The organism is Neptunicella sp. (assembly GCF_048268085.1).
GTDB lineage: Bacteria > Pseudomonadota > Gammaproteobacteria > Enterobacterales > Alteromonadaceae > Neptunicella.
This window is the reverse complement of sequence record NZ_JBLWWF010000003.1, coordinates 173,015-230,685: the sequence shown is the minus strand read 5'-3', so window position 1 is coordinate 230,685 and position 57,671 is coordinate 173,015. Positions and strand designations below refer to the sequence as shown.

At 43.5% G+C, this 57,671-nt stretch carries 48 protein-coding genes (2 of these 48 running past the window's edge); 19 read left to right on the top strand and 29 right to left on the bottom strand.

What is annotated here, in order from left to right; genetic code table 11:
* The 3 genes in view from ACTD55_RS03695 to ACTD55_RS03685 are tightly spaced (at most 22 nt apart) and all read right to left on the bottom strand, a layout consistent with a single transcriptional unit that may run on beyond the window.
* Positions 1–2,022 carry the 5' portion of a glycosyl hydrolase 115 family protein gene (locus ACTD55_RS03695; protein WP_438862954.1) on the bottom strand. Its footprint begins 852 nt before the window's first position, so 2,022 of the gene's 2,874 nt are visible here — the first part of the coding sequence; the start codon lies at positions 2,020–2,022; the stop codon falls past the left edge of the window.
* A complete protein-coding gene (locus ACTD55_RS03690; protein WP_438862953.1) occupies positions 2,019–3,743 on the bottom strand; it encodes a glycoside hydrolase family 43 protein in 1,725 nt (574 codons plus the stop codon). The genes ACTD55_RS03695 and ACTD55_RS03690 overlap by 4 nt, the downstream gene beginning before the upstream one ends.
* A 22-nt stretch (positions 3,744–3,765) precedes the next feature.
* The gene (locus ACTD55_RS03685) at positions 3,766–5,517 is read right to left on the bottom strand and encodes a glycoside hydrolase family 9 protein (RefSeq protein WP_438862952.1); all 1,752 of its coding nucleotides are present in this window, start codon (positions 5,515–5,517) and stop codon (positions 3,766–3,768) included.
* A gap of 546 nt (positions 5,518–6,063) precedes the next feature.
* Here ACTD55_RS03685 and ACTD55_RS03680 point away from each other — a divergent pair.
* Positions 6,064–8,721 carry a leucine-rich repeat domain-containing protein gene (locus ACTD55_RS03680; RefSeq protein WP_438862951.1) on the top strand — a complete coding sequence of 886 codons (2,658 nt, stop codon included), beginning with the start codon at positions 6,064–6,066 and terminating at the stop codon, positions 8,719–8,721.
* 165 nt (positions 8,722–8,886) lie between these two features.
* On the opposite strand, the gene ACTD55_RS03675 is transcribed toward ACTD55_RS03680, so the two are convergent.
* The 6 genes from ACTD55_RS03675 to ACTD55_RS03650 all read right to left on the bottom strand — a co-directional run bounded on the left by ACTD55_RS03675 (position 8,887) and on the right by ACTD55_RS03650 (position 18,458).
* Positions 8,887–10,440, bottom strand: coding sequence for a M17 family metallopeptidase (locus ACTD55_RS03675; protein ID WP_438862950.1), 1,554 nt, complete (start codon positions 10,438–10,440; stop codon positions 8,887–8,889).
* Between the two features lie 79 nt (positions 10,441–10,519).
* Complete coding sequence (gene dinB / locus ACTD55_RS03670; RefSeq protein ID WP_438862949.1) at positions 10,520–11,578, bottom strand: DNA polymerase IV; 1,059 nt, start codon at positions 11,576–11,578, stop codon at positions 10,520–10,522.
* Positions 11,579–11,703: 125 nt separating this feature from the next.
* Complete coding sequence (locus ACTD55_RS03665; RefSeq protein WP_438862948.1) at positions 11,704–15,135, bottom strand: family 16 glycosylhydrolase; 3,432 nt, start codon at positions 15,133–15,135, stop codon at positions 11,704–11,706.
* Between the two features lie 19 nt (positions 15,136–15,154).
* A complete protein-coding gene (locus tag ACTD55_RS03660; RefSeq protein ID WP_438862947.1) occupies positions 15,155–15,844 on the bottom strand; it encodes a PEP-CTERM sorting domain-containing protein in 690 nt (229 codons plus the stop codon).
* Between the two features lie 372 nt (positions 15,845–16,216).
* Entirely contained in the window at positions 16,217–17,323 is a 1,107-nt protein-coding gene (locus tag ACTD55_RS03655; protein ID WP_438862946.1) for an acyltransferase family protein, read from the bottom strand.
* A 100-nt stretch (positions 17,324–17,423) separates the two neighbouring features.
* Positions 17,424–18,458 (bottom strand): glycosyl hydrolase family 18 protein, encoded by a 1,035-nt coding sequence (locus ACTD55_RS03650; RefSeq protein WP_438862945.1) that lies wholly within the window; start codon positions 18,456–18,458, stop codon positions 17,424–17,426.
* Positions 18,459–18,750: 292 nt separating this feature from the next.
* Between ACTD55_RS03650 and ACTD55_RS03645 the strand changes: the two genes are divergently transcribed.
* Positions 18,751–20,037: a cation:proton antiporter gene (locus ACTD55_RS03645; protein WP_438862944.1), complete on the top strand. Its 1,287-nt coding sequence runs from the start codon at positions 18,751–18,753 to the stop codon at positions 20,035–20,037.
* A 53-nt stretch (positions 20,038–20,090) separates the two neighbouring features.
* Here the strand turns inward: ACTD55_RS03645 and nqrM are convergent, their stop codons facing one another.
* The 14 genes from nqrM to ACTD55_RS03575 all read right to left on the bottom strand — a co-directional run bounded on the left by nqrM (position 20,091) and on the right by ACTD55_RS03575 (position 33,212).
* A complete protein-coding gene (gene nqrM / locus ACTD55_RS03640) occupies positions 20,091–20,324 on the bottom strand; it encodes a (Na+)-NQR maturation NqrM (protein WP_438862943.1) in 234 nt (77 codons plus the stop codon).
* 51 nt (positions 20,325–20,375) lie between these two features.
* A complete protein-coding gene (locus ACTD55_RS03635) occupies positions 20,376–21,398 on the bottom strand; it encodes an FAD:protein FMN transferase (RefSeq protein WP_438862942.1) in 1,023 nt (340 codons plus the stop codon).
* Between the two features lie 95 nt (positions 21,399–21,493).
* Positions 21,494–22,723, bottom strand: a complete 1,230-nt coding sequence (gene nqrF, locus ACTD55_RS03630; RefSeq protein ID WP_438862941.1) for an NADH:ubiquinone reductase (Na(+)-transporting) subunit F — start codon at positions 22,721–22,723, stop codon at positions 21,494–21,496.
* An 18-nt stretch (positions 22,724–22,741) separates the two neighbouring features.
* Entirely contained in the window at positions 22,742–23,350 is a 609-nt protein-coding gene (nqrE, locus tag ACTD55_RS03625; RefSeq protein WP_438862940.1) for an NADH:ubiquinone reductase (Na(+)-transporting) subunit E, read from the bottom strand.
* 3 nt (positions 23,351–23,353) lie between these two features.
* On the bottom strand, positions 23,354–23,986 hold the full coding sequence (locus tag ACTD55_RS03620; RefSeq protein WP_416307538.1) for an NADH:ubiquinone reductase (Na(+)-transporting) subunit D: 633 nt from the start codon (positions 23,984–23,986) through the stop codon (positions 23,354–23,356).
* Positions 23,987–23,990: 4 nt separating this feature from the next.
* Positions 23,991–24,743, bottom strand: a complete 753-nt coding sequence (locus ACTD55_RS03615; protein WP_438862939.1) for a Na(+)-translocating NADH-quinone reductase subunit C — start codon at positions 24,741–24,743, stop codon at positions 23,991–23,993.
* The gene (locus ACTD55_RS03610; protein WP_438862938.1) at positions 24,730–25,938 is read right to left on the bottom strand and encodes an NADH:ubiquinone reductase (Na(+)-transporting) subunit B; all 1,209 of its coding nucleotides are present in this window, start codon (positions 25,936–25,938) and stop codon (positions 24,730–24,732) included. The genes ACTD55_RS03615 and ACTD55_RS03610 overlap by 14 nt, the downstream gene beginning before the upstream one ends.
* A 3-nt stretch (positions 25,939–25,941) precedes the next feature.
* Entirely contained in the window at positions 25,942–27,276 is a 1,335-nt protein-coding gene (locus ACTD55_RS03605) for a Na(+)-translocating NADH-quinone reductase subunit A (RefSeq protein WP_438862937.1), read from the bottom strand.
* Between the two features lie 351 nt (positions 27,277–27,627).
* Positions 27,628–28,830: an enoyl-ACP reductase FabV gene (gene fabV / locus ACTD55_RS03600; protein ID WP_438862936.1), complete on the bottom strand. Its 1,203-nt coding sequence runs from the start codon at positions 28,828–28,830 to the stop codon at positions 27,628–27,630.
* 95 nt (positions 28,831–28,925) lie between these two features.
* Positions 28,926–30,023, bottom strand: a complete 1,098-nt coding sequence (locus ACTD55_RS03595; RefSeq protein ID WP_438862935.1) for a TRAP transporter substrate-binding protein — start codon at positions 30,021–30,023, stop codon at positions 28,926–28,928.
* Between the two features lie 16 nt (positions 30,024–30,039).
* Positions 30,040–31,413: a TRAP transporter large permease gene (locus ACTD55_RS03590; RefSeq protein ID WP_438862934.1), complete on the bottom strand. Its 1,374-nt coding sequence runs from the start codon at positions 31,411–31,413 to the stop codon at positions 30,040–30,042.
* Complete coding sequence (locus ACTD55_RS03585; protein WP_438862933.1) at positions 31,413–31,919, bottom strand: TRAP transporter small permease subunit; 507 nt, start codon at positions 31,917–31,919, stop codon at positions 31,413–31,415. The genes ACTD55_RS03590 and ACTD55_RS03585 overlap by 1 nt, the downstream gene beginning before the upstream one ends.
* A 132-nt stretch (positions 31,920–32,051) precedes the next feature.
* Positions 32,052–32,375: a transcriptional regulator BolA gene (gene bolA, locus ACTD55_RS03580; protein WP_438862932.1), complete on the bottom strand. Its 324-nt coding sequence runs from the start codon at positions 32,373–32,375 to the stop codon at positions 32,052–32,054.
* Positions 32,376–32,561: 186 nt separating this feature from the next.
* Positions 32,562–33,212, bottom strand: coding sequence for an alpha-ketoglutarate-dependent dioxygenase AlkB family protein (locus ACTD55_RS03575; RefSeq protein ID WP_438862931.1), 651 nt, complete (start codon positions 33,210–33,212; stop codon positions 32,562–32,564).
* A gap of 25 nt (positions 33,213–33,237) precedes the next feature.
* Between ACTD55_RS03575 and ACTD55_RS03570 the strand changes: the two genes are divergently transcribed.
* The 6 genes from ACTD55_RS03570 to ACTD55_RS03545 all read left to right on the top strand — a co-directional run bounded on the left by ACTD55_RS03570 (position 33,238) and on the right by ACTD55_RS03545 (position 39,520).
* Positions 33,238–34,371: a methyltransferase gene (locus ACTD55_RS03570; protein WP_438862985.1), complete on the top strand. Its 1,134-nt coding sequence runs from the start codon at positions 33,238–33,240 to the stop codon at positions 34,369–34,371.
* Between the two features lie 19 nt (positions 34,372–34,390).
* Positions 34,391–34,984 carry a peptidylprolyl isomerase gene (locus tag ACTD55_RS03565; protein ID WP_438862984.1) on the top strand — a complete coding sequence of 198 codons (594 nt, stop codon included), beginning with the start codon at positions 34,391–34,393 and terminating at the stop codon, positions 34,982–34,984.
* 35 nt (positions 34,985–35,019) lie between these two features.
* On the top strand, positions 35,020–35,763 hold the full coding sequence (locus ACTD55_RS03560) for a TMEM175 family protein (RefSeq protein WP_438862930.1): 744 nt from the start codon (positions 35,020–35,022) through the stop codon (positions 35,761–35,763).
* A 14-nt stretch (positions 35,764–35,777) separates the two neighbouring features.
* Positions 35,778–36,215: a nucleoside deaminase gene (locus ACTD55_RS03555; RefSeq protein ID WP_438862929.1), complete on the top strand. Its 438-nt coding sequence runs from the start codon at positions 35,778–35,780 to the stop codon at positions 36,213–36,215.
* Between the two features lie 158 nt (positions 36,216–36,373).
* Complete coding sequence (locus ACTD55_RS03550) at positions 36,374–38,443, top strand: TonB-dependent receptor (RefSeq protein WP_438862928.1); 2,070 nt, start codon at positions 36,374–36,376, stop codon at positions 38,441–38,443.
* Between the two features lie 18 nt (positions 38,444–38,461).
* Entirely contained in the window at positions 38,462–39,520 is a 1,059-nt protein-coding gene (locus tag ACTD55_RS03545; protein WP_438862927.1) for a PepSY-associated TM helix domain-containing protein, read from the top strand.
* A 2-nt stretch (positions 39,521–39,522) separates the two neighbouring features.
* Here the strand turns inward: ACTD55_RS03545 and ACTD55_RS03540 are convergent, their stop codons facing one another.
* Positions 39,523–40,848, bottom strand: a complete 1,326-nt coding sequence (locus ACTD55_RS03540) for a serine hydrolase domain-containing protein (RefSeq protein WP_438862926.1) — start codon at positions 40,846–40,848, stop codon at positions 39,523–39,525.
* A 9-nt stretch (positions 40,849–40,857) separates the two neighbouring features.
* Positions 40,858–41,706, bottom strand: coding sequence for a co-chaperone DjlA (djlA, locus tag ACTD55_RS03535; protein ID WP_438862925.1), 849 nt, complete (start codon positions 41,704–41,706; stop codon positions 40,858–40,860).
* Between the two features lie 183 nt (positions 41,707–41,889).
* Between djlA and ACTD55_RS03530 the strand changes: the two genes are divergently transcribed.
* From ACTD55_RS03530 to ACTD55_RS03500, 7 genes are all read left to right on the top strand, one after another.
* Entirely contained in the window at positions 41,890–44,100 is a 2,211-nt protein-coding gene (locus ACTD55_RS03530) for an LPS-assembly protein LptD (RefSeq protein WP_438862924.1), read from the top strand.
* A 10-nt stretch (positions 44,101–44,110) separates the two neighbouring features.
* Positions 44,111–45,400 (top strand): peptidylprolyl isomerase SurA, encoded by a 1,290-nt coding sequence (gene surA / locus ACTD55_RS03525; protein ID WP_438862923.1) that lies wholly within the window; start codon positions 44,111–44,113, stop codon positions 45,398–45,400.
* Positions 45,401–45,425: 25 nt separating this feature from the next.
* Positions 45,426–46,403, top strand: a complete 978-nt coding sequence (pdxA, locus tag ACTD55_RS03520) for a 4-hydroxythreonine-4-phosphate dehydrogenase PdxA (RefSeq protein WP_438862922.1) — start codon at positions 45,426–45,428, stop codon at positions 46,401–46,403.
* Positions 46,400–47,209 (top strand): 16S rRNA (adenine(1518)-N(6)/adenine(1519)-N(6))-dimethyltransferase RsmA, encoded by an 810-nt coding sequence (gene rsmA, locus ACTD55_RS03515; RefSeq protein ID WP_438862921.1) that lies wholly within the window; start codon positions 46,400–46,402, stop codon positions 47,207–47,209. The genes pdxA and rsmA overlap by 4 nt, the downstream gene beginning before the upstream one ends.
* A complete protein-coding gene (gene apaG, locus ACTD55_RS03510) occupies positions 47,206–47,589 on the top strand; it encodes a Co2+/Mg2+ efflux protein ApaG (RefSeq protein WP_438862920.1) in 384 nt (127 codons plus the stop codon). The genes rsmA and apaG overlap by 4 nt, the downstream gene beginning before the upstream one ends.
* A gap of 13 nt (positions 47,590–47,602) precedes the next feature.
* The gene (locus ACTD55_RS03505; RefSeq protein ID WP_438862919.1) at positions 47,603–48,406 is read left to right on the top strand and encodes a symmetrical bis(5'-nucleosyl)-tetraphosphatase; all 804 of its coding nucleotides are present in this window, start codon (positions 47,603–47,605) and stop codon (positions 48,404–48,406) included.
* 223 nt (positions 48,407–48,629) lie between these two features.
* A complete protein-coding gene (locus ACTD55_RS03500; protein ID WP_438862918.1) occupies positions 48,630–50,654 on the top strand; it encodes a methyl-accepting chemotaxis protein in 2,025 nt (674 codons plus the stop codon).
* A gap of 191 nt (positions 50,655–50,845) precedes the next feature.
* Here ACTD55_RS03500 and folA read toward each other — a convergent pair whose 3' ends face one another.
* The 4 genes from folA to rplU all read right to left on the bottom strand — a co-directional run bounded on the left by folA (position 50,846) and on the right by rplU (position 53,281).
* On the bottom strand, positions 50,846–51,334 hold the full coding sequence (gene folA, locus ACTD55_RS03495) for a type 3 dihydrofolate reductase (RefSeq protein WP_438862917.1): 489 nt from the start codon (positions 51,332–51,334) through the stop codon (positions 50,846–50,848).
* A 14-nt stretch (positions 51,335–51,348) separates the two neighbouring features.
* Complete coding sequence (cgtA, locus tag ACTD55_RS03490) at positions 51,349–52,509, bottom strand: Obg family GTPase CgtA (RefSeq protein ID WP_438862916.1); 1,161 nt, start codon at positions 52,507–52,509, stop codon at positions 51,349–51,351.
* A gap of 187 nt (positions 52,510–52,696) precedes the next feature.
* The gene (gene rpmA / locus ACTD55_RS03485; protein ID WP_416305998.1) at positions 52,697–52,954 is read right to left on the bottom strand and encodes a 50S ribosomal protein L27; all 258 of its coding nucleotides are present in this window, start codon (positions 52,952–52,954) and stop codon (positions 52,697–52,699) included.
* Positions 52,955–52,969: 15 nt separating this feature from the next.
* A complete protein-coding gene (gene rplU, locus ACTD55_RS03480) occupies positions 52,970–53,281 on the bottom strand; it encodes a 50S ribosomal protein L21 (protein ID WP_438862915.1) in 312 nt (103 codons plus the stop codon).
* Positions 53,282–53,498: 217 nt separating this feature from the next.
* Between rplU and ispB the strand changes: the two genes are divergently transcribed.
* From ispB to ACTD55_RS03460, 4 genes are all read left to right on the top strand, one after another.
* Positions 53,499–54,470 carry an octaprenyl diphosphate synthase gene (ispB, locus tag ACTD55_RS03475; protein WP_438862914.1) on the top strand — a complete coding sequence of 324 codons (972 nt, stop codon included), beginning with the start codon at positions 53,499–53,501 and terminating at the stop codon, positions 54,468–54,470.
* A 165-nt stretch (positions 54,471–54,635) separates the two neighbouring features.
* Positions 54,636–55,661: a DUF4380 domain-containing protein gene (locus tag ACTD55_RS03470; protein ID WP_438862913.1), complete on the top strand. Its 1,026-nt coding sequence runs from the start codon at positions 54,636–54,638 to the stop codon at positions 55,659–55,661.
* A gap of 103 nt (positions 55,662–55,764) precedes the next feature.
* Positions 55,765–57,495 carry a DUF5597 domain-containing protein gene (locus ACTD55_RS03465; protein ID WP_438862912.1) on the top strand — a complete coding sequence of 577 codons (1,731 nt, stop codon included), beginning with the start codon at positions 55,765–55,767 and terminating at the stop codon, positions 57,493–57,495.
* Positions 57,496–57,557: 62 nt separating this feature from the next.
* A protein-coding gene (locus ACTD55_RS03460; RefSeq protein WP_438862911.1) for a TIM-barrel domain-containing protein crosses the window boundary here: on the top strand, positions 57,558–57,671 show its beginning. 2,832 nt of this gene lie beyond the right edge of the window; 114 of the gene's 2,946 nt are visible here — the first part of the coding sequence; its start codon is at positions 57,558–57,560; the stop codon falls past the right edge of the window.

The window sequence follows — 57,671 nt, the reverse complement described above, 5'->3', positions numbered from 1 at the left end:
CCCCATATCTGCCACATCGGCGAGCTGGTTCTCTGCCACATAAGGCATCGTATTGGCTGGAGGATTGTTCCAATGGGTATAACCGATATGGGTTTGATCCATAAAATGGTTCCAACGACCATCTTCCAACTGATGATATTGTTGAGTTAATTGCGCATCTTCACTAAATTTCTGTCTGGCTAATTCAGCATACTGATTAGTGCTAGCCCTTCCCTGTTGGGCATATAAACGGTTTTTCGCCACATTGTTATATAACTCAAACAAGATGCTATTAGCCTTGATCGGATGCAACACTAACTGGAAAAACGCACTTTGATTATCGGCCGGGATTTTACGATACAAAGATTCGGCTTCGGACACTAATCCCTGCAGTTCGGCTGAGATCCGCGCGGCCTCGTTATAATGCAATTGACTATAGGTATTTTCGTCCAGTAATTCGGGTTTACGCCTTGCATTATGACGAGTGTAAGCCGTTAACAAATGTTCAACCTGTTCGGCATATTGCTGACCAAACTGCTGCGCCGCCCATTGCTGACCAAATTCTTGCAGCTTTTCTTTCGGCCACTGCTCAGGATCCCACGCCATGCGCAAAAAGAAATCGGTAGGGAATTCCATTGGCTTTAAATCACCCACATTGGTGATCCAGATTTGTCTAGCATCATATTGATATGCCAGATTCATCTGCTCCCAAATTTTGGCAATTTGGGTCGAGTTGATCCAACGATAAGAGCGAGGACCGCCCACGTAGTCAAAATGATAATAAATCCCCGCTCCACCGCTGCGCTTACGTTCTTCTGGCGTAGGTAAACGGCGAATATTGCCCCAGTTATCATCCGACCATAGTAAAGTGACATCATCCGGGACGCGCATACCTCTTTCGTAATAGCCCTGCACTTCTTTATACAAAGTCCAAACCTGCGGTACTTCGCTAAGGTCACGATCGGTAAAGGTATCTTTTAAAATCTGCCGTTGATCCGTGACTATCTTTTCCAGCAAGCCGATATTTTCGGTTTCACTCATCGGCGTATCTTGCTGGCCGCGCATACCCAGAGTAAAAATACTCTCCAGATTTTTATGCCGCTGCGCGCCTTGCTGCCAAAATTTATACAGGTTTTGTTTGTTAACCGCGTAATCCCATTTACCTTTACCGACTCGATCCCACTCTTTATCCGCTCGCATCATTGGTTCGTGATGAGAATTACTCATCACGATGCCCATTTCATCAGCCAAAATGGAATTATTCGGATCATCCAGACTAAAGGCGTTATTCCACATCGCGGGCCATAAAAAGTTGGCCTTTAAGCGCAATAACAACTCAAATACATGTTCGTAAAATTGACTATTGTAATCACCAAACTTTTCTTTGACCCATCCGCTTAACGCTGGTGCTTCATCATTGAGGAAAATACCGCGATAACGCACCTTAGGTTGATCCTGAATTAAGGTATTGGCGCGAACATATAGCTGATCATGCTGCTTAATGGCCACATCAGCCCACCAATACCAAGGCGATACACCTATCTTTTCTGACAAGTCATACACGCCAAAAATGGTGCCGCGTTTATCACTACCGACAATCACCAGTGCCTGTTCGACACCTTCAACAGGATTATTCACCGCCTGAATCTGAAAGGCTTCCCATTGATTACGTATCGCGGTCACATCCAGTTTGCCACTATCCACCATTTGATCGACTAGCTGACTGTGGCCGAGAGTTCCAACAATAATCATTGATTTGACGGCAGTTGGCTGCGAGACCACAGCGCCATTACGACCGGTTACTTTAGCAATATCATCATGCAGATTACTCACCGCCCGACTCACACCTTTATGATCGCTGCTGTCCACATATATTGTGGCAACCCCTGTCTTGCTGGCGATTACAACGTCACCTGACTGATAGTCAGAACTGATATAGCTTTGCGGTTCTTTCGCGATAGCCGTGTGTAAAAATAGCCCCCATAACACAACTACCTTTAGCGCTTGAGATAGTGTTTTGACCACATTACCCAAACCTGTCATTGGGTTATTTCCTGACGACTATGCAGTCCTATCATGGTACCAACAAAGCCACCGGCGATTGCAGTACTCAATATTTTCCCATCAAGATCTTCGGCCAGTTCCACCTTAACCTTGCCTTCGACTTGATATGAGAAACTGATTTTGTCTTTATCACCGTCAATCTCTAACACTATAGATTGGCCTGCGTCAGCGCTAATGGCACGACTGGTAATCATCACCGGCTCTTCGCCTTTAGCTTGCTCTATAAACACCTGATAACCACTTGGCGTCTTTTCTGTTCCCAAATAATAGTGAAAATGTTCATTTTGGAAGGCCACCAGTCCGGCAGATAGATGCTCGGTCGCCGGTAACTGCAATTCTGTTCTAGCGCTATACTTCATATGCTGTTGACGACGACCGATAAAGGCCGGCTGCTGCAATGAACTCAATTTAACCGGTAGAGCGCGGATATCGATATGGCCGTCCTGCAATTGATACCAGTCGTGTGTGAAACTACGTAATAAACTCCAGTGTGGGCTTAGGACAGGCTGGCTAAACTCGTCACGCCAGGTAAAGTTGCCGGTCAACGCATCGGTAACCTCAAATGATTCACTGATGGTAGGTTTTGCTGGATGGTAAGGAATAGTCTTCCCTGCTTGCAGAATATGCGGCCAATCATCTTGCCAGCTTACCGGCAATAAAAAGCTCTCACGCCCGGTATTATAAAAGGTTTTATCATAGGAGCGGGTGGCAAGAAACACTGCCCACCAATCACCTTGTGGTGTTTGGACAATATCGGCGTGACCGGCAGTCGTAATAGGATCAGGTCGATCAATATCCAAATCACGCTGGGTCAGAATGGGGTTATTCTGATAAGGTACAAACGGCTCGTCCAGATTGCGGGTGCGGAAGACCACTTCCGAATGCTCATAACCGGTGCCCCCTTCAGCGCACAATAAATAGTACCAACCATTAATTTTATAAACATGGGGCGCTTCAATCCAAATTGGTTGCTTAGCTAAATCAGTCCCACCATTAACAATCACTCGACCAGAATCTTTAACTACCTGCTTATTGTCCAGATCGTATTCCCACATCCAGATGGCCCGATGCCCCTGATATAGGGGTTCACCGACCGGCGCATCGTTGTGAGTGATATATACCTTGCCATTGTCATCAAAAAAGATATCCGGATCGATACCACCAATTTCGGGTAACCAGACTGGATCGGACCACTCACCGGCAGGATCCTTGGCCGTAACAATAAAGTTACCGCCACTGTCGACAGCCGTATTGATGATATAAAACAATCCGTCGTGATAACGGATTGTCGGTGCAAATAATCCACGTGATATTTGCAAATTATCCATTTTAAGTTGTTCAGGGCGAGTTAGTGCATGGCCAATCAACTGCCAGTGCACCAAATCACGACTGTGTAATATCGGTAGTCCCGGCGTATAAGCAAATGAAGAATTCACCATATAATAGTCATCGCCCTTACGGGTAATACTGGGATCCGGATAAAACCCGGCAGCAATGGGGTTCTGGAATTCATTTTCTGTCAATGGTTGTTCAAAAACGCTGTCGTGGCCTTGGTATTCAAACCAGTTAAAACGCGCTGACTGCGTTGTGGTGGTTGCCTGATTTGCAGTACTTGTCTGCTGCGTCTCAGGTTGGCATCCAGCCAAGCTCAAACCGACTAGCATCCATGCTAACCGGCGAATATATTTGGTATTTTGCATCGTTATTATTGTTCCAAAAACGTTATTGTGTTTGCAGTCCAGCTAATACGTAGACTAGAGGGGAATTCCAGTTAATCGCGATTTCATTGGTTGAATAGCTACAAACATCATCCAGATAGGATTTAGCCGGCAAGTCAGAAGGATAAGCACATCCATCCTGTTGACCATTCTGAGCACCACCGGCAATGAAACCGGGCACCGGTTCAACAACACCATCGGCTTCTGACGGACGATGGTGGATATGCATCGGGGTTTTACTGCCGTAGCCGGTTACATAGGAGTAATCCGTGGGATTACGCCCCAATACATAATCCAGCAAGCCGATAGCGGCATTTTTGTAACCTTGATCTGCGGTTAAATGTTGTGCCTGTAATAACAGCATGGCTTTATTCAGCGCCACTGAATTACTTCCCCAAACAAAGTCACTGTTCTGCATCGCGACCTGATAGGCAGACTGTTGATATTGCTCGACAATAGCATCAGCTAACGCGGTTAATTTAGCACTAAACGCCTGATAATCTGTCTCGGCTAATAACTCGTGCCCGTTGGCCAGCAACGAGATATAACCTAATGCAGAAGTATTCCCCCAACTCGGTACCGAGATAGCAACATCGAGTTGTTTAAATTTATCCAGATACGATGTTTCGTTCGTCAGCAAGTACAACTCGGCTGCGGCCCAGGCGAATTCATCCTCAAAATGCTGGTCACCATAAGCTCCGGTTGATACATCCTCAGGCTGTTGATACGCCACATTGTTATGTTGTTGTGCCCATTGCCAGGCACTGATCGCTGCATCACGGTATCGTTGGGCCAAACCTGGAAACTGACTATCAAAATCTTGATAAATTCGGCTTGCTACTGCCATAGTGGCGGCAAAATCCAAGGTGGCGGCGGTGCCTTTTTGCACCACATAACGCTGTGCGGTGGCTTCTGCTGGCATCACCATACCGGCGAAACTCAATGCGGTTAATTTATGATAAACACCACCATCGGCTGGATCCTGCATGGCCTGCAACCAGTCCAGATTCCATTTAATCTCATCCAGAATATCCGGAACTGAGTCTCCCGATTCGGGAATATTCAAATCCCGCTGTGCATAAAATTGCGGATAATGCTCGTAGGCAATCATCAGGCTATAGGTCGAAATCCCCGAATTCACTACATATTTGCCGTAATCACCCGCATCGTACCAGCCTTTCGGTGCAGATATGACAGTGCCTGCCGGGCGCTCTGTTGAGGCTGCCGAAGAATGAATTTTAACCTGAGTATCGGGATGCCCCGCCGCTCTGGCATAGTTTCCAGCATTTTCAGATAACAATTCCGTGCTAGCACGATTGAAATAGTAGGCTTTTAATGCGGCATCATGCACCGCGCTAAACACCTGATCACCGATCTCAAAGGGATTAGAGGGCGTCAATCCATCCACTTCAAGACGATATTGACCTGCAATGGCAAAGTCAGAAAAATCGGCAATACTGACACTCTCATTAGCGGGCGCCCATTCGGCTGCGGCTGATAACTGACCGGAATACACTTCAGCACCATCGGACACAGATACCAGTTTGAATGTTGTGGCCGAGCTGGCCGGTACCACCGCGATTTTGGTTGAACCGGTTAAAAAACCCAACTGGTTCAATTGAATCAAATTATGAACAGCTTCTACCGGTGGTGGCACAACAGGAGGAACAACCGGCGCAGTCGTCGCTTTTTCTCCACCACCACATGCACTTAACAATAGACTGGAACTGATCATTAACAGATTTAATGTACGCATAAGCTTTACCAACGGTATCCTAAAGTGGCTAAATTAGAAGGGAAATAAACGACATGTTCAAACTAAATCCCTTATGAAATTAGTCGATATGGATTGCTTTATCTGTTTTTATGCACAAAAAATTAACAAACCATTATTTATAGTCAATAAACAATAGCAGAGATAGGTTTAACGAGAAAAACACCCTATCTTTGATCACGTACATCCAATAATAAGTACGAATAATGAAGGCGTGAATAAACGGAGCAACAACTGAACCAGCTTGAAGGTATACACCGAGTGTCAAGCGAGCATATTTTGTCCAGTGAATGTATTCCGCTCGAAAGTATCGAATTATCAAAAATAATAGGCAAAATCCAAGTATTCCTGAAGTTGCATACAGGGTTGTCAGTGTAATTTTATTACATTAAGCTTAGCTCCCAACAAATGGATTTATATCGAATAATGGATTATTCCTTTGGTCTTACTCATTCGAGTAAGCGGCTTAGGTAAGTACTGTTTTTCTATAAATCTCTATTTTATACTATTGATTATTATGAGGTTTTAATGAAAACAGTTCGTTTTTCACATTACTTAGCGAGCACCATAGCGTTACTATTAACCGCTTGTGGATCTGGAGGTGATAACACCGGTTCTGGATCGTCCCCTACACAACCCACAAACCAAGCTCCAACGATAGTCAATATGAACATTGACGCTATTTATGAACGTGAGGAAGTAACATACACGGCTGAAGTTTCTGATCCAGACGGTAGTATTACTGATTACAAATGGGAGCAAGTTAGCGGGCCAACAGTAACGGAAATTATAGGTAATAGCGCTGAATTAAAATTTGTTGCTCCAAGTATTACCAGCGACGAAACCATAGGATTTAAATTAACCGTAACCGATAACGATAGTGCAACAACTACAGCAAACTTAGATATAGCAGTGAATGCCTTTGAACCGGTGTCAGTTGACTCTTTTTCTGACTATGGATTAAAAAAATGTCTTCAGAATATATCAGATCTTGATATTGGTATTGAAAACATAAATTGTGATTCGATTTCGATTGAATCAACTATCGATTTAAATGTATTCAACCATCTAAAGAGCCTCTCAATCAATAACGCACAGCTTATCGATATACAATCACTTAGCACGTTGACTCAACTGGAGTCATTAAATCTGGCAGACAATAAAATCGAAGATATAGCCGCTATATCAAAGCTCACAGCATTAAAATCGTTAGATTTATCTAGAAACAATATAGCTACTCAGAGCCCTAGCACTGGTGAAAGTGTCTCATCAATTCTAAATAACCTACAACTGCTAGAGTCTCTTAACCTCAGTGAGCTAAAGTTGGATAGTTATTATTACTATTACACCAATATTGACTTCGACCAACTACAAATACCCAATCTTATTAAACTTGATGTCAGTAAAAATAATTTGTTAAACAGTAAAGAACTGGCTAGTTTCACTAAGTTATCCGAGCTAAATGTAGCGTCAGCTGGTTCTAATTTCAATTCACTCAGCTTCTTAACATCTTTACCCCAGCTTACCTCTTTAAATATTAGCAGTAACAATAATATCAGTGACTTAAGTGCTGTTAGTTTATTATCCAATTTAACTTCGCTCGATATTAGTCATATAAACACCAATGATTTAACTGCACTAAACGATTTAGTTAATTTGCAAACACTCAACATTCAAGAAATTGCGAGTGGCTATGAACTCGATTTCAGTGAAATAAGTAGTTTAGTTAATCTCGTTAATCTGGATATTAGCCATAACCGAAATATTACCAACTTATCAACCATCGCTGACTTTACTAAGTTACAGCACTTAAATGCTGCAAATATAAATACTGCAACAATTGCATTTATTACACCATTGGTAGAATTAGAAACATTAGATATCAGCCATAATAATCGCTTAGGAGATATCAATCCTCTCAGCAATTTAGCTAAATTAACGGAACTTGATTTATCGTTTAATACTACCTTGGATGACCTATCACCGTTAAAAACATTAGTTAGTTTAACAACATTAAATATTAGTGAGATATATAGCGGTATCATTGATCTACTACCACTAGCAGAATTAACCAATCTAGTCTATTTGGACGCAAGTTTTAACTCGTTAGATAATATTTCCGCCCTAGAAAATTTAGTAAGTTTACAAAACCTTGATTTAGAAGGTTGTAGAAATGAATGTATGCTGGACTTTGAAAGCTTAACAAAAGTCCAAGATCTCAACTTAAGTTATAGCTACTTAACAACAATTGAAGAACTAGCTTCAGCAAAATCATTAATTAATCTAGATTTATCTGGAAACTATAATCTCACTGATATCTCGTATCTATCAGCATTAACTAATCTAGATACACTTAGTTTACAAGGTTTACAGCAAGTAGAAGATATTAATGCCCTGACGACACTGGCAGAACTTAAAAGCCTGGATCTGTCAAACATGTACAACTTAACTGATATTAGTCCTCTGAAACAAATAACATCATTAGAAGTCTTATCCTTAAATAATACCAATAAGATTTCAAACATTGATGCCTTATTTAATTTAACCGCATTAAAAAGTTTAGATCTAGGTTCGTTAACACTAGTATTATGTGATGACTTAGATAGTTTGGAACAGACATTAGATGAGACCGAAATAAAACGTTACTACAATTGTGTAGAACAACCTGTAGATAAAACATTATTTGTAGATAGTAATTTACTAAATTGTATTAATAATACCTCTACCGATATCGCCGACATTAGCTATTTCAGCTGTAATTATAATCAAGTTGAAAATTTAGATGGGATACAACAACTCGTTAATATAACCAGTTTGAATCTTTATAGTAACAATATTAGTGATGTTTCATCATTAGCATTTTTAAAAAATATGGATGATCTAAATTTGCAGAACAATAACATCTCAAATATATCGTCCTTATCAGATTTAACGAATTTACGTTATTTGGAACTAAGTTCTAATTCAATTAGCGATATATCAGTATTAACCGGACTGACTAACCTTTACAGCTTGTACCTCAGGAATAATCAGATAAGTAATTTGTCACCTCTAATGGGACTGACTTCCTTGCGTTATTTATATCTATCAGGGAATGAAGATATTGATTGTGATCAGTTGGATACATTAGAAACAACGTTGAGTAATTTATATACCTTGCAAAAGCCCGCACATTGTAACAATTAGTTCCATTCTGAAAAGGCGTATCAATGATACGTCTTTTCAGTTGTTTAGTAAGAGTAGAACCGATCCTAAGAATTAAACTTTAAAGAAATTGATGTATAGTTAAATGTTCAAAATATACAAAAAATCACTGTAAAAACTTAAAAACAAAAAAGAGCATAATCAATTTTAATTTTTAAAATATCTTGCCGATAATGCCACTACCGGCACGCCGGTGGGTGCGTCGTGTTGCCAATCGCCACTTTCCACACCGCTGCCGGCGATATCAATATGCGTATAAGCAAGTGGATTCTGGCTATTAATGCAATGCTGATCCAGCCCTGAGGCTACCGTTAAAAATGCCATCGGGAATTGATGACCACGACTCGTCGCTGAAGATGGGGCATTGTTACTGGATAACACATCATCGGCTAAGGTACGAGGTCTTATAAAGTGAAAGTCCTCGCGACGTGAGCGGGATATTTCACTGGGATCGCCCCATATATCGCCCGTAGCGGCCAATCGGGTGGAACAACCATGGGCGCGGGCGACACCGTTATCAACCAGTGCAGTATATGGCCCCATTGCCAGAGCCGCATGCCCGGTTAATGTTGCCACGGTAAACATTTCGACCTGTTTCTCGTTCAACGCTTGCTCGCGCAGATGTGATAACAAATCAGCCATCACCAGTCGCCCTTCTGCATCGGTGTTACCAATTCTAACTCTGACTCCGGCATGACTTTGAATAATTTCATCAGCAACAAAAGCATTTGAGCCGATACTATTTCTGACAGCACCAAGCTCAGCAATAATTTTCAATCCTTTAGGTTTGATTAACGATGCTGTTTTAATAAAACCAGCGACTGCGGCAGCCCCTCCTTTATCACGACTCATGCCGGCCATATGGCCACCGGTTTTTAAATCTGTTCCCCCAGTATCATAAGTCACACCTTTACCGGCGAACATTAATGTTTTCTCGATTGGTCCTTCAGCACAATACTCTAGTCGTATCACCCGTGGATGATGATGTTTGACACCAATAGAAGCACGGGCGACCGCTGACAACAATGGATAGTCTTCAACCAGATTGTCATTGTCTCCCAAAACGTCCACTTTAACTGAGCTATCGGCAAACGCTTCTACACAATAGTCCGCAAATTTGGGAGGGGCCATTCTTTCCGGTTCAGTACCACATAGATCACGCGCTAAACGCCGTCCCGATTCTGTTGCGCTAAGCCATTCAAGATCCAATGATTTTACAGAAAACAAACCAATGCTCTCCACCGGCTCAACCTTGTTTTCACCAATACTCTCGCGTGCCTCAAGTGGCTGCCAAAGCGCTTGACACATGGCCAAATAAGTCACTTCTAACGCATGTTCATATAATGGATTATGTTGCAGTTTATCCACTACGAGCAGAGGCTTGAGCATGCCTGCATCACGTGCAATAACGATGGCTTTTTTACCCGCATCGGCAAAACGACGTACGTCGTCATAATCACGTAATAAATTGCCGCTAGGCGCGTAAATTAATCGCTGTCCGGCAATATCAGGATCCGTAATAAGCACAGGCTCAACACCAGCACGGGCATCGAGTTTTTTATGTGCTTCAATAATTTGAGCTAGTTTGGGATGACGATAATTTGAAGATTCAGGGGCAATAACAATAATGCCATCCCAGTCACTGTGTTGTTCAATTGCCTGATCCAGATTTTTTACCCATAACGGAGTTGGAAATGCCATTATTTATCCCGAAATTGACTGATTGGTGATATTCGATTGTGGCAGAAAATAACTATAGCTCGCAAATAGATGGGTTAATTTATCCGGCCAAAGGTAACTCTAACTGTAAAGTTTCTGCGTCATTGGGCAATGCAACGTGCAATCCTACCAACCGAATACTTCGTTCAGCTCGGCGACTCAGTGCCTCGGATAACAATGACTGGAAAAAGGCTTTATCCAGATGACTATAACGCAGCTCAACCGTGGTTTGTTGAAAATCGCTAAACTTGAGTTTAATACCCTGTGTGTGAATGGCCAGATTATGGCTTACTGCTTTAAGGCGCTTTTCCAATTTGGGGTACAGCTGTTCAATCAATGCCCAACATTGTTGTTCGGTATGAATATCTTCGGCCAACGTAGTTTCGACTCCCACCGACTTGCGTTTCCGATTAGTCGTCACTTGCCGATCATCAATACCTTTACTGCGCTGCCATAGCACGGGTCCGAGCTTGCCAAATGCTTTGAGCAGTTTATCAAAAGGATACCGACGCACATCTTCACAATGAAATAATCCCATCCTGTTCAGCTTTTCCAGCGTCACCTTACCTACTCCAGGAATTTTGCCCAACGGCAGCTGACGAACAAAATCATCCAATTTATCCGGGCTAACAATACAAATACCGTTGGGTTTGTTTTCATCGCTGGCAATTTTTGCCACAAACTTACAGGGCGCGACTCCTGCGGATGCAGTCAAGCCGGTTTCGTTAACAATAGCGCGGCGAATATCCTCTGCTATTAAGGTTGCGCTGCCTCCAAACAAGTTACATTCGCTGACATCCAGATAGGCTTCGTCCAGTGATAAGGGCTCAATAACGTCGGTATAACGTTGAAATATTTCACGGATTTGTTTGGATATTTGCACATATAAGTCCATTCGGCCTGGAATCAATACCAGATCAGGGCATAACTTTAGCGCATGCGCAGTTGCCATGGCTGAACGCACACCAAATTGTCGAGCCTGGTAATTGCAGGTGGAAATAACTCCACGTCTGTCACTAGCCCCACCAATCGCTAATGGCACATTACGATAATCAGGATTATCTCGCATTTCCACCGCAGCATAATAGCAATCCATATCAATATGGATAATTTTGCGCATACCGCCTCGCAAATGACTGTACATTAATACAGTTATTTTGCGTTTATTCATCATAATGTCAAGTGTAAAAAAGACATATACAGATACCAATAAAAAAGCCTGCTTCCGGCAGGCTTTTTAAACCGTTACTCTGGTAGAGTGATAACCGTATAAGTCTGGACAGCAGTATCAGTTGCTCCCCCACCCCCTTGACCATCATTGGTCCAATACGTAAATGAATAGCTGATGACGTCACCGGGGCTAAGATCATTCAGCTCCCAGATATTCTGACCACCTACATTATTCATTCCTACATTTAATGGACCACCATCATTAATTTCATAATGAACAATTGCCCAATCGTTATTATTGGCGTAAAAATACAATGTGCTGTTACTGGTTTGCACAAATCCAGTCAAGCTGTTGGTTGGCACTGCACAACCAGTTGCATCCACGGCTGTCCCTGCTGGTGTATTAGGACACTGGTCTACACTATCTTCAACACCATCGTTATCCGCATCAGTAATGATGGTTTCACAACCAGTTGCATCGACACTGACACCCGCAGATGTATTTGGACACAGATCATCAACATCGGTATCAGCTGGAATAATTTCACAACCATTTGCGTCTACATCAGCTCCCGGAATGGTCGCGGGACATAAATCATTATCATCAACAACTCCGTCGCTATCACTGTCTAATGAACTGCCATCATTTGAGCGAAATACGACATTATCAAGATGATAAACCGCGCCCATGGCCTGTCCCCAAGCTGGGAAAATCATTACAATTTTAACCTGTGATAAATCCAGACCCGCTGCCGCTAAATCAGATAATTGATAGGTAAAGTGTTGCCAGTGTCCTAGTTGTGCATCTTGTCCTTGCAGGCTTTGATTTAATTCAAATTGCGCAAAACTACTATTGAGCGCTTCAACCTTCAGTAGTATTGGTGCGGTCAGGTCATCAGGTTGTTGCACCAGTTTTAAATCAAATTCCAAAGTGCCATTGGTCAGTTGAGTTAAATCCACCACCGAGCTGGAAAATAGACCAGATACGGTGCCAGAAGGACCAAAGAAATCAACTTTAATCGCTTCCCCATGATTTTCATCAGGGTCATTTATTTGCGTAACACTGGCATTGGCACAGCAATCCCAAAGGCTCCAACCCTGCGCCAGCGATTCATCAAACACGACCAACTCATCAGTGGGTACCGGCGGTGGCTGTACTACCTCACCGCCTTTTGTGAGTTGCACATTGTCTACCTGCATGATCACGCCTTGTTGATTGCCCCACGCAGGGAAGACCACTAATGGCGTATCGACCTGAAACACATTCAAACTTGAACCCGGATTATTAACCAAATCCACCACAGGGATTTTATAATGTGTCCACACACCAATGTCCGGTGCAGCGATAGGATAGTCACCTGAACCACAAGGGCTACCGCAATCCATCTTGGCCATAAAGGTACGATCGGCGCGCGGATCTGCCACAACGTTAAGATCAAATTCAATATAACTGAATGCACTTAAATCTAATTTAAGTGGGGTTAAATCCCGTTGCAGCATCGTCTGGAAATACACCACTGATTCATTGGTGTTAAACGTAACTTGCTTAACCTGACCATGATTTCCATCACCTGCCGCCACTTGTTCAATCTCCACACTGCCATTGGCAACATATTTATTGATACCAAAGGGGACGTGATCCTCATCGTCAAAAATCGTCGCCGTATCAGCATGACTCAAATCAAATTCATAGCGCACATTGTCAATACTGAAGTTCATCGCACCTGTAGGTTCCACTACAAACGGATTGGCTACTGATGCCAAGTTAACAAAATTTCCGGGTGCATAACGATTACCTGCAGCCACAATGTCTGCAATAGGGATCCTAACTTGAGCCCATTCACCTGTACTTGGCAATGGCACGCTATAATCACTTACAGCAGGCCAGCCACTATCCAGTTTAACCAGTAGTTCAGTACCTAAATCGGCACTATTTACTTTAAGATCAAATGTTAATACACCAAATTCCTGCCAGCGCGCTACATCAACTTTGGGTGGGTAGGAAAAAAAGACATTACCGTTAGCCGTGGTTTTATCAATATTGACCACGTTACCATGGCCGTCTTGTGCTTGTTCATTGATAGTAATACTGCCATCCGGATTATAACTTTCGAACGTTAATCCATCAGCCAGTTGATCAATATACAAATTAAATACTGATTCCTGACCAAAGCCGGTTTCAGGGTTAACAATTTCCGGAGGCTGATTACCTTCCACCACCGTGGCGTTGTCGTCAATTGTGGCGCAACCAGTTCCTTCATTGGGATTAACCGAGCATTCATAGACTCGCACATAGTCCACTTGCATGGTTTGCGGGAATACCGATTCATCAATTCCTTTCTGATTAACGTTACCGGCCCAAGCACCGCCTACAGCCAAATTAAGTAACATGTGAAAACGCTGATTAAATGGCGCATCTTCATCACCATTAACGGTCAAACCTTCTTCATTTTTATATTGGCTGTACCAGCCACTGTCACGTTGGGTGGCAAAATGGACTCCATCTACATACCAGCGTATTTCCCCCTTTTCCCATTCCAGTGCATATTCATGGAATCCATCGGCAGGATTAACGGCTTCGGGTAACTTATAAGGAGCTCCCGAAGACACATTACCAGGCCAGACACCACCATAATGCAAGGTTCCATAAGTGCGACGTTCGGGAGTATTTGCAGGCACACCGGCTTCATCAGAACTAACTTTTAAATTGACTGCTTCCATAATATCAATTTCACCAGAAGCTGCCCACGCACCATAAACATAATCGGTAGGTAACATCCAGATCGCTGGCCACGTTCCCTGTCCAGATGGCAATTTAGCCCTAATTTCAAAGCGTCCATAGGTCCAGTCGCCTTTGTTTTTACTGCGCAAACGGGCGGAGGTGTAGGGTAACGTGGCAGTATTGCTCATATCCCCTTCCACTTCGGCTGGCCCGGTAAAATTTTCGCGCTGGGCTTTAATAGTTAAAACACCATTATCGACCCAAGAGTTAACCGGACGATCGGTATAACATTGTTGCTCACCATTACCACCGCCCCAGCAGTTAACTTCAAATCCCCATTTGGATGTGTCGATTTCGCTACCATCAAATTCGTCATTCCATACCATCGTCCAGTTGGAGGTGTCCGCGTTGCTTTGAACGCGAGTATCAAAACTTAAACGAACACGTTGCTTCTCAAAGCGAACACCAATAGAGACCTTCTCACCGGAAGCCAGCTCCTGATTTGGAATATCCATATAAGGAATGCCTGATGATGTTTCCCCGTCAAAATAAGCAACAGGCAACGTGGTATTTTCAATTAGTACTCTAAAGGGACCGTTCAGCGTACTAGACCCCGCATTCGTAATAGATAGATAAACCAGATACGTTCCTTTGACTGTGTCAAAGGTCATACGGGATTGAGTGACTGTTATATCTTCTGCCGCATCTTGCCAATCTGCTAACGCAATGTTGGATGTTACGAGTAAGGCGCAACATAGCACCTTGAGAACGTTAATAATTTTCATATTATTTCCTCTCAATACGCTATGAATTATAAATACGGTGAGAAATTAGTTTGCGACGCCCTAACAAACCAACCAAACCTAACGCCAGTAGTGCAGAACTCCCCGGCTCAGGGACCTGTGAAGACACTTCGCTAAGCGCAACATGACTAATTGACAGAGTTGAACCAAATTGATCAAACGTATCAAGCATTAGAAATTCCAACGACCAACCGCTCTGGTTTGCGAAAGAGTTATCAAGTTCCAGCTCTAAATGCTGACTGGCAAATCCGTCAATATCCATATCAAATAAAAACTCTCCAGCTTTACCAAGCTGATTAAATTTATTCCCACTATCGTCCACCAAAGCAATAGTTAATATATCTGCCCAAAAGTCTGTATCCTGGCTGGTTAAGATGCTATCTACGCTAAAATCCATAGTTAACAATAGAGAATTGCCTGCCGTAGCCGTTAAATCCAGTTCCTGAGATAGCCCATTAACATAAGCAAATGAAGTGTCCCAATCCCCCACACTAAGGTTGGCGCTACAATTAGGTGCAGCGCCACTAGTCGAAAAGTCAGAACCATTTACATCCCCGTCTTCTGTATATTTAGTCCAACCGCTTAAACTACAGGAACCGCCATCGGCAAAATTCCCATTAGTAATGGCTGCAGCCATCACATTACTGCTGGCTAGCAGCAGCGCTGACATCAATATTAATTTTCTACTCATGTTGTTCTCTCCTACCTAACATCTATTTGGTTTTTTATTATTGATGTAAGCGCTTTCATTTAACAACCTGAAAGCGCTTACATTTATTTAACATTTAGAGAGTATGAGATGGATGAATATTAATCAATATTTTAAATGGTTAGAAAAAACCCAATATGAAAGTGGGAAAATAAAAAGCACAGCTCGTAAAAATTTCGTAAACACCTGTTTATATTAGTTTTTTAAGATACAAGCCGGAGCATAAAATGATTAGATAGATACAAAAACAATTAACTTATACTAATTTAGAATAAACATTGTATTAACAATATCATCAATCAACCGTTTAAACCGGCCAACCGAAAAAATAATATCGATTGACCGGAGTGTTGTTTATAACTTTACAAACCACTTTTTCTTATACAGATAAAGCGCAACAATATAAAACAGGCTGACAACCAAACAGGCAAACAGCAATGACGCGGCCTTTGCTGGCATCCACTGATTTAGTATTTCAAAGCCATATTGATACCCACTAATAGCTTGCCCTTGATAATTCACGGTCACCAAAGTAGCTAAGCAAATAGCAAACAATTCGGAACCAACATAGCCTACCAACGGATTGCTACCATAGATACGGAACTGCTCCATTCCCGCTCGTATGCCAACAACTTCCCATGCCCAAATAATCAACGCCAGAACAGACATTGCCACACCGGTGGTTAGAAATACAAAAGAACCTGTCCACAGACTTTTATTAATCGGATGCCAATGATGCCAAACCAATGCCAGCAAAATTAATGGGATTCCAGCCGCCAATAACTTTTTAATTTGTTCGACTGGCGCAGGTGTTTTTGCCAACCATAAACAAGTTAAATAACCACTAATTAACGTTACTATAGCGGGTAAATCGCTGAGCAAGCCTTCAGGATCGAAGGCGATACCTTTGCCTTGCCACAAGTGATTGGCTCCCAATATCGCTAAATCGATTTGCCTGACCAAATTAGTTTCCAAGCCATAAGGCTGACTACTGCCTATCGTTAGTAACAACCAATAACCAAGTAAAATGGCGACACAAACCCCGATAAGCTGCCGCGTTGACAAGAGCAAAATGAGTACAGCTCCAAACAAATAACAAACGGCAATACGTTGTAATACGCCCAAAATGCGCCAGTTCTCCGCATTTTCATTAAACGGAAAGATATTGAGTAGAAAACCAATTAGAAACATCAAAGAGGCACGCTTAACCAGTTTCCCCCATGGAATATTGCCGCTAGTACGAGCCGATGCCAACGCGTAATACATGGCGGCTCCGACGATAAAGACAAAAAATGGAAACACCATATCGGTAGGAGTCGCACCACTCCAGTCAGCATGCAGGAAAGGCCAATAAACATGCCCCCATGAGCCGGGGGTGTTAACCAAAATCATTAAGGCAATGGTAAGTCCCCTTAATACATCAATTGCAGCAACCCGTTGTTTTTTTATTGTTTGTTGCATTTCTCACTCCAATTATTGACATGAAAACTCAAATGACAACGCTGTCATTTGAGGGTTAGATTAACAAGTGATTGTAATAAATTCTATTCCTGGCTGATTTTTAGTTGGCTTCAAACTGGTTAATCTCATTTTGGATAACCTGTAATAGACTGTTTGGCGCTACCGCATCATGGGATAATTCCCAAATCATCACTCCACTCCCCTGTTTTAGCGCTAGTTGGGTTTTCGCTTGAATGGTTTTAATCCCGTTATAGGTAATATAATCGCAGCCATCGCAGGCTTGACCAATGACGTCCTGATTAAGGGCATCAACACCAAATTCACTGAGTATGTCCTTAATTGCATAATTTGGTTTATATTGCCCAAATCCATAGCCATAAAAGGGTAATCCAAGCACGAGTTTATCCTGTGCTAAGCCACGACTTTGCCATAATTGAACATCACGTACAGCTTGCTGATAAGTCGCATGCTGACTCCCCGCAATGCCCCAACTTGGGCCGATACCATCGTAAGACATCAGATTAACAAAATCGAAATAAGGCAGGGACGAAATAGGCACCATGCCTCCCTCGTATGAGGCAGTCGCAGTGGTTAACAATTTACCGCGTGGTGTAAGTTGTTGAGATAGTGCTTTAATAAAAGGCGTATAATTACTGGCTTGATCAATTCGAGTTAATACAATGCCTTCCAAATCAATATCCAACCCATCCAAATCAAGTTCATCTACTAAATCAAGTAGTTGGGTAACTATTTTAGAACGTGTTTGAGGTTGTAACAATTGCGCCCAATCTCCCGTACAACTGGGCAACACCCCGCCCCCTAAGGAGAGTAAAACTTTCACTTGATGTTGATGAGCTTGTTTAATCACATAACGGATATCGTTAACATCGACGGGGGTTCCATCCTCGTCTTTAGACATGCAAGTAAATCCATCGGCAGTAAAAAACAATCCCCTTTGATCCGGATTCAAAAATGACACATTAATATGCGTCAATTTAGTTAAATCAACATTATCGATAATAGCTGTCAGATCTTTATAGGCTGGAATATAACCGATAACCCGATAAGGGGCTGACACGCTTGCGACTGAAGTCAGTAACAACAGCAAAGTCACTAATCTAACGATATTTTTCATACTTAATTCCATCTATACCCATATTCATCGGGAGGATAATTCATCCAAAAAAATGACAACGCTGTCATCGATTATGGAATGTACAACAGCTTTTAATGCATGGCAAACCATAGACTTACCATGTTTGTGATAAGACCAAACAATTTCGCATAATTGAATCGTGACGAACTTTGTCTAAAAGTGTAAAATTACGTCAGTTTACACTGGCTAAACTTGGCTAATTTGTACGCAAAATGTCTCCCGCAATGCGCAGTTCAAACGCTATTTCACTCTCTACTTTAGGATATGCTTGATGAATGCCTGGTATTTGATTTGCTTTTTGTCCGCTATCGCGATTTTTATCGCGTGGGCCAATCAATACATACTTAAGTTACAAACTACAATTGCGATCACCACCGGCTCGGTGCTTATTTCGCTATTACTTATTCTGGCGGTAAAGTTACTTGGCGATGAAAACGCCATGGCCATCACCAATATTGTGTCAGATCTAAACTTCAATCAGTTACTACTCAAAGGGATGCTGGGCTTTTTACTCTTTGCTGGTGCATTAGAAATAGATTTACCCGCGTTGCGCAAACAACGATGGGAAATCACCATACTCGTGTTATTTTCCACTTTGGCATCAACCTTTATTATTGGTTATCTCAGCAACTGGCTATTTACTCAGTTTGGCTGGAATGTTCCGTTTATTTACTGTCTGCTGTTTGGCGCATTAATTAGTCCAACCGATCCCATTGCAGTATTAGCGATCATCAAACAAATGAAAGCACCGGCTAATATTTCAATTCAGGTCGAAGGTGAGTCCTTATTTAACGATGGTGTAGGCTTAGTCATTTTCACCACCATTTACGCAGTCGCTTTTTCTGGGGTAGAACCGACCTTTTCAAGTGTCGCCACACTATTTATGGTTGATGCGGTAGGTGGGGTGGCTTTTGGTTTGGTACTGACTTTGGTTGGACATTACTTAATTATGCACAGTAAAGATGCCAATATTCGTCTGCTTGTCACCTTAACAATTCCCTCAGCCGGTTTTGCATTAGCCAATATACTGGATATTTCAGGTGCACTGGCAATGGTGACCAGTGGAATATTAATGGGCAATATAACTCGCTCTAAAGCGTCTAAGCGTAACGGTATGTCGGGTACCAAGTATGTTAAAAACTTCTGGCATGCCACAGATAACTTTCTTAACGCCCTGCTGTTTCTGTTAATCGGTTTATTGTTGGTCACCATGCCGCTCACACTGGAAGAGATTGGTTTTGGTTTATTAATGGTACCGGTCGTGTTACTGGCTCGCTTTTTAAGCGTATCTGCACCTTATGTGGTGTTTAGACTGTTTAGAAAATATGATCTTAACTCGGTGCGGATCTTAACCTGGGGAGGGCTACGAGGAGGTCTGGCTCTAGCGATGGCTGCTTCCATTCCCAGCGGCACGATATTATCTAACGGAACGGATATTCATAGCCTTATACTGATTATCACTTACGTGGTAGTTATATTCTCAATCATTGTACAAGGATTAACTATCTCTCCGCTTATCACCAAAAGTATCGCGGCTAAAGAGCTCAACGAGAGATAATAATAGCGCTTACCAATCCGCCATCAAGTTGCGGATTGGTAATAACTAACTCATTAAATAATTTGATCCCGTTGCCATTGCTCAAGTTTCTTTGCTCTGGCTTGTTCTTTTTCCATACGCGCTTTTTTGCGATCACAGGGTTCAGGGCAATCGCAGGCCTTATCAATGCCCAATGCACCTAAACCACCACAACTGCCAGCAATGGATTTTCTTTGCACGATATAACCTATCGCCATTGCTATCATTACTACTAGAAAAAATACAAAAGCCAGCAAAAAAGTACTCACAACAACTCCAATCAATAATGTAAATTCAGCCGTTCAACCAACCAGCCAATTCTAACGTAAATAGGGTTCAAATGCCGGGGTATTATAGGCTTCAAACTGCCCGTCTTCGCGATTTATTAACAATACTGCCAAATTGTGTTCTAACGCAAAAGCTTTACCCTTTTCAAAACCCATCACGTTAATGGCAGTCGCTAATCCATCTGCCGTCATGCACGAAGGGGTTACCACGGTAACCGACACCAATTTATGCTGGATTGGCTTACCTGTTTGCGGATCGATAGTATGTGAATAGCGTACACCATTTTCTTCGTAGTAATTGCGATAATCCCCAGAAGTAGCAATACCATTATCGCCAATGGAGATGATCTGTTGCACTGCTCTATCCATCGATTCAGGTTTTTCAATCGCGACTCGCCAATCACTTCCGTCCGCTTTATGGCCAGATAAACGCATTTCTCCACCAATTTCTACTAGATAATCCCTAACTCCCTGCTTTTCTAATAAGTCAGCCACAGCATCCACACCATACCCTTTCGCAATGGAAGATAAATCAATATATAAATCAGGAATGGCCTTACTTATTCCTTCATCGCTAAGCTGAATGTGTTGAACACCAGTTTGCAGACGAGTTTGTTCAATTACCTCGTCGGTTGGAATGGTGTGCGGTCTGGCTTTAGGACCAAACCCCCATAAATTAACTAACGGTCCCACGGTAACATCCAACGCTCCATCCGTCATATGATAAAGCCGAATAGACTCGTCAATCACCTGTCTGGTAGCTTTGGATAATGGAAAAACCCGATGCGCTGGAAACTGGTTAAAACGGGATAACTCGGAATCTGGCTGATAGGTCGACATAGCATGATTAACATCAATCAGTAATTGGTCAATTTTCTGCTGCAGCTGTGCTTCGGTTAATTCGCTCTGCTCTGGTACAACTAACTTAATATGATAAGTCGTTCCCATTGTATTGCCCTGTAACGCCCACTGTGGGTCTTTGGCCGGCTGGCACGCCAGTAACAGCAAACTGCATAAAATAACCGTCACATAACGATAAAAATAATTCGGATACATAGCTTTCCTATTATTAAATTTGCTACAAAAAAGGAGCCAAATGGCCCCTTTTACAATTTTACACTCTGCGATCAGGGCTACCTGATAGAGAATAATTAACCGCCGAAATCATCCAGCAAAATATTCTCATCTTCCACACCCAGTTCTTTAAGCATGTTAATCACTGCCGCATTCATCATGGGTGGACCACACATATAAAATTCACAATCTTCCGGGGCAGGGTGATCTTTAAGATAGTTTTCCAGCAATACATTATGAATAAAGCCGGTATACCCATCCCAATTATCTTCTGCTTGAGGATCAGACAGTGCGACATGCCATTCAAAGTTTTCGTTTTCTTCTTGCAACATATCGAAATCTTCAACATAGAACATTTCGCGTAATGAACGGGCACCATACCAGAAGCTAATTTTACGTTTGCTTTTAATCCGGCGTAACTGGTCGAAGATATGCGAACGCATTGGCGCCATTCCCGCACCACCACCAATAAATACCATTTCTGCATCGGTGTCTTTTGCGAAGAACTCACCAAATGGGCCAGAGATAGTCACTTTATCTCCAGGCTTAAGACTCCAGATAAATGAAGACATTTTACCGGCAGGCAAGGTTAGGTTATTCGGTGGCGGTGACGCAATACGCACGTTCAACAGAATAATCCCTTCTTCTTCCGGATAGTTTGCCATCGAATAAGCACGAATGGTTTCTTCATCTACCTTAGATTCAATATCGAAGAAACCGAAGTGATTCCAGTCTTTACGATATTCTTCCGGTACATCAAAATCTTTATATTTAACATGATGAGGTGGAGCTTCGATCTGAATAAAACCACCGGCACGGAAAGGAACCACTTCACCTTCAGGTATTTTAAGTTTTAGTTCTTTAATAAAAGTGGCTTTGTTATCGTTAGAAATAACTTCACATTCCCACTTTTTAATTCCAAAAATTTCTTCAGGTAGTTCAATATCCATATCTTGCTTAATCGCGACCTGACAAGATAAACGACAACCTTCTTTGGCATCACGTTTACTAATATGGTCAAGCTCGGTCGGCAATATTTCACCACCACCAGAGTGGATATTCACCCGACACTGACCACAAGAGCCACCGCCACCGCAAGCAGAAGAAACGAAAATACCCGAGTTAGCCAATGCACCTAACAACTTACTGCCAGGTTGAGCGGTAATCGATTTTTCCGGGTCACCATTGATAGTGATATTCACATCACCAGAGGGGACTAATTTGGATTTGGCTAACATAATAACCATCACCAGCACCACGACGATGGCAATAAACATGCCTACGCCAAGAAGAATCTCAATATTCATAACTGATCTGTTCCTCGCTTAAAGTGAAATACCGGAGAATGACTGGAAGCCAATCGCCATCAGACCAGCAGTAATAAATACCGAACCTAGTCCACGAATACCCTCAGGCATATCGGCATATTTCAGTTTTTCACGTACTGCCGCCATTAAAGTAATAGCTAATGCCCATCCCATGCCGCTACCCATACCGTAAAACACACTTTCTACCGTGTTGTAATCACGCTGGATAGCAAAAGCAACCCCACCGAAGATAGCGCAGTTAACCGTAATCAAAGGTAAGAAGATACCCAATGCGTTATAAAGCGACTGGAAATATTTATCTAATAACATTTCCAGAATTTGAACCAACGCAGCGATAACACCAATAAAAGTTAAAAAGTTTAAGAAGCTTAAATCGGTATCAGGGAATCCCGCCCACTCCAACGCACCAGGCGCTAAAAATAAAGAGTAGATTACCTGGTTAGCCGGTACCGAAATCGTCAATACCACGATAACCGCAACTCCTAAGCCCATTGCTGTTTTTACTTTTTTGGACACCGCCAAGAAAGTACACATGCCCAAGAAATAGGCTAGTGCCATATTTTCGATAAAAATCGAACGAACCAATAAATTCAGATAATGTTCCATTGATTACTCCTTCGCCTCGACTTGTTCTTTCTTGAATGTGCGCATAACCCAAATAAAACCGCCAATCAGGAAGAAAGAGCTAAATGGTAAAATCAACAAACCATTTGCCTGATACCAGCCACCATTTTGAATCAGAGGTAAAATTTCAAAACCTAACAAGGTACCGAAACCAAATAGCTCTTTAATGATGCCCACAACAACCAGCACAAACGAATAACCTAAACCATTACCAATCCCGTCAAGGAAACTCATTAAAGGCGGGCTTTTCATTGCATACGCTTCGGCACGGCCCATTACAATACAGTTAGTAATGATCAAACCAACGAACACCGACAGTTGCTTGGATATTTCATAGGAATAGGCTTTAAGAATTTGATCCACCACAATAACCAGTGAAGCAATAATGGTCATCTGCACAATAATCCGCACACTGGAAGGAATAGCGTTGCGGATAATCGAGATAAACAAGTTAGAAAACGCGGTGACCGAGGTCAATGCCAGCGCCATTACCAAGGCAGTTTCCAGTTTGGTGGTAACCGCCAATGCTGAACACACACCTAATACCTGTAAGGCAATTGGGTTGTTGTCCAGAATGGGTCCAAACAGAACCTTTTTCATTTCTTTAGTATCAGCCATCAGTTTAGCCTCTCTTAAGATTGTTCAGGAAAGGACCAAAGCCCTCTTTACCCAACCAGTAATCCAATGTGTTTTGCACACCTTTACTGGTTAACGTTGCGCCTGATAACGCATCAACGGCATAAGGATTATCAGAACCGGCATTTTTAGTCACTTTGATTGCTACTTCACCGTCTTTGAAAAGCTTTTTACCATCCCATAATGCTTTCCATTTAGGGTTTTGTACTTCGCCGCCCAATCCCGGTGTTTCTTTTTGATCGTAATAAACCAGCTCACGCACCGTATTACCATCATTATCAATCGCTAAAAAGCCATACATCATGTTCCATAAACCACTGCCATTTATTGGCAAAATGATTCGCTGTATTTTACCCGCATCGTCTTTGACCAGATAAACGCTCGCCACTTTGGCGCGGCGAATTAAACTGGCTGTATCAGGCTGAGGCTTAACACTTTGCTCAGGATCACGAGCGGCTTTATACATGTCGTAATCAGCTGACTTTTCGACATATTCACCACTGGCCAAATCAACATATCGTTCTTCAATATACTGATTATAGATTGCCGGAACTTCGCTTTTCTTTTCTGCGACTAAACCAGCCGCTTCCAAAATGTTTGTTTGTTTGTCCAACTTGGCATTGTGTTCTTGTAGATCACGCAAACCAACCGCAGAACCGGATACAATAACTGAACAAACCAAACATACGGCCAAAACGACACCAAGAGTTTTACCCAAAGTTTCTTTATTTGCTGACACGAGCTAGCCTCCGTTTGATATTGCCTTGTGCGACAAAATAATCGAATAGTGGAGCCCATAAGTTGGCAAATAAAATAGCCAACATCATTCCTTCAGGGAAAGCCGGGTTAACCACTCGAATCATGACACACATAAATCCGATTAAGGCTCCATAAGCCCACTTACCTTTGTTGGTGAATGATGCAGATACGGGGTCGGTTGCCATAAAGAACATACCAAAGGCAAAACCACCGGTAACCAAATGCCAATACCAGGGCATCGCGAACATGGGGTTGGTATCGCTGCCAATCATGTTAAGCAAGCTGGCAAATATCGCCATGCCCAGCATCACACCACCGACGATACGCCAGGAAGCAATTCGCAAATAAATAATAAACAAACCACCAATTGCCAACGCCAGTGTAGAAGTTTCCCCCACAGAACCTTGAATCGCGCCATAGAACGCATTCCACCAATCGGCATTCATACTCCAGTCAGTCACATGCCCTAGCGCCGCTTGACCTAAAAAGGTGGCGCCAGAAAAACCGTCTGCAGCAGTCCAAATTGCATCTCCTGACATATACGCTGGATAAGCAAAATACAGGAAAGCCCGACCGGATAATGCTGGGTTTAAGAAGTTACGTCCGGTACCACCAAAGATTTCTTTGGCAATCACCACACCAAAAGTAATACCTAAAGCCACTTGCCATAAAGGAATAGTGGCAGGCAAGGTTAACGAAAACAAAACTGAAGTAACGAAAAAACCTTCATTAATTTCATGTTTACGAATTGAAGCGAATAGCACTTCCCAGAATCCACCAACAATAAACGTCACCGCGTAAATTGGCAGGTAAAAGCAGGCACCATAAAAGAACAGTCCAAGACCACCAGTATCAGCACCGAGTTGCCCACCCAACATGGTAAACAAAGCGGCTTGCCACATATCTGGCAACGTTGCACCGGCAAGAATGGCCGTATTGGCTTGTACACCAACGTTGTACATACCGTAAAACATGGCCGGGAAAGTGGCTAACCACACCATAATCATGATGCGTTTTAAATCGATACTGTCTTTAACATGAGTAGTCGATTTGTTGACCTTACCCGGAGTATAGAAAATAGTGGCAGCGGCTTCATACAGCGCGTACCATTTTTCGTAGCGACCACCCGGCTCAAAATCCGGTTCGATCTTTTCTAAGTAATCTTTCAAGCTCATGGATTACCCTTCCTTCTCAATCGTATTCAGGCATTCACGCAGAACCGGCGCGTAGTTATATTTGCCTGGGCAAACATAAGTACATAACGCCAAATCTTCTTCATCCAGCTCCAGGCATCCTAAGGTTTGCGCACCATCGGTATCACCAGAAAGCATGTCTCGAAGTAATAACGTGGGCAGGATATCCAGCGGCATCACGCGCTCATAGTTACCAATGGGTACCATTGAACGATCAGAACCATTGGTGGAAGTAGTCATATTAAATAGGCGTTTAGGGCTTAAATGACCTAAATAGGCGCGAGTCACCGAATGCTGTTCACTACCCGGACGCAACCAGCCAAATAACACTTTTTCACGTCCTTCAGCCACAACAGCAACCTGATTGTGGTAACGACCTAAATAACCATGTACGCCAGCTGCGTTATGCCCGTTTAGTACCGAACCAGAAATGATTCGAACATCGTTTTCCGAGACTTCGTCTTCCAGTAATTGTTTAGTGCTAGCACCAATCAAGGTGTTAATCAGGCGAGGTTTTTTCACCTCTGGCCCCGCCAGTGCGATAACACGACTGGTATCCAGTTCACCGGTAGCAAAAAGATGCCCAATAGCGATCACATCTTGATAACTGATATGCCAAACCGTTTTGGTTGCGCCTACCGCATCAAGAAAATGAATATGGGTTCCAACCAGACCTGCTGGATGAGGACCGGCAAACTCATTTACTTCTGCTTTAACTGACCCGGTTGGTACATCGGCACCAGGCGCCTTGCTGACAAATAACTTTCCATCGGTCAGTTTGGACAAAATCTGCAAGCCATTAGTAAACTCGTCTTTGCGCTGGCCAATAACTACCGTTGGATCGGCAGCCAACGGATTGGTATCCATTGCATTCACAAAAATAGAATGTGGTTTGCTACCTAACGCAGGAATTTTACTGTACGGGCGGGTACGCAAGGCTGTCCATAAACCGGATTCAACTAAATTCTGTTGTATCTGCTCAGCACTCAACCCATTGAAATCCTTAGTTGATTCAAAAGTAATTTGCTCATTACCTTCAATATCAATCACGACGGATTGCAACACACGTTTTGCACCACGGTTAATTTCGGCGACGGTTCCACTGGCAGGAGCGGTGAATTTAACACCAGGATTCTTTTTATCTTCAAAAAGAACCTGACCTTTTTTCACTTTATCGCCAACTTGAACATACATTGTGGGTCGCATCCCCACATACTCTTCTCCCAACACTGCAACACGGGTAACCGCGTTAGCTGGTTGGATTTCCTGAATGGGCGCTCCCTGAATCGGGAGGTCCATGCCTTCTTTGATTTTTATCATATGCAATTGCACTACTCTAAAATTAAAAAAGATTCGAATTCTGCTCAGCCTGACAAAGATTGAACCTTTATCAGTGATTAAAATTATACCAAATTGCTCAAATAACCTTTGTCTAAGCAGGGAATTTTAGCATTAATGACGCAAACTTCGCCACGCAAATTATTGTTTATGCGTTTTTTTTACGCCTTTCAGTGATTTTTTGCCACAGACAACAGAATATTGATTAAATGTTCAACACTCATGTAACAATAATGTTAACCATCACTGAGTCTTTTGCTAAATAAGGATAACTGCGTTAGCCAAATTAAATAAAAAAGCCGTCAATCGACGGCCTTAATTGTTTACCTGGTGCTATAACGTTTCTACATCAAACTCAACAACAGGATCAACCTCAGCATCATAATCAACCGAATCCAATCCAAAGCCGAATAATTTCAAAAATTCGTCCTTGTAAAGTTGATAGTCAGTTTCGGCAAACAGGTTACCATCATTAATCTGAGGCCATAAATCGCGACATGCCTGCTGAACATCGTCACGCAATTCCCAGTCATCAACACGCAATCGGTTGCTGTCATCGGTCAACGAGTCCGGCTCACAATCGTTATACAAGCGCTCGGCAAACAAACGATAAATCTGTTCCATACAGCCTTCATGCAGGCCTTTTTCACGCATGACTTTAAATACCATCGACAAATACAGTGGCATCACCGGAATGGCCGATGAAGCTTGGGTAACCACTGATTTCAATACTGCCACATTGGCACCGCCACCGGTCTTTTTCAATGCGGCATTAATTGCATGAGCAGCGCGATCCAGATCTTCTTTGGCTTTGCCCAGGGCACCGTGCCAATAGATTGGCCAGGTAATATCCGAACCAATATAGGAATACGCCACACTGCGGGCACCTTCTGCCAATACACCGGCATCGGCCAACGCCTGCATCCACAATTCCCAATCCTGACCGCCCATGACCGTTACCGTATCTGCCACTTCTTCAGGGCTTGCCGGTTCAATTTCAGCATTGATAATTGCATCACGGTTGGTATCAATCGCAGTAGAGCGATAAGGCTCACCAATCGGTTTCAGTACAGAACGCACCACTTCACCGCTATCGGGTAATTTACGTACCGGTGAAGCCAGTGAATAGACCACCATATCGATCTGCCCTAAGTCAGCCTTAATCAACTCAATGACTTTTTCACGTGCCTGATTTGAGAATGCATCACCATTGATACTCTTGGCATACAAACCCTTTTGTTTGGCTGCCGCATCAAATGCAGCGGAATTATACCAACCTGCGGTTCCGGTTTTCTTCTCACTACCCGGCTTCTCAAAAAACACTCCAATAGTGGCCGCATCACAACCAAATGCGGCGGCAATCCTTGATGCCAAACCATAACCACTGGATGCACCTATCACTAATACCCGTTTTGGACCATTATTGATCACGCCTTTAGCTTTAGTCAGTGCAATCTGTTCATTGACATTCTGCGCACAGCCCACAGGGTGTGTGGTGGTACAAATGAAACCGCGAATTTTCGGTTTAATAATCATCTAGCAATTCCCCATAAAAAATTGCGCCCATTGTATAGGCGCAATCTAATTAAACAACTCTGAACAGCTGCATTCGGCGACAAAACCATTAACGACTAACGGTTTTTATAATACTCAAACTCAGAAATTTTATGGTAAACGGTCACATTCTTTTGAAACTCTGAATAGGACTTGTACACTTTGGCGAAAAGCGGATCGGTCGCAGCATGCTCTTGCATTACTGCTAATGACGCCGCTTTTAGTTTTTCCACCACATCCGGCGGAAAGGGACGCATATCCACATTGTACTTGGTTAACAAGGTTTGCATCGCCTCATTATTGCGTGCAGTGTATTCATCCAGCATATCCTGATTAACGGCTTGGGTTGCCACTTCAATAATCGCTTTCAAATCATCCGGCAAACTATTAAAGGCTTTTTCATTGACAGTAAATTCCAGTGCTGCCCCCGGCTCATGCCAGCCGGTGTAATAGTAGTAATCTGCCGCTTTGTATAATCCAAACGCCAGATCATTATAGGGCCCGACCCATTCTGTTGCGTCAATTGCGCCAGTTTGCAGTGCCGTAAATAATTCCCCCCCGGTTAATGCAACGGGAACGCCGCCTACTTTTTTAAGCACTTCGCCGCCTAAACCGGGAATACGCATTTTTAAGCCTTGCAAGTCTTCAATGCTATTAATCGGTTTTTTAAACCATCCCGCCAATTGCACACCGGTATTTCCTCCGGCAAAAGGAATCACACCAAAAGGCTTATACACTTCACGCCATAGTTCCATACCACCACCATAATGGAACCATCCGTTCATTTCGGTCGCGTTCATCCCAAAAGGAATAGCGGTAAACATTTGTGCCGCCGGCACTTTACCCTTCCAGTAATAAGCGGCAGCATGCCCCATCTCTGCGGTGCCTTGAGATACGGCATCGAAAACTTCAAAACCGGGTACAATTTCTCCCGCTCCATACACTTTAATTTTTAGTCGTCCGTTAGACATCCGCTCAACATATTTCGCAAAGGTTTCTGGTGCACGCCCCAAACCGGGAAAGTTTTTCGGCCACGAGGTGACTAATTTCCATTCAAAATGTTGTTCAGTATCAGCACTGGCCGATGAGGTTTGTACTTGTGACTCACCACATCCTTGCAGGATGCAAGTAGCAAGCAATATCACACTCAGGTGTTTTAACATCAACAATTTCATCTTCATTCTACTTATTCTAGTTGGCTAATTGTTCGGGTAACCACGTAATCAGTTCTGGCCAGATGGCCAAGGCTATCAGTAATAATAACTGAATAAGGATAAAGGGAATAACCCCTCTATATATGGCTATTGTCTTCACTGATGCGGGGGCCACACCACGCAAATAAAACAATGCGAAACCAAAAGGTGGCGTTAGAAAAGAGGTTTGCAAATTAATCGCAATCATAATCCCCAACCAGATTGGATCAATATCCATCGCCAATAACACAGGAGCGACCAGCGGCACGACCACAAAGGTAATTTCGATAAAGTCCAGAATAAAACCGAGCAAAAAAATCACCACCATGACCAGCAGTATCGCGGCAAACTTTCCTCCCGGAAGATTCGCAAAAATATCTTCTATGACCTGTTCACCACCAAAGCCACGAAACACCAGCGAAAACAATGCTGCCCCGATTAAAATTAAAAATACCATCGAGGTCACGGTGAGTGTCGATAACATAATCTCGCGTAACTTTTTCAAACCAAGCTGCTGTTGTAAAAGCGCAATGACCAACGCGCCACTGGCTCCCACACCGGCAGCCTCTGTTGGAGTGGCAAAACCGGTTAATATCGTGCCAAGTACCATTAACATCAGCAACAATGGAGGCAACAATGCGGTAACTAATTTACCGATGGAAGGATAAGCCGCGGCTTTATTTTTATCGATGAGCGGGATTTTTTGCTGGTCGAACAGCGCCACAAACAACACATACAAGATATAACAACCGACTAATATCAGCCCAGGTACTATCGCACCAATAAACAAATCCCCCACCGAAACCGAATCCGGTGAAAAAATGCCCATATCCAGTTGAGCTTGTTGATAAGCGCTAGACAACACATCACCCAGTAATACTAAGGCGATCGATGGTGGGATAATCTGACCTAATGTACCCGTCGCACAAATTGAACCTGCGGCAAAACTCGGCGCGTACCCCTGTTTTAGCATTGCGGGTAATGACATCAATCCCATTGTCACCACAGTTGCCCCAACGATACCGGTGCTAGCGGCCAACAGCATACCAACCAAAATCACCGAAATCGCCATCCCCCCTCGAAAGTTGCCAAACAACTGAGCCATAGCAGCTAATAATTTTTCCGCGATATGTGACTTTTCCAGTGTCACTCCCATAAACACAAATAACGGCACCGCTAACAGGGTTTGATTAGTTAAAATCCCATACAGCCGATTTGGTAATGCATGTAAGTATGCTTCATCGAAAGTGCCGGTTAGCAAACCAACACCAGCAAATAGTAATGCCGTGCCAGCAAGCGAATAAGCCACAGGATAGCCAAGCAACAATACCAAGCAGACTAAAGCGAACATCACCAGAGATAAATATTCCATCAGGATGGCTCTCCAGATGATTTAAACAGCAATGCATTTCTGATGATTTCAGCCAGTCCCTGTAAACACAGGCTGATAGAAAATAATAAGATTAAACTTTTTAATACAAATACCAGTGGTAAACCGCCTGCTTCAGGAGAACCTTCAAGTAATTCCCACGAATTCATTACATATTGCCAGCTGATCACTAAGATAAATATGTTTACTGGCATCAATAACAGCAGAGTACCCATTAAATTGGTCAGCGCTTTGGTTTTAGTCGAGAAATTACGATAAAACACATCCACCCGCACATGCTGATCGACTTTTAGGGTATAGGCGGCACCCAACATAAACACCGCAGCATGCAAATACATCACCGATTCCTGCATGGCGATCCAACCCATATTAAAACCGTAACGCAATATCACGATTAACAGAGTCAGCAATACCATCGCCAAGGTAAACCAACTAATCAACTGACTGAGGCGAGAATGCAACTGATCGATAAATGTTTGAATTTGCATCAACATGCTATGCAAAGGATCCCTAAAGTTAACTGGATGAATTTTTTAACAAATTCGCAACAGAAAGGGAAATACTATTAAGCGGGGAAATAGATTGAAATGACGATTGTCGGCCGACAATCGTCAGATAAATTACGATGCTTTTTTATTCATGCCACCACGACAAGCCGGAGACGAAGGAGCGCCACCATACAACCCTTGCCATTCAGAGTCCGTGTAGGTATGCAATGCCAAGGCATGGATCTGATTAGCCAATTCATCTTTTAAAACGGCGTTTACTGCCCGGTGTCGACTAATTAATCGGGTACCGTCAAATTTTGGCGTAACCAATACAACTTTAAAATGAGTTTCAGACCCAGCAGGCACGTTATGTTGGTTGCTTTCATTAACCACTTCAAGATGAGCTGGTTGAAAATGTTCAATCAACTTACTTTCAATATTAAACTGAATATTCATCCTTAATACCTCTTCTATACGAGCGTGTTTTGGTTGCAAATTCATTACAGCGAAAGAACATGAAACAGAAACCTACTCTACGACTACTGGCTTTAAATTTAGCCTCGAAATGGCCGATTAAAAACTTCTTTTTTTGCAGGGGGCGGATTTTGAACGATAAGCTACTGACTGTTCAAGTTATATTTTTTATGCGGGAATTTGAGGCCAATTATAACCCTTTTTTACCTCCCGGAAGGTTAAATTGACTCTAGGCTTGGTCACACTTGGGCTTTTATTGATACCGTGCAACCAATACTGCTGAGTCCGTCCTTGCATCACTAATAAACTGCCATGTTGTAATTCCAGCTTATAGGTTTGCCGAGTCAATTTATGCTTAAATATCAACGTACGAGTTTGCCCTAAACTTACTGACGCAATCACTGGTTGCGCGCCTAATTCTGCTTCATCATCCGCATGCATTCCAACGCTATCGTGCCCGTTGCGATACAAATTGCATAATACCGAATTAAACCGGTGCCGGGTTTGTTGCTCGCATAATTGTTTAATTTGTTGCAACGGTTCACACCAAGGTTGCGGAGTTAGCGCCACTCCTGAATATTGGTAAGAGCAATCAGGATCACCATGCCACACTTGTAAACGTGGAATGTTGTGCTCAACACCGTACATTTTGATATGATCCTGACGCCAGTTAAGTTGAGTCATTAAGAGATGTAAATAATTATTCGCTTGTTCAACTGGAATAAACTGTGGGTGGTAATGAATACTGGCATCAGGTAACACAAGGTCATTACCCGATAATAAATAATCCTGTTCTAAATCCAGTTGGTATTGATCCACTATGCAGTCTCATACTCAGTCACAAATAAATAGTAGTTTAACGTTAGTCAATAAAAGCCTAAACCTGTTTCGTTATCCCAAAGCATTACAACAAAAAAGTCTGCAAGCGTGGGATGCTGCCGATGAATATCTAATCCAATATATCAGTGACCACATTTCATCTACAGTAATGAACAACATGCTGATCTTTAATGATGACTTCGGTGCATTAGCCTGCTGGTTTAGTCAATATCAACCCCATTGGTACAACGATTCATTTGTCAGTCTTAAGGCGTGCCAAATGAATTTACAGGATAACAATCTCAGCTTAGCCACATCTCACTTTCATGATGCAATGAGTGCACCGCGGGCCGCATCGCTAGTGGTGCTCAAAATTCCTAAATCCAGCGCCTTACTGGAACAACAACTGATTGATTTACAAAACGTGGTCACCGTCGACACACTCATTATTGCCGCCGGTAAAGTCACGAGCATTAACAAAGCGATTTTGGGCTTATTTGAAAAATACTTAGGTCACACCACCACCTCGTTAGCCAAGAAAAAAGCCCGCTTACTATTTTGCACCCCATCGGCAGATAAGCACCATACATCACCTTATCCTACAGTTTGGACCATGCCAAATTCGGGTTTTAAGATTAGTAATCATGCCAATGTATTTTCCCGCCAGAGTATCGATATTGGGGGGCGTTTTATGCTCGATAACCTACCCGATTGCACCGGCAAAACGGTAGTAGATTTGGGCTGTGGCAACGGAATTTTGGGATTAACAGTATTAGCCCGTTATCCGGATGCCAAAGTGATCTTTATTGATGAGTCAGCCATGGCTATCGCGTCTGCCCGCCAGAATGTGGAAACTAATTTAAATCATAAAATTGCCCAGGCCGAATTTTTGCTCAGCAACTGTCTGGAAGAATTGGGACAACGTAAAATCGATGTTGTCTTGTGTAATCCCCCATTCCACCAGCAAAATACCATCACCGATCATATTGCCTGGCAAATGTTCAGTGATAGTAAGCAACAGCTAACTCGAGGTGGTGAATTGCGCATCGTGGGTAATAGCCATCTGGACTACCCTCAAAAACTTAAAAAGCTGTTTGGTGGGTATCAGGTGGTTGCATCCAACCAGAAATTCAGTATTTTATCCTGCATCAAACGCTAGCCGGAGCTTTACCGTGAAAATAAAATCCTTATTGTTGTTTCTAGTTATATTCTGCCCTTTATGTTTTGCTGCAGCCGAGGATGGCTCACAGATCCAGCCGGACAATCTGTTTCCTCGAGTAAAGTTAGTCACCAGTATGGGCGAGATTGTTATTGAACTGGATCGTTATAAATCTCCAATTACGGCTAATAATTTTTTGCGCTACGTGGATAAAAAAAGTTACGACAATACGATTTTTCACCGAATTGTACCGGACTTCGTGGTTCAAGGTGGTGGCTACGATAAAGACTTCAATGAGCAGCCCAAATTCGGTGATATTTTCAATGAATCCGGTAATGGTTCCAAGAACGCGATATATACTGTTGCCATGGCTCGTCAAAATGAACCCCATTCGGCAAATCGCCAATTTTTCTTTAACTTAAAAGACAATGACAGTCTGGATCCGGGCAAACACTGGGGTTATGCCGTTTTTGCGGTGGTATCCAGTGGCATGGATGTGATCGATAAAATGGCCGAAGTCGAAACCCATTATGATGCAGAGTTGGGCTGGAACGATGTACCAGTCAAACCGGTAATGTTAATTAGTGCTCGCTTATTACCTCAAGAGTTCTAATATTACAGGTTAAAAGGGCGTTAGGTGGGACAGCGATGATTAGGGAACACCTGTTTAACAAAAAACTGGGCGCCGACTCACTTTTTAGATGGCGAGGCGGCGAAGTATCCCGAATTGAAGGGTTCTCTGACGGAGTGTTTGCCATTACCATCACCCTATTGATGGTGTCCTCTTCCACGTCTGATACGTTGTTTGATATCTGGCTCACCGTGCGCGATTTACCCGCGTTTTTAATCTGCTTTGCTTTCGTAATATACACCTGGTTTGAACACTACCGTTTTTTCCGGCGCTACGGGCTGGAAGATATTGTCACCATCATGTTAAACAGCCTGTTTTTACTATTAGTAATCCTGCTGGCGTTTCCACTCAAATTCTTAACCACCTTCCTGTGGTATCTAATTATTGACGTCGATACCACTTCGCTTTTTATCCTACCCCCAGACGCACATGGCTTGATAGCCGAACTGACCCAGCGAAAATATATGATGTATTTTTATGGATTCAGTTTAATCGGCCTGTTTGGTGTAATGGCACTGATGCATTTCCGCGCCTGGCTGGTTAGACGGGAACTGGAACTGGATAAAATAGAAATCAGACTGACAATTATCGCGTTAACACATCAGCTAATCACCTTTTTCATTGCCATACTGTCTGTGATTATATTAGCGATAACCGATAATCCCGGCTTATCCGGTATTGCCTATTTTTTAATGCCTTTGGTTCACTGCCCGGTAGGTATATATCACGGCTACCAAGTGAAACGACTTGTCACTCTCTAATCTACAGGATATTTATGGATAAATTTCTCTCCGCCGCAATTGAACAAGCTAAGCAAGGGCTGGCCGAAGGTGGTATTCCAATTGGCTCGGTATTAGTGATTGATGGCAACATTGTTGGCCGTGGTCATAACCAGCGAGTTCAAAAAGGTAGTCCCATTCTACATGCTGAAATGGATTGCTTCGAAAATGTAGGTCGTCTAAAAGCCGCCGATTACAAAAAAGCCACCCTGTATTCAACTTTGTCGCCTTGCGATATGTGCAGTGGCACCGCGCTACTTTATGGTATTCCCAAAATTGTTATCGGGGAAAATAAAACCTTTAAAGGTCCTGAAGACTATGTCCGTTCTCGCGGCGTCGACGTTACCGTTTTGGATGATCCCCAATGCCAACAATTGATGTCTGACTTTATTCAACATCATCCCGAATTGTGGAATGAGGATATTGGTGAATAACCTCTCTTGGCCCGCACACTGAGCTCTCATTGCGATAGTCACTTTTAGTGAATTTCAGCCAACATCAGTTGACTGAAATCAGTTCAATATGATTAAATACGAATTATTCTCAATGGCATTCTTGTCATCGTCCGTTTATTTACCCCTCAGGAAATTATATGTCCCGTTTTGTTTTATTGCCGCTAGCAGCGTTATCGTTTTATACATTAGCTAATGATAATCAGGAATTAGAAAAAATTGCCGTGACGGCGACGCGTGCTGCAGTACCTGTCAGCACTGTTCCTGCCACCGTCAGCGTGATCTCCCAACAGCAAATACAGCAACAATTGGCATTTACTCAAGACATATCGCAAATCCTTGGTAATTTACTACCGGCCTTTTCACCAAGCAGACAAAAGCTCACCTCCAGCGGTGAAACTTTACGCGGCCGCGAGCCACTGTATATGATTGACGGGGTACCGCAATCCAATCCACTTCGAAGCGGCGGACGCGATGGCAATACTATTGATCCAGCCATGATCGAGCGTATCGAAGTAATCCGCGGCTCAAACGCCATTCAGGGCATGGGTGCCAGTGGCGGTATTATCAATATTATTACCAAATCCGCGGGGGACAATCCCCATCAAGTGGCCGCTGGTTTTTCCACCCCAACATCCGGTGGCAGTGATAGCCAGAGCATGAAAGCCAGCTATTTATTTAGCCATGGCGATAATAACAACGGCCTGGTGGCCGGTGTGTCCATGCGGACAACCGGGATGTATCGCGACGCTAACGGTGAGCTTATCGGTATCGATTCCACTCAGGGCGACACTATGGACTCGGATAGCCTCGATGTGTTTGTAAAATACACTGCCCAGTTGGATAAAGAGCAAAGCCTGCAATGGATGGTAAATCATTACAATATTGAAGGTAATGGGGATTACCAGCCGGTTGTCGGTGATGTTGATAATGGCGTACCGGCTACCTCCATTGAGGGCGAGCCTGAAGGCGGCGCGCCGCGTAACAGAGTCACCACCAGTTCGCTGGATTATCAACACCAGAATGTGTTTGGTGGACAGCTCAGCTGGCAGCTGTTTTATCAGGATTTTGCTGCATTATATGGTGGCAGTGCCGCTGGTACCTTTCAGGATCCGGACTATGGTGACAATCTGTTTGATCAGTCGCAAAATAAATCGAAAAAACTCGGTAGCCGTCTAACCTGGTTTAAGGGCAATTGGGGCGGTAGTCATCTGGATGTTATTTCCGGTATTGACTGGTTGCAGGACGAAACCTTTCAGGAATTGGCGATCACCGGACGTAAATGGGTACCTGAAACCCAATTTAATAATATCGCGCCTTTTGCACAATTACGCTTTCGGGGTGTTGATAATCTGACCCTCAGTTACGGCGTTCGCTATGAATACGGTAAATTGAAGGTCGACGATTTCACCACCCTAGCCTCATATAACAGCACCTTTGTTGAGGGCGGTTCCCCCAGCTTTAACGAGTTACTCAACAATGCCGGGATAGTCTGGCAAACCACGCCAGAACTGCGTTTATACGCCAGTTACAGTGAAGGTTTTAGCATGCCGGATGTTGGCCGGGTACTGAGGGGCATCAATGTCGCTGGCTTGTCAGTTAGCAGCTTTTTGGATCTGCAACCGGTGATTTCTGACAACCGTGAAGTTGGTTTTGAATACACTAACAATTGGTTGCATTTGCAATCCAGCTACTTTCAATCGGATTCTGATTTAGGCTCACGTCTGGCCGCCAATGCTGATGGTATTTATAGCGTTAAACGTGAGAAGACCGAAATTGCCGGATTCGAAACCGATGGGCAAATTTTTATCGACAACACGACAATTGGCGCCACCTATGCCAGAGCGGCTGGCCAATACGACGGTGATCAGGACGGTGTCGTCGAAACTGATTTGGGCGGAGTCAACATTGCTCCACAAAGACTCAACCTGTACTGGATGCAACAGTGGTCAAACGGGTTAAGCAGCCGGTTACAACTGAATATGTTGTTCGATATGAACTTTAACAGCGGTAATGACTTCGATGGTTATAATAGCGTTGATTTAGCCATCAATTATCAACACGATCAGTACGGCCTGTTTTCACTAGGACTGGATAATCTGACCGACAAGCAGTATATCGGCTATTATGCCCAGACCAATGGCGCAAATAACCGCTACTTCGCAGGCACAGGACGTACTCTGAGTCTGAACTGGCAACATTCATTCTAAACGACGTCGCATAGATAGATGATAATAAAACTGCATCGCTGGCTTGGCTGGCTAATCGGGATCTGGTTTGTATTGGTCAGCCTTAGCGGTGCGGTTTTACTGTATAAGAACACCTTGTTGCAATGGCAATATCCGTCACTGGCGGCCAGTCAACCGGTTAGCAATATTAGTCACTGGGGACCGTTGCTCAACCGGTTACAGCAGGATCCCCAATACCGTTCGGTAAGACTTCCTTCGGCCGATGCACCATGGCTAGACGTTACGACTTATTCCGGTGAACACCATTACTTTAATCAACAGTTCCAATCTATATTAGTCCGTTCTCCCCATGGCGACTGGATTGACTGGTTATACGATTTTCACCTGCACTTATTATTGGCCGATCTGGGTCACGATATCCTCGGTTTTGTAGGGTTATTCACTTTTGTGCTGATTGTCAGTGGCTTGATCCGTTGGTGGCCCAGACATTGGCACTGGCGACTATGGCGTTTGTCCTGGCAAGGAAACTGGTTTCGGATTGCGCGGCAATGGCATAGCGCTACTGCCAGTGTATTCGCTCCATTATTATTACTAAGTGTGATTAGCGGTACATTAGTGATCTACAGTTCTATTACCAAAAGCAGTTTGTCATGGCTGTTTACCGATCCCGCTCCGCCTGCGCCGGTTAAATTAGTTGCTCCCTTCCCGGTAGGACAAACAAACTGGCAAAGCATGTTAACCCTTGCGCAGCAACATTGGCCACAAGCTCAATTCCGCCTATTCCGATTACGTGCAGGAGCGAACAGCCCGGTATCATTTAGAGCCAGAGATAAAGATGAGTGGCACCCCAATGGCCGCAGTGTACTAATACTGGATCCAGCGGATGGTCAGGTATTACGGAGCACCTTATCGAATCAGTTGGGTACAGGACAGGAACTTAATAACAAACTCTATCCATTACATGTGGCGTCAGTCGGGGGAAACCTGTTTAAATTGGCTTTATTCATTAGCGGATTAATCCCTACTTTATTACTATTCAGCGGCATAGCTTATAGTCTCTGTCGCCGTAAAAAAGAACGGATAAAATCCTCTGCATAACCCTATTGCAACAGCGCGGCAAAATTTGTCGCCATAGGATAAGAACCGGACGTCCATCCCAAACGTACCAAAACGGTTTGCTTAGATGGAATAATCATCACGGCCTGTTGTCGATTCCCGTTCATGGCATACGCATCAGCGGGTAACTCTGGCCAGCGCAATTGTCTTGTACCACGATTAAGCCAAAACTGATAACCATAGCGGGGGTCATCACTATGATTAGGGGAACTGGCCTGTTCTACCCAAGCTTTAGGCAGCAATTGCTGACCATTAAACTCACCTTGATTGAGCATTAATTGGCCTAATACGGCCCAATCTAGAGCTGAAGCATAAATATAGGAACTGCCAACCCAAACACCACTAGGATCGGGTTCAAACACCGTATGACTCATGCCCAATGGAGCCAATAGTTGCTGATGCAAAAAATCCAGTTGGGCTTGTACCGTGCCACCCGCTCTTTGAAATAGTAAACGAGCAATCAAATTAGCGGTACCTGATGAATAGGAGAAATGTGTTCCGATTGGCAACATTAACGGACTTTGCATCGCTACCTCTGAGGCACTATGAGCACTGAACAACATGCGAGTGGAATCCGTGCCCGGTGCATAGGTTTCATCAAACTCCAGACCCGAGCTCATTTGTAATAAATTCTCTAAACTTATCTGCGCCCTATCATCCTGTTGCCACTGGTCGAACAGGTGTGTTTCATCGGTGCTCAGCATATCCAGTTGTTGCATGCGACCCTGAAGCATGGCGGTCAGACTTTTGCCCATCGACCAACCGAGTAAAGGCGTATTCTCGTCAATGCCGGGAGCATAAGCCTGAGCAACCACCTGCCCATTTTTAACCATCAACAGGGCACGAGTCTGATAACCAGCCCGATTATCCTGCTGCAGCATGGCATTTATTCTATCTTGCAAATTCACGTCCACAACAACAGGCAATCCCTTCGAAGTGGTTTGAAGTGGTGGTATGGTCACCCTATCTAGTGCGCTGGTATCACCAATATCTAATGTACAACCCAATCCGGGTCGATAGGTGGCGGTGGTTTCGGCCATGCCTAACAAACTGGCAGTCACCTGGTTTTTAGTCTCATCATAATCAATATCAAGTAACTGATTGGCTGGTGAATAAGACGCCAAATCAGTCAGATTTTGCCTATCATCAAACCCCGATACAAAATGTCCGGAACAGGCCAGTTTTGCCCCCATTCCGGTAGAGACGTCAATGGCATCACCTAGCGACCATAGCGAAAAACCTAACCATCGAGGCATCACCAAACTCAGTAAAGCAATAATCGCCAGCAAAATAACCAGTATTTTTTTCATTGTTAAACTCTATTTTTGTTGTTTAATCAGCTCGTAGGCCGCTTGAATATCTTGTGTCTTGGCTTTGGCGATTTCCATTGCCTGTTTGGGTAAACCTTTGGATACCAATTTATCCGGATGATGTTCACTCATCAATTTACGATAGGCTTTTTTAATATCTGCTGCAGAATCTGATTTTTTCACGCCGAGAATACGATAAGCATCATCAAGTGACTCAGTGCGGCCATAAGCCGCTTGCTTTTGTTGGCGCTGACGATAGTGTTGTTGACCCGCTTGGCCTCGGCCTTGTCGAAAGCGTTGTTCTGCTTCGTATATCGACAGCAAATAAAGCAATTCATTTTCGCGAAATCCCAGGATCCTCGCTGCCGTTTCCAACACTCGCTGTTCTTCCGAGTGTAATTTACCATCGGCATAAGCGGCTTGGATGAGTATTTCCAAAAACACCTGCATAATATCGCGACGACCATGACAGGACTCTTTAAATTCCAGTAAAATATCCTTCACCGGAAAATCAGCAGCTTTGCCCTCATTAAACGCCTGTTGAGCTTCGCGACGAATATCACCCTGCAAATTCATTTGATCCATCAAGTTGCTTGCCATCAGGATCTCGTCTTTAGTCACCTTGCCGTTGGCTTTAGCGACATGACCGATCAACGAAAATAGTGCATGAAAGAAAATAGCTTGCTTACGTAATTCATTAGAGCTGGAAAAAAAGCGACCAAAGCCCCCCATTTGATCGAAATCCTGACTGTAACCACGATCGAACATATGGCCGACAATAAAACCCAATATAGCACCAGCAATCCGGCCAAACATAAAGCCAAACAAGGTTCCCAGCACTTTTCCCCAAATCCGCATTATCGGCCTCCAAAAGTTTGGCAAATGAATTGTTTGTCATGCGCATGTTATACCAAAGCCCCCCTAGATTAGAAGTTTGGCATTATTTGCGAACTTTACTGGTAAATTCCGCTGAAACCCTTAAAATCTGTAGCCTGATTCGCCCGCCAAGGCCTTTTGCCCTGTTAAATATTTTAACTCAGTATGAAATGTAACCAGTTAGTCACTTTATCATTGCTTAGTCTGAGCGTTGTTACTTACGCTCAGGATAACCAGTGTCCGGTGCCAATGGATTCATCTGATTTACAGTTAAGGGATGTGGGTACAGGCCTTGAAGTAAAAGCATTAAGTACCTCAGTAAAGCAAAATAGTCTGGCAAAGTTTGCCGGAAAAGTGCAAATAATTAGTGATAGTGCACAAATTAAGGCTCAACAAGCCCGAATCGACAAAATTAGCCAGCAATTGAATGCCAGTGGCAATATCCGTTATCAAGACAAGCAACTTAAAGTCAGCAGCGAAGATGTGCAGTTGGACTTTCAGTCCGGTGAGCTCTCTCTGGACAAGACCGAATATCGCATGCTGGGAATCAGTGGGCGAGGCAACGCACAACGTATAGAACTCAGTAAAGAAGAAGGCATTAAACTTGAAGATGTGAGTTTTACTACCTGCCCGGCAGGACAGGAAGACTGGCAAATGGTGGCTAGCACTATTCAACTTCGTCCAGGGGAAATATGGGGTGAAGCCAAAAATGCTCGCTTTTATTTAATGGACGTACCTGTTTTTTATTTGCCTTATTTTCGTTTTCCAGTCACCGATCAACGCCAATCGGGTTTGCTGTTCCCCAAAATATCCAGTTCCGATAGTACCGGTTTAAGTTATGAGCAACCATTGTATTGGAATATCGCGGATAATTATGACATGACATTCTCGCCGCGCGCGATGGTAAGCAGAGGGGTACAGCTTAAGACTGAGTTCCGCTATTTAACCGAACAACAAAGCGGCCAGATAGATCTTGAATACCTGCAACATGATCGCCGCGAACTGAATGAAGATCCCCGCTATTTTTATCGATTTATTCATAAAGGCAATTTTGCGCCTGGTTGGCAGGTTAATATCAATATTAACGGGATCAGTGATGACAACTACATTGTTGATCTAGACTCGGATTTTTATAGTCGTGCCGATACCCATTTATACCGTAATGCAGGCATTCAATATCACAATGAAAATTTATCCTTCAGTGCTGATTTGCGGGATTTTCAGCTCATTGGTAATCACCCTGATAGTTATCGAGCGCTACCAGAACTTAAACTGGATTATATCCAACCTTGGTTTAGCGATGTAGATTTCAGTTTACATAGCGAATTAACCTATTTTGACAGTGCCGAAGAAGGAGCATCTGCAGCGACCCGTTTTCATATTGCACCTAGTTTGCGATGGTCCAAATTTGAAAACTGGGGGGAATTTACTGCTGAGGCCACATTATTACAAACCAATTATCGCCAACAAAATGGTGAACAATATGGGTTGGATGAACAGGTAAGCAGAACTATTGGCCGAGGTCGTTTATACGGAGCGATGAATTTTGAACGACCCAGTAACTGGTTTGGCAACAGTATTACTCAAACTTTAGAGCCTAAAATCCAATATTTATATACCAGTTACCAAGATCAAACCAATATAGGGTTGTATGATACCACCCGCTTGCAAAATAACTTTGCCGGTTTGTTTCGTGGCCAGGAATTCACCGGACTGGATCGGATCAGCGACACCAATCAAATTACGCTGGGTTTAACCAGCCGTTTTTTGGATGAAAACGATGAAGAACAATTCCGTCTGAGCATTGGGCAAATATTTTATCTGGCAGATAATCGGGTCCTTGAAGCACACAAAGATACCAATCGATCCGCATTAGCCGGTGAACTGGATTGGAAACTGGGCAGTAAATGGTTTATGCACAGTGAAGTGCAAATGGACAGTACCAGTAACAAGTTGGATAAAAGCAGTTTGTCACTAGACTACCAACTGGCCGAAAACAAGCTGATACAAATATCTCATCGTTATGTTCGTGAACTTTCTGGTGAACAAATTGACCAATTAGGCGTAACAGCCAGCTGGCCGATCAATCAGAATTGGCATTGGGTTGGCCGATGGTATAAAGATATGACGAGTCACCGTACCATTGAGAGTTATGCTGGCGTACAATACGAATCCTGTTGTTGGTCAATCCAATTTGTTAGCCAGCGTTATTTGAATAACAGATTTGATCAAACCGGTGGACAAAGTACCAATACCTTTGAATCCGGCATTGCATTGAAATTTATATTTAAGGGTATGGGTGGCGGAAATTCCGCCCGTGCATTATTGAATGACGGTTTATTTGGATACCGTCAGCCTTACTTTCTGAATGAGTAGAACAAAAAGTATGAAATTGAAATTCGCAAGTCTAGCCTTGATGGCATTTATTTCTTTCCATTCTGCAGCCAAGGTTGAAGAACTGGATCGAGTTGCAGTAATCGTTAATCAGGGTGTCGTACTGGAAAGCGAAATTGATGAATTGATTAATACGGTAAAACGCAATGCGTTAACCAATGATCAACAATTACCTAGCGATAAAGTACTACGTACCCAAGCCATTGAACGCTTGATCCTAACCAGCTTGCAAATGCAAATGGCAGACCGAATGGGTATCCAGGTCAGCGATCCTCAATTGGAGCAAACCATTGCCAACATGGCCAAAGAAGAAGGCCAAACCATGGAACAGTTGAATGCAAACCTTAAAAAGGAGGGCATCAGCTACGATAACTACCGCGAGGAAGTCCGCAAAGAACTGATTACCGGTGAAGTCCGTCGCGCCAACGTGCGTCGTCGAATCTATATTACTCCGCAAGAAGTAGAAAGCCTGACCAAATTAATGGATCAACAAGGTGAAGAACAAGTTGAATATCATCTGGGCCATATTTTGATCGGACTGCCATCACAGCCCACACCTGAAGATGTAGAGCAAGAACGAGGGCGCGCCGACAAAGTTTTAGAACTGTTAAACAATGGCTCTGATTTTGGCAAAATTGCAGTAGCATCATCAGCCGGTTCCAACGCGTTGGAAGGTGGTGATTTGGGTTGGTTAAACGTCAATGCCATGCCCACTCTCTTTGCTGAAGCCATTCAGGGGAAACAGAAAGGCGATTTAATTGGCCCTATTCGCAGTGGTGCAGGATTTCATATTCTGAAAATTATGGATATTCGTGGTCAACAAAAAGTGGAAGTGACCCAGGTTAATGCACGTCATATATTGATCAAACCCTCCGTTATTCTTAGCGATAAAAAAGCCGAAAGCATGCTACTTGAGTTCCGCAAAAAACTCATCGCTGGTGAAATTGATTTTGCCGAAACAGCTAAAAAATATTCCGAAGATCCTGGCACAGCCTTAAAAGGCGGAGAATTAGGCTGGGCAGATCCAGAAGTATATGCTCCCGCGTTTAAAGATGCGCTTAGCCAGCTGGATAAAGACGAATATTCAATGCCGTTTCGTTCACAGTTTGGCTGGCACTTGGCCCAACTGATTGATCGTCGTGTTGAAGATGCCAGTGAAAAGCGTAAACAGGACAAAGCTTATCAGTTATTGTTTAATCGTAAGTTTGCCGAAGAAAGTGACGCCTGGATGCGTGAAATACGCGATGAAGCGTATATTGAGATTGTGAACGCACCGAACTAATTATCCCAAGTTCAGGTTAGATAATATGACTTTGAAAATTGCCATTACACCGGGAGAACCGGCAGGAATCGGTCCTGATCTGGTAATTGAACTCGCGCAACAAAAGTGGCCCGTGCAACTGGTGGTATTTGCTAACAAAGCGTTGCTGCTTGAACGCGCTAAATTACTGAATCGTAGTATTGTATTGCACGATTATCACCAGCAAGATGCGATACAGGCGCAAGGCGAGTTATTTGTAGTGGATATTCCACTGCATTCAACCGTAGTGGCGGGACAGTTAAATTCTGATAATGGTCAATATGTAGTGGAAACACTGCGCCAGGCTTGTGAACAAAATATTCGTGGTGATTTTGATGCGGTCGTCACCGGTCCGGTGCATAAAGGTATTATCAATCAGGCCGGTATTTCCTTCAGTGGTCATACCGAGTATTTTGCCATGCAGTCGAATACCACAGATGTGGTAATGATGTTAGCTACCGAAGGCTTGCGAGTCGTTTTGGCAACCACCCATATTCCGTTAGCTTATGTTTCCCGAGCCATTACCGAAGACAGATTACGCAAAGTCATCGGGATTGTGAATCATGACCTAAAACAGAAATTTGCGATTGAGCAACCTCATATCTATGTCTGTGGACTGAATCCTCATGCGGGCGAAGATGGCCATATTGGCCGCGAAGAGCTGGATGTGATTATTCCAACCCTAGACGCCTTGCGCAGTGAAGGTATTAACCTCACCGGTCCATTACCTGCGGATAGTTTGTTTCAACCTAAATACATGCAACAGGCTGATGCCATTCTGGCGATGTATCACGATCAAGGCTTACCGGTATTAAAGTACAAAGGCTTTGGGGCGTCGGTCAATATCACCTTAGGCTTGCCTTTTATTCGCACCTCGGTTGATCATGGCACTGCGCTGGATTTGGCCGGCAGCGGACAAGCCGATTGCGGAAGTTTTATCTATGCACTACAGCAAGCCATTGAACTGGCGGAGAAAAAACTGTGAGTAAAACCCATCTGGGACATACCGCCAGAAAACGTTTTGGTCAGAACTTTTTACACGACCAATATGTGATCGATCAAATTGTGTCAGCTATTGCCCCAACTCGCGAGCAAACTATGGTGGAAATTGGACCAGGCTTGGGCGCGTTAACCGAACCGGTCTGCGAGTTAATTGATCAATTAAATGTAATAGAGCTGGATAGGGATTTAGCCAAACGTCTGAAAACCCATCCTTTTATTGCCAGCAAACTCAATGTTATAGAAGCCGATGCACTAAAATACGACTTTAATCAATTGATCCAAGCCGGGCGACCAATCCGGGTATTTGGCAATTTGCCTTACAACATTTCTACGCCACTAATGTTTCATCTGTTCAGTTTTGCTGACAAAGTCCAGGATATGCACTTTATGTTGCAAAAAGAGGTGGTAAACCGACTCGCCGCCACACCAGGTAACAAAAATTACGGGCGCTTATCCGTGATGGCGCAATATCATTGTCAGGTTATTCCGGTTATCCATGTCCCACCTGGGGCCTTTAATCCACCACCTAAAGTCGATTCAGCCGTGGTGCGATTAATTCCCCATCAGACTAAACCCTATCCGGTTAGCAATGAGGCATTATTAAACCAGGTATGTGCTGCCGCATTTAACCAACGGCGTAAAACCCTGCGTAACAGTTTGAAGAAAGAGCTCAGCGAAGCGGAAATCCTACAGCTCGGTATTAATCCTGAACTACGAGCAGAAAACTTGTCTTTAGCTGACTACGCTGCGCTGGCCAACTTTATTCACCAAAAAGAATCAAACACGTGACTCAAACGACCGAAAACGACATCAATATTAGCGTTAAAACCGCGTTTTTAGCCGATCATCCTGTAGCAGAAGAAGGCAAGTATGCTTTCGCTTACTTTATCTCGATTGAAAATAACGGCTCACAAAGCGTGCAATTACTGAATCGTTATTGGCTCATCACCGATGGCAATGGCAAAGCCAGCGAAGTCAGTGGGCCAGGAGTCGTCGGTGAACAACCCCATATCGCCCCCGGACACACACATCAGTATAATAGTGGTGCGATTCTTGATACTCCGGTAGGTAGCATGCAAGGTTTTTATGAAATGCAACGACCTGATGGTTCAGTGTTTCAGGCTCCTATTCCCCTGTTCAGCCTGGCTGTTCCCAGCTTAATTAACTAACCGGGCATCCGAAGTGGCGAATTTTATCGTAGGGGATATACAAGCCTGCTTTACTCCCCTTAAAAAACTACTCGATAAAGCCAACTTTGATCCTCAGCAAGATAAATTATGGGCCGTCGGTGATTTAATCGGCCGGGGGCCAGAAGCCCTTCAGACGCTTCAATACTTAATGGCACTGGGCGACAGTTTTGACTGTGTATTAGGTAATCATGATTTACATTTTTTAGCCGTTAGCCAACAACTTAAAAGCAACAAAGCAGAATACGGATTTAATCAATTACTTGATGCGCCAGAGTTGCCCCTCATTGTTAAATGGTTACGAAAAAAGCCGTTAGCCCAAAAAATATGTAAGGGTCACTTACTAGTGCATGCTGGTCTTTACCCGGGTTGGACGATTAAACAGGCGGTCAAGTTAAGCAAAGAAGTCAGTGAGCGTTTACAATCGCCAGAATGGATAACTTTACTAGCACAAATGTATGCCAATACACCAACGCAATGGTCTGATAAGTTAGAGGGAATCGAGCGTAGTCGGTTTATTATCAATGCCATGACCAGAATGCGCTTTGTAACACTCAAGAATGAATTAAACTTTTCAGTCAAAGCCTCATTGCAAGATGCCCCAAAAAATCTCTTGCCCTGGTTTAAACATCCCGCTCAAAAGCTGAAAAAACATCAAAAAATACTGTTTGGCCACTGGGCCGCGTTACTCGGGGTGACAGATTCAAAACAACATATTGCATTAGATACAGGTTGTATTTGGGGCAACCAACTAACCTTGCTTAAATTAGAAACTGATCAGTATTATTCTGTAAACTAAAAGCAGTTTAACCCCGTCCAATGCCTAAAACTGCGCTGTAAGAGCTAACCAGTCTATTCAAGTTAAATAGTAAAGATTCAAAATAACTTGCCGATACAATGAGTTGCGGGTTTATCCTCGACGAACAATTGTCAAATAGCGGGTAAACCTTCATTTAGTGGCCGAATAATTGTAATATCTACAACTATTTTTTATAAACTAGTAACGAATATCAGGAGTATTGATGAAAATTACGGTAGCAATGCGAGTATTTGGTGGGTTCTTAATTATTACCCTCTTATTATTTGCCATTAGTATCTCCTCGCTAGTCAATTTAAGTTCGATTGACTCAGCCACTGAAGAAGTTAACTCACTGGCACTGCCCACGGTATCTGGCAGCAATCAATTAAAAGTCAATTTTTTAACCTTGAGCAAGCTGACTATCACAGGTTTTTACGAAACCGATTTGACGTTATTGAATCAAGAATTAAGTGCCTTTCAAACTAGCCAAGCCGAGTTTGAAAGCAAATTGACCAATTTAAAGTCAGTCGTCGCCGACCAACCGCAATTAAATCAATCACTGGAAGTCGTCAGCAAGGTTTATCAACAATATAAAGCCAATGTAGCCAAGATGTTTGATAACCGTAAAGCCGACCTAGAAAGCGCCAGAGCGATTAGTGAGCAGATTGCAACGATTGAAGAAAATACCGAAGATACGTCAACATTGTTACTCGATTTCTCTGATTCCGATGCAGTACAGTCTAATGCTGCATTAGCTAAAGCCGCTAAAATTGGCGAAGATATGGAAACCAATCTGATGTCATTGGTGGCTGTCAGTACTGATTATTCCAAAGCCAAAACGCTGACAAAAGCAGAAACTGTTGGTAATGAATTAAAAATCAAAATGACCGATGTGCTGGAAAAACATCAAGCCATTACCCAAGCTGCGGGCGGGAATGACTCTACCGGGATGTTGTCTGATGTAAATGAGATGATCGCTTCACTAAGCCAGACACTGAATGGCCCTAACGGGTTGGTAAAAAGCCAGGTCAATCGTTTGAACCAGCAGATCGCCGCAGAAAAGGCGCTAGCCGACTCTGAAAACAACATCATTACGGCCATTACCGATATTGATAAGTTACTGGATTTAGCTGATCAAAAATCTCAACAAATCAAAACACTAGTAAACGATTCCGTGAGCAGCGGCACAATGGTTACCTATACGGCAATGATTATTTCCGCTATAGCAGCTTTCTTTATTTCAACTTTTAGTGTCCGTGCGATTACCGTTCCGTTAAACAAAGTTAACGATATGCTAAAAGTAGTATCGAGCGGTGATCTGACACAAAAACTGGATGACTCTTCTGACGATGAATTCGGTACATTAGCGACTAACTGTAATAATTTGGTTGATAGCCTGAAAGAACTCATTGCGGGTATCAGCTCTCGTGCCACTCAATTAGCCGCTGCTTCTGAGGAAACCTCAGCGGTGACGATGGAGACAACCAACTCGATTCAGGAACAGAAATCTCAGGTTGCTCAAGTAGCCACCGCTACCGCAGAAATGAACAGCACGTCTGAATTAGTTACCCAAAATGCGGAAGATACCTTGAATCAAATTCGTAATGCAGACAACGAAGCAGAACGAGTTAAGAAAATTTCTGAAGAAAACAAAAATACCATACTGGATTTGGCGCGCGAAGTCGAAGCAGCAGCCGATGTGATTAATAAGCTACATCAGGACAGCGCTAGCATTGGTGGAATTTTGGATGTTATCCGTGGAGTCGCAGATCAAACCAACCTGTTAGCCCTGAATGCAGCGATAGAAGCTGCCCGTGCCGGCGAACAAGGCCGAGGCTTTGCCGTGGTAGCAGATGAAGTCAGAACACTGGCTAGTCGCACTCAGGAATCAACTCAAGAAATCCACGCCATGATTGAAATGCTACAAGCTGGAGCGGAAAAAGCCGTATCCGTAATGCAGCAAGGTAAAAAACAGACTGAGTTATGTGTTGGCCAAACCGAAACCGCAGCACAAGCACTCAATTCAATTACCGATGCGGTGCATAAAGCTTACGACGTCAGTGCTCAAATTGAGCAATCTGCCCGTGAGCAAAACCAGGTATCTCAGGAAATTAGTGAGAAACTGGAAAGTATTGTGTCAATTGCTGAACATACTGTACAAGGTGCCGAACAAACTTCTGACTCCAGCCATGAAGTGGCGAAATTGGCCGAAGAATTACAAGAGTCTATACGCCAGTTCCGAGTGTAGCCACTCGACAACAGTCACGAGCTAAAAACAAAAATCCCGCTAAATTAGCGGGATTTTTTTATAGATTTAGATAAACATTTGGAGCCCGAAACTCGTAGCTCGTAGCTCGTAGCTCGTAGCTCGTAGCTCGTAGCTCGTAGCTCGTAGCTCGTAGCTCGTAGCTCGTAGCTCGTAGCTCGTAGCTCAGAATATTATTGACGTTGCAATGTCACAAACCGATAAGCGTAAGGATTTTTATCGTCGGCACTATATTCCTGACACTCAATTTGCTGCCATGTGGCGGCTGTTTGGTAATCAGGAAATTGGGTATCACCATCTACGTTTAACTCAATTTCTGTAATATAAAGTCGCTGACATAATGGTAAAAAATGTTGATAGACCGTTCCTCCACCAATAATCATCACTTCATCAACAGGTCCAGCAACCATTAAGGCTTGTTCTGGTCCTGCAACCACGGTGGCGTCATCTGGTTTAAACGACGGATCACGACTAATCACTATATTTAACCGACCTGGCAAGGCTTTACCAATCGATTGGTAAGTTTTACGCCCCATCACTACCGGCTTGCCCAAAGTCGTGGCCTTAAAGTGCTTTAAATCCGCAGGTAAATGCCAAGGCATTTGATTATCCAAACCAATAATGCGGTTATTGGCCATCGCGGCAATCATTGAAATTAGCATGTTACTTCTCACGACTATTTTTGATAAATAACTTCAACATCATAATCGTCGTCATCAAAATCATCATCATCGTCGTCATCAAACGGCTCATCTGAGATAACTTGTTTATGATAATTATCCCATTTGAATTCAATTTCTTCCGGCGTTTGAGGAGCAACACTTTCAACTGGCAAGGTATCAATGAAATCCATAACGGCACGAGTTAACTCTTCAGTGCCCTGCTTTTGCAGTGCCGCCATTTGGAAATGCGGCTGCTGCCAATCCAATGCAGTTAATACTTTCTGACAGACTTCCTCTGCTTCCTCAGGTAACAATAAGTCCACCTTGTTAAATATTATCCAACGTGGTTTAGCTGCCAAAGCCGGATTATATTTCTCCAGCTCACCAATAATGGCCTGTGCATTGGTTACAGGATCACTGCCGTCTGCGGGCAAAACATCTATTAGATGTAACAGGACTCGGCACCGTTCAAGATGCTTTAAAAATTGGATACCTAATCCGGCACCATCTGCTGCACCTTCAATCAAACCGGGAATGTCGGCAATCACAAAACTACGCTGATTCTCTAAGCGAACCACACCCAGATTCGGTACTAATGTGGTAAATGGATAATCAGCAACTTTCGGTTTGGCAGCGGATACGGAACGGATAAACGTGGATTTTCCAGCATTGGGTAGCCCTAACAACCCTACATCGGCCAGCAACATTAATTCCAGTTTAAGGTTACGAATATCCCCGGGAGTGCCGTTGGATTTCTGTCTTGGTGTCCGGTTAGTACTACTCTTAAAACGAGCATTACCTAAACCGTGGAAGCCGCCTTTAGCCACCAACAATCTTTGTTGATGCGCCATTAAGTCGCCAAGCACTTCACCGGTATCCATATCAGTGGCACGGGTCCCTACCGGCACCAGCACTTCCAAATCACTACCACCTTTTCCGGTACAATTGGTACGTTGACCATTTTGACCACGTTCGGCACGATGAAAACGTTCAAAGCGATAATCGATGAGAGTATTCAGGTTTTCATCAGCAACCAGATAAACACTGCCGCCGTCGCCACCATCACCACCATCAGGACCACCTTTGGGAATGTATTTTTCCCGTCGAAAACTGACGATACCGTTACCACCGTCACCGGCTTCGACTCGAATATCAGCTTCATCTACAAATTTCATGCTGCACCTTATTGCCTGTCTCAGGTATTTGATTATGAACCTAAAACTATTCTGATCAACTTTGCCGACTTTAAATAAGCCGGCAATCATCCAGCCACGTGACCGATTGCTATGGCATATCGTCCATTGCTAGACATAAAAAACCCCGCAAGAGCGGGGTTTTTAAAAACACTTTTATAAATAAGGCTTATTCAGCAACAATACTTATAAATTTACGGTTTTTAGGACCTTTCACTTCAAACTTAACTTTACCTTCAGATAAAGCGAATAAAGTGTGATCTTTACCCAAACCTACATTGTCACCCGCGTGGAATTTGGTACCACGTTGACGAACTAAAATATTACCAGCCAATACTGACTCACCACCGTAACGCTTAACACCTAAACGTTTACTTTCTGAGTCACGACCGTTCCGGGTACTACCACCCGCCTTTTTGTGTGCCATCTTTACGTACTCCTATTAAGCGCTAATGCCAGTAATTTTGACTTCAGTGAACCACTGACGGTGGCCCATTTGCTTACGAGAATGTTTGCGGCGACGAAATTTTACAATTTTAATTTTATCACCACGACCATGAGTAACCACTTCAGCTGTTACTTTCCCGCCGTCAACATAAGGAGTGCCGATTTTTACGTCGTCACCATTACTTACCATCAAGATATTATCAAACTCGACAGACTCACCTGGCGCAACTTCGATCTTCTCTAGACGAACGGTTTGGCCTTCAGCCACACGGTGTTGTTTACCACCACTTTGGAAAACCGCGTACATATTAAACTCCGCTCTTTGCGCCATACAGGCGCTATTCGATTCATAAACAGGGCGCGAATTGTACGCGAACTACATTTTAGCCGCAAGCTTAAATTCGGATTTATTTTAACCACTTAGCTTAGGCCAAAGAGGTTTATTAATTCAGGGTAGATAAAGCACTCATTTTCTGTGAAAATCGCGGCTTAATTTTCCTAATTATACAGATTCTTTATTGCCTATGGAATTAGCTCGTATCCAGCAATTAGCCGAAGCTGATATGCAATCAGTTAACCAGCTAATACAACAGCAACTTAGTTCTGATGTCGCTCTAATCAATCAACTTGGTTTTTACATCGTTAACAGCGGAGGTAAACGACTTCGTCCTTTGTTAACCGTATTAGCGGCTCGCGCGATGGGGATCAACAATAATCAGCACCACACTTTAGCCGCCATTATTGAATTTATTCATACCGCCACCTTATTACATGATGACGTTGTGGATGAGTCCACCATGCGCCGCGGTAAAGAAACTGCCAATGCCTTATTTGGTAATCAGGCCAGCGTGCTGGTGGGGGATTTTTTATATACCCGTTCTTTCCAGTTGATGGTCAGCCTGAAACGCATGCGGGTAATGGAAATTCTGTCCGATTCCACTAATGTCATCTCCGAAGGCGAAGTATTGCAGTTAATGAACTGCAATGATCCCGATACCACCGAACAAAGTTATATGCAGGTGATCTACAGCAAAACCGCCCGTTTATTTGAAGCCGCCACCCAGCTTGCCGCCATCCTTACCGATCAATCGGCAGAAATTGAACTAGCGATGCAAAATTACGGCAAATATTTGGGAACTGCATTTCAGCTAGTGGATGACATTCTCGACTATGCCGCCGATGCCGACGAAATGGGCAAAAATGTTGGCGATGATTTAGCCGAAGGTAAACCTACCCTGCCACTTTTATATGCCATGTGGCACGGTAATTCGCAGCAGCAACAACTAATACGTGACGCCATTGAAAATAATAATGGTATGCAACATTTTGATGAAATAATCCAAGCGATGCAGCAAACAGGAGCATTGGATTACACTAAAAAAATGGCCTTAAAAGCCTCAAAACAAGCCATCGATGCGTTAACCCCACTAGCCAATTCTGACTATAAACAAGCGCTTATTGGCTTGGCTCATATCGCCGTTAATCGGGTCGCTTAACTATAAAAAGCATGGATGCTTGACTCTGTTCATCTTATCTTCGCCGTCACGGTTCAATATTCATAACCACGTTATATAAATTCGTACATCGACATCTCAACACCATAATGTTATCAATTTGTTAACTTCTCTTTATACATAATTCAATCTAAATCGGAATAGATTATGAGATGGACAAATTTGAGCTGGCTGCTGTTAAGTTTGCTTTCTGTTGGAATTAACGCGGATAGTTTTACCCAGATCATCTTAGACAATAAACAGCTTGAATTACACGTTACTCCGGCGGTGGGCGGACGGGTTATCGGCTTTAACCTTAAAGGTAAAGAAAATTTTATAAACGTGGGCAGTCCATATATTCAACATGTTCAACCCAGGGTAACTGCCACCGCCAACAATATTAGTTATTTGGGTCATATCGTCTGGATCGGCCCACAAAGTCAATGGTGGCGCAAACAACAACTTAATTTGCAACGTTATCAAGCATCAGCTGTGTGGCCGCCCGACCCCTATATTATTTATGCAGACAATAAAATCACTAGGCAGAACTCAACCGAACTTGATTTGGAAGGAATAAAAAGCCCTATTTCCGGTATGCAAATTAATAAACGTTTTTCGCTCGATCCGGCTAATCCTAATCAAGTTCGGTTAATTGCTACCGGCGAAAATATTAGTCAACAGAATCAGGCGTGGGACTTATGGTTTAATACCCGGGTCGATATCGGTACACAAGTCATCGTACCCGCTGCACAGCAAGATATTCGGCTCACCTCCTTTGAGAATGAGCATACCGGCCCGATTACCTATGAATATAGGAATCACTATCTTATTCTGGACAGCGCTCGATTTGATCGGCAAAAGTCAGCCAATCAGGGCAAGCTGTTTATTCAACCGCAACAGGGTTGGATGGCGGGCTATCGACATGGGCAACTATTTATCGTCCAGTTTCCTTTGGTTGCAAAAGGCAACATTCACCCTGACCAAGCCCAAGTTGAGCTTTATGCCAGTTACGTTGAGGAAGACATGCAACAAAGTCTGATCGAAATGGAACTGCATAGTCCGTTCATGAATTTAGCCCCCGGGGATACCAATCAGATTGAGGCAAATTGGTACCTTTTTGCCTACCCCGTCGATTTTACCCAAGGGCAAATTTTGGCTTTGCTAAACGATAAAGTCACCCAGCTTGATCAGTAATATATTTAATTCGACTGGCATTCTGTATAAAACTTATCTGAGTTTTCCAGATTGTTTTGCTGACTATTTTAGTCAACCACCAACATCGCAGGAATCATTGTTCATGCAGATCCACAATCAGCATTTCAGCACACCAAAGCTCGTTAAGATTTTGTTTTTCATGCTGTTACCACTGACTATCTTACCCGGTTGTAGTATCTCGGCAGGGGATCCGATTGTCAGCCAACAACATCCATTACCTGAGGTGGTCACTAAAAAAGGCAAACATGCCTTGATGGTAGACGGCAAGCCTTTTCTTATTTTGGGAGCACAAGCAAATAACTCGGCCAATTACCCGGCGGCTCTGGCGGATGTGTGGCCGGTAATCAATAAAATGCACGCCAATACACTGAGTATTCCGGTGGCCTGGGAGCAAATAGAGCCGATGGAAGGCCAGTTCGATTTCAGTTATCTGGATGCTTTATTGCAACAGGCCAGAGACAAAGGAGTCAGACTCAATCTGTTATGGTTCGCCACCTGGAAAAATAACGCCCCCCACTACGCGCCAGCTTGGGTCAAGCTGGACAATAAACGCTTCCCACGGGTGATTAAAAAAGACGGCGAGACTCTGAATTCGCTGTCCCCCATAAGTCGTAATACTCTTGAGGCCGATAAAAAAGCTTATCTACAGTTGGTCAAATATCTCAAGGCTAACGATCCACAACATACGGTGATAATGCTGCAGGTGGAAAATGAAGTAGGTACCTACGGTGCCAAACGGGATTTTTCAGCCGCTGCACAAGCCAAATTTAATCAGCCAGTGCCGGACGAGCTGATTAAAGGACTGGGCAAACAACCCGGCAGTTGGTCTGACGTTTTCGGCTCCGACGCCGACGAGTTTTTCCATGCCTGGTTTATTGGCCGTTATGTGGATGAAATTGCGGCAGCCGGTAAAGCGATTAAGAATTTACCGGTTAATGTGAATGTCGCCTTGCGTCATCCGGTACATCCCGGTGACGGCTATTCCATGGGTGGACCTACCGATAACGTACTGGATCTGTGGAAAATTGCCGCCCCCCATGTCGACATGATTACCCCGGATATTTACTTTCGCGATCACAAAACAGTAACCAAGGTACTGGACTTATATTCCCGTGACGACAATCCGTTGTTTGTATCCGAAATTGGCAATGACCAACCCTACGCCCGTTATTTCTTTTCTACTTTGGGTCAGCAAGGCATCGGCTTTGCCCCTTTTGGTATGGATTACACCGATTATGCCAACTACCCATTAGGTGCCAAACAGGTCAATGATGACACCATCGCCCCCTTTGCCGAAAACTACCGGTTAATGGCACCCTGGGCATCGGTATGGGCCAAACTCAGTTACGAAGGTGAAGTCTGGGGGGTATCAGAACCTTATGATACCTATAGCGAAAAACAGCAAGTGTGGAATGCGAATGCCAGCGATGAACAAAAAACGGCAGAAGTCGATCCGGCTAAATTAACCCAACATCTGGATTTGGGATTGTGGAACGCCGAAGTCACCTATGGACGCAAAATGTTCTGGATCGATCCACCGGTGGGGAATGATCCTGCTTCCGGTGGCGCGCTAATAGCCAAATTATCAGATAACGAATATCTGGTCACCGCCTATCGTGCCCGGGTCAGTTTCTCTACCTCAGATGAACTAAAAGATCAGCAGTTTATGATTGAACGGGTAGAAGAAGGTCACTTTGAAAATGATCAATGGATATTTGAACGGGTCTGGAATGGCGATCAAACCGATTGGGGGCTAAATTTTACCTCCCGACCGCATATTTTAAAAATCAAAATGGCGACCTATCAGCCATAAAGTAGGTTTGGCTAGTTAGCAGGATTCCAGCTATCTAGCACTAATATTTAATGGAGAAAAACATGACACTCACTCGTACATTAGGCCGTAATTTTGCCTTAGGGCTCATCCCTTTGGCACTGTTGCAAGCCTGCAATTCCGGCCCAGAACAATCAACATCAAATATCACCAGCCAA

Excerpts from the sequence above, each read along its gene's own strand:
- ACTD55_RS03690 (WP_438862953.1), bottom strand. The coding sequence starts at position 3,743 with ATGCAAAATACCAAATATATTCGCCGGTTAGCATGGATGCTAGTCGGT.
- ACTD55_RS03685 (WP_438862952.1), bottom strand. The coding sequence starts at position 5,517 with ATGCGTACATTAAATCTGTTAATGATCAGTTCCAGTCTATTGTTAAGT.
- ACTD55_RS03680 (WP_438862951.1), top strand. The coding sequence starts at position 6,064 with ATGAAAACAGTTCGTTTTTCACATTACTTAGCGAGCACCATAGCGTTA.
- ACTD55_RS03675 (WP_438862950.1), bottom strand. The coding sequence starts at position 10,440 with ATGGCATTTCCAACTCCGTTATGGGTAAAAAATCTGGATCAGGCAATT.
- dinB (WP_438862949.1), bottom strand. The coding sequence starts at position 11,578 with ATGCGCAAAATTATCCATATTGATATGGATTGCTATTATGCTGCGGTG.
- ACTD55_RS03665 (WP_438862948.1), bottom strand. The coding sequence starts at position 15,135 with ATGAAAATTATTAACGTTCTCAAGGTGCTATGTTGCGCCTTACTCGTA.
- ACTD55_RS03660 (WP_438862947.1), bottom strand. The coding sequence starts at position 15,844 with ATGAGTAGAAAATTAATATTGATGTCAGCGCTGCTGCTAGCCAGCAGT.
- ACTD55_RS03655 (WP_438862946.1), bottom strand. The coding sequence starts at position 17,323 with ATGCAACAAACAATAAAAAAACAACGGGTTGCTGCAATTGATGTATTA.
- ACTD55_RS03650 (WP_438862945.1), bottom strand. The coding sequence starts at position 18,458 with ATGAAAAATATCGTTAGATTAGTGACTTTGCTGTTGTTACTGACTTCA.
- ACTD55_RS03645 (WP_438862944.1), top strand. The coding sequence starts at position 18,751 with ATGAATGCCTGGTATTTGATTTGCTTTTTGTCCGCTATCGCGATTTTT.
- ACTD55_RS03635 (WP_438862942.1), bottom strand. The coding sequence starts at position 21,398 with ATGTATCCGAATTATTTTTATCGTTATGTGACGGTTATTTTATGCAGT.
- nqrF (WP_438862941.1), bottom strand. The coding sequence starts at position 22,723 with ATGAATATTGAGATTCTTCTTGGCGTAGGCATGTTTATTGCCATCGTC.
- nqrE (WP_438862940.1), bottom strand. The coding sequence starts at position 23,350 with ATGGAACATTATCTGAATTTATTGGTTCGTTCGATTTTTATCGAAAAT.
- ACTD55_RS03620 (WP_416307538.1), bottom strand. The coding sequence starts at position 23,986 with ATGGCTGATACTAAAGAAATGAAAAAGGTTCTGTTTGGACCCATTCTG.
- ACTD55_RS03610 (WP_438862938.1), bottom strand. The coding sequence starts at position 25,938 with ATGAGCTTGAAAGATTACTTAGAAAAGATCGAACCGGATTTTGAGCCG.
- ACTD55_RS03605 (WP_438862937.1), bottom strand. The coding sequence starts at position 27,276 with ATGATAAAAATCAAAGAAGGCATGGACCTCCCGATTCAGGGAGCGCCC.
- fabV (WP_438862936.1), bottom strand. The coding sequence starts at position 28,830 with ATGATTATTAAACCGAAAATTCGCGGTTTCATTTGTACCACCACACAC.
- ACTD55_RS03595 (WP_438862935.1), bottom strand. The coding sequence starts at position 30,023 with ATGAAATTGTTGATGTTAAAACACCTGAGTGTGATATTGCTTGCTACT.
- ACTD55_RS03590 (WP_438862934.1), bottom strand. The coding sequence starts at position 31,413 with ATGGAATATTTATCTCTGGTGATGTTCGCTTTAGTCTGCTTGGTATTG.
- ACTD55_RS03585 (WP_438862933.1), bottom strand. The coding sequence starts at position 31,919 with ATGCAAATTCAAACATTTATCGATCAGTTGCATTCTCGCCTCAGTCAG.
- bolA (WP_438862932.1), bottom strand. The coding sequence starts at position 32,375 with ATGAATATTCAGTTTAATATTGAAAGTAAGTTGATTGAACATTTTCAA.
- ACTD55_RS03560 (WP_438862930.1), top strand. The coding sequence starts at position 35,020 with ATGATTAGGGAACACCTGTTTAACAAAAAACTGGGCGCCGACTCACTT.
- ACTD55_RS03555 (WP_438862929.1), top strand. The coding sequence starts at position 35,778 with ATGGATAAATTTCTCTCCGCCGCAATTGAACAAGCTAAGCAAGGGCTG.
- ACTD55_RS03550 (WP_438862928.1), top strand. The coding sequence starts at position 36,374 with ATGTCCCGTTTTGTTTTATTGCCGCTAGCAGCGTTATCGTTTTATACA.
- ACTD55_RS03545 (WP_438862927.1), top strand. The coding sequence starts at position 38,462 with ATGATAATAAAACTGCATCGCTGGCTTGGCTGGCTAATCGGGATCTGG.
- ACTD55_RS03540 (WP_438862926.1), bottom strand. The coding sequence starts at position 40,848 with ATGAAAAAAATACTGGTTATTTTGCTGGCGATTATTGCTTTACTGAGT.
- djlA (WP_438862925.1), bottom strand. The coding sequence starts at position 41,706 with ATGCGGATTTGGGGAAAAGTGCTGGGAACCTTGTTTGGCTTTATGTTT.
- ACTD55_RS03530 (WP_438862924.1), top strand. The coding sequence starts at position 41,890 with ATGAAATGTAACCAGTTAGTCACTTTATCATTGCTTAGTCTGAGCGTT.
- surA (WP_438862923.1), top strand. The coding sequence starts at position 44,111 with ATGAAATTGAAATTCGCAAGTCTAGCCTTGATGGCATTTATTTCTTTC.
- pdxA (WP_438862922.1), top strand. The coding sequence starts at position 45,426 with ATGACTTTGAAAATTGCCATTACACCGGGAGAACCGGCAGGAATCGGT.
- ACTD55_RS03500 (WP_438862918.1), top strand. The coding sequence starts at position 48,630 with ATGAAAATTACGGTAGCAATGCGAGTATTTGGTGGGTTCTTAATTATT.
- folA (WP_438862917.1), bottom strand. The coding sequence starts at position 51,334 with ATGCTAATTTCAATGATTGCCGCGATGGCCAATAACCGCATTATTGGT.
- cgtA (WP_438862916.1), bottom strand. The coding sequence starts at position 52,509 with ATGAAATTTGTAGATGAAGCTGATATTCGAGTCGAAGCCGGTGACGGT.
- rpmA (WP_416305998.1), bottom strand. The coding sequence starts at position 52,954 with ATGGCACACAAAAAGGCGGGTGGTAGTACCCGGAACGGTCGTGACTCA.
- rplU (WP_438862915.1), bottom strand. The coding sequence starts at position 53,281 with ATGTACGCGGTTTTCCAAAGTGGTGGTAAACAACACCGTGTGGCTGAA.
- ispB (WP_438862914.1), top strand. The coding sequence starts at position 53,499 with ATGGAATTAGCTCGTATCCAGCAATTAGCCGAAGCTGATATGCAATCA.
- ACTD55_RS03470 (WP_438862913.1), top strand. The coding sequence starts at position 54,636 with ATGAGATGGACAAATTTGAGCTGGCTGCTGTTAAGTTTGCTTTCTGTT.
- ACTD55_RS03465 (WP_438862912.1), top strand. The coding sequence starts at position 55,765 with ATGCAGATCCACAATCAGCATTTCAGCACACCAAAGCTCGTTAAGATT.